General features: G+C 73.0%; 56 protein-coding genes and 1 rRNA gene (1 of these 57 cut by a window edge). 22 read left to right on the top strand and 35 right to left on the bottom strand.

The window, feature by feature from the left end:
* Positions 1-463, top strand: the 3' portion of a protein-coding gene (locus ACSNOC_RS05945; RefSeq protein ID WP_436746178.1) for a TetR/AcrR family transcriptional regulator. 131 nt of this gene lie to the left of the window's left edge; the window shows 463 of its 594 coding nt (coding positions 132-594); its start codon lies off the left edge, out of view; the stop codon is at positions 461-463.
* Between the two features lie 185 nt (positions 464-648).
* On the opposite strand, the gene ACSNOC_RS05940 is transcribed toward ACSNOC_RS05945, so the two are convergent.
* The 4 genes from ACSNOC_RS05940 to ACSNOC_RS05925 all read right to left on the bottom strand — a co-directional run bounded on the left by ACSNOC_RS05940 (position 649) and on the right by ACSNOC_RS05925 (position 2,979).
* Positions 649-867, bottom strand: a complete 219-nt coding sequence (locus tag ACSNOC_RS05940) for a hypothetical protein (protein ID WP_436746177.1) — start codon at positions 865-867, stop codon at positions 649-651.
* Between the two features lie 20 nt (positions 868-887).
* Positions 888-1,172 (bottom strand): hypothetical protein, encoded by a 285-nt coding sequence (locus tag ACSNOC_RS05935; RefSeq protein WP_436746176.1) that lies wholly within the window; start codon positions 1,170-1,172, stop codon positions 888-890.
* Positions 1,165-1,374 carry a hypothetical protein gene (locus ACSNOC_RS05930; RefSeq protein WP_436746175.1) on the bottom strand — a complete coding sequence of 70 codons (210 nt, stop codon included), beginning with the start codon at positions 1,372-1,374 and terminating at the stop codon, positions 1,165-1,167. The genes ACSNOC_RS05935 and ACSNOC_RS05930 overlap by 8 nt, the downstream gene beginning before the upstream one ends.
* A 366-nt stretch (positions 1,375-1,740) precedes the next feature.
* The gene (locus tag ACSNOC_RS05925; RefSeq protein ID WP_436746174.1) at positions 1,741-2,979 is read right to left on the bottom strand and encodes a helix-turn-helix domain-containing protein; all 1,239 of its coding nucleotides are present in this window, start codon (positions 2,977-2,979) and stop codon (positions 1,741-1,743) included.
* A 432-nt stretch (positions 2,980-3,411) separates the two neighbouring features.
* Between ACSNOC_RS05925 and ACSNOC_RS05920 the strand changes: the two genes are divergently transcribed.
* The 6 genes from ACSNOC_RS05920 (at position 3,412) to ACSNOC_RS05895 (ending at position 9,967) form a co-directional block, all read left to right on the top strand.
* Positions 3,412-3,798 carry a helix-turn-helix domain-containing protein gene (locus ACSNOC_RS05920; protein WP_436746173.1) on the top strand — a complete coding sequence of 129 codons (387 nt, stop codon included), beginning with the start codon at positions 3,412-3,414 and terminating at the stop codon, positions 3,796-3,798.
* Position 3,799: 1 nt separating this feature from the next.
* Positions 3,800-4,300: a hypothetical protein gene (locus tag ACSNOC_RS05915; protein ID WP_436746172.1), complete on the top strand. Its 501-nt coding sequence runs from the start codon at positions 3,800-3,802 to the stop codon at positions 4,298-4,300.
* 96 nt (positions 4,301-4,396) lie between these two features.
* Positions 4,397-4,741 carry a DUF2516 family protein gene (locus ACSNOC_RS05910; RefSeq protein WP_436746171.1) on the top strand — a complete coding sequence of 115 codons (345 nt, stop codon included), beginning with the start codon at positions 4,397-4,399 and terminating at the stop codon, positions 4,739-4,741.
* Positions 4,742-4,839: 98 nt separating this feature from the next.
* Positions 4,840-5,460, top strand: a complete 621-nt coding sequence (locus ACSNOC_RS05905) for a DUF47 domain-containing protein (protein WP_436746170.1) — start codon at positions 4,840-4,842, stop codon at positions 5,458-5,460.
* Positions 5,461-5,468: 8 nt separating this feature from the next.
* Positions 5,469-6,467, top strand: a complete 999-nt coding sequence (locus ACSNOC_RS05900) for an anion permease (protein ID WP_436746169.1) — start codon at positions 5,469-5,471, stop codon at positions 6,465-6,467.
* A 179-nt stretch (positions 6,468-6,646) separates the two neighbouring features.
* The gene (locus ACSNOC_RS05895; protein WP_436746168.1) at positions 6,647-9,967 is read left to right on the top strand and encodes a S8 family serine peptidase; all 3,321 of its coding nucleotides are present in this window, start codon (positions 6,647-6,649) and stop codon (positions 9,965-9,967) included.
* Between the two features lie 33 nt (positions 9,968-10,000).
* Here ACSNOC_RS05895 and pstB read toward each other — a convergent pair whose 3' ends face one another.
* Genes pstB through pstS form a run of 4 tightly spaced genes read right to left on the bottom strand, consistent with a single transcriptional unit; the run spans position 10,001 to position 13,953 of the window.
* Positions 10,001-10,780, bottom strand: a complete 780-nt coding sequence (gene pstB, locus ACSNOC_RS05890; RefSeq protein WP_436746167.1) for a phosphate ABC transporter ATP-binding protein PstB — start codon at positions 10,778-10,780, stop codon at positions 10,001-10,003.
* Positions 10,781-10,817: 37 nt separating this feature from the next.
* On the bottom strand, positions 10,818-11,894 hold the full coding sequence (gene pstA, locus ACSNOC_RS05885) for a phosphate ABC transporter permease PstA (protein WP_436746166.1): 1,077 nt from the start codon (positions 11,892-11,894) through the stop codon (positions 10,818-10,820).
* Complete coding sequence (gene pstC / locus ACSNOC_RS05880) at positions 11,891-12,838, bottom strand: phosphate ABC transporter permease subunit PstC (protein ID WP_436746165.1); 948 nt, start codon at positions 12,836-12,838, stop codon at positions 11,891-11,893. The genes pstA and pstC overlap by 4 nt, the downstream gene beginning before the upstream one ends.
* A gap of 14 nt (positions 12,839-12,852) precedes the next feature.
* Positions 12,853-13,953, bottom strand: coding sequence for a phosphate ABC transporter substrate-binding protein PstS (gene pstS, locus ACSNOC_RS05875; RefSeq protein ID WP_436746164.1), 1,101 nt, complete (start codon positions 13,951-13,953; stop codon positions 12,853-12,855).
* 196 nt (positions 13,954-14,149) lie between these two features.
* On the opposite strand from pstS, the gene ACSNOC_RS05870 reads away from it, so the two are divergent.
* Positions 14,150-14,494 carry a metal-sensitive transcriptional regulator gene (locus ACSNOC_RS05870; RefSeq protein WP_436746163.1) on the top strand — a complete coding sequence of 115 codons (345 nt, stop codon included), beginning with the start codon at positions 14,150-14,152 and terminating at the stop codon, positions 14,492-14,494.
* Positions 14,495-14,563: 69 nt separating this feature from the next.
* Here the strand turns inward: ACSNOC_RS05870 and ACSNOC_RS05865 are convergent, their stop codons facing one another.
* Positions 14,564-15,412: a hypothetical protein gene (locus tag ACSNOC_RS05865; RefSeq protein ID WP_436746162.1), complete on the bottom strand. Its 849-nt coding sequence runs from the start codon at positions 15,410-15,412 to the stop codon at positions 14,564-14,566.
* An 82-nt stretch (positions 15,413-15,494) separates the two neighbouring features.
* On the opposite strand from ACSNOC_RS05865, the gene ACSNOC_RS05860 reads away from it, so the two are divergent.
* Entirely contained in the window at positions 15,495-15,683 is a 189-nt protein-coding gene (locus tag ACSNOC_RS05860; protein WP_436746161.1) for a hypothetical protein, read from the top strand.
* Positions 15,684-15,714: 31 nt separating this feature from the next.
* On the opposite strand, the gene ACSNOC_RS05855 is transcribed toward ACSNOC_RS05860, so the two are convergent.
* The 3 genes from ACSNOC_RS05855 to ACSNOC_RS05845 form a co-directional block, all read right to left on the bottom strand.
* A complete protein-coding gene (locus tag ACSNOC_RS05855) occupies positions 15,715-16,380 on the bottom strand; it encodes a phosphatase PAP2 family protein (protein WP_436746160.1) in 666 nt (221 codons plus the stop codon).
* A 262-nt stretch (positions 16,381-16,642) separates the two neighbouring features.
* Positions 16,643-17,620 carry an NlpC/P60 family protein gene (locus ACSNOC_RS05850; RefSeq protein ID WP_436746159.1) on the bottom strand — a complete coding sequence of 326 codons (978 nt, stop codon included), beginning with the start codon at positions 17,618-17,620 and terminating at the stop codon, positions 16,643-16,645.
* Positions 17,621-17,658: 38 nt separating this feature from the next.
* Entirely contained in the window at positions 17,659-19,209 is a 1,551-nt protein-coding gene (locus ACSNOC_RS05845; protein WP_436746158.1) for a serine/threonine protein kinase, read from the bottom strand.
* Between the two features lie 101 nt (positions 19,210-19,310).
* On the opposite strand from ACSNOC_RS05845, the gene ACSNOC_RS05840 reads away from it, so the two are divergent.
* The 5 genes from ACSNOC_RS05840 (at position 19,311) to ACSNOC_RS05820 (ending at position 23,157) form a co-directional block, all read left to right on the top strand.
* Positions 19,311-19,607, top strand: coding sequence for a type VII secretion target (locus tag ACSNOC_RS05840; RefSeq protein ID WP_436746157.1), 297 nt, complete (start codon positions 19,311-19,313; stop codon positions 19,605-19,607).
* Positions 19,604-21,283 carry an alpha/beta hydrolase gene (locus ACSNOC_RS05835; RefSeq protein WP_436746156.1) on the top strand — a complete coding sequence of 560 codons (1,680 nt, stop codon included), beginning with the start codon at positions 19,604-19,606 and terminating at the stop codon, positions 21,281-21,283. The genes ACSNOC_RS05840 and ACSNOC_RS05835 overlap by 4 nt, the downstream gene beginning before the upstream one ends.
* A 139-nt stretch (positions 21,284-21,422) precedes the next feature.
* A complete protein-coding gene (locus ACSNOC_RS05830) occupies positions 21,423-21,728 on the top strand; it encodes a hypothetical protein (RefSeq protein ID WP_436746187.1) in 306 nt (101 codons plus the stop codon).
* A gap of 15 nt (positions 21,729-21,743) precedes the next feature.
* Entirely contained in the window at positions 21,744-22,883 is a 1,140-nt protein-coding gene (locus ACSNOC_RS05825; protein WP_436746155.1) for a PQQ-dependent sugar dehydrogenase, read from the top strand.
* A gap of 40 nt (positions 22,884-22,923) precedes the next feature.
* Entirely contained in the window at positions 22,924-23,157 is a 234-nt protein-coding gene (locus ACSNOC_RS05820) for a DUF397 domain-containing protein (RefSeq protein ID WP_436746154.1), read from the top strand.
* Here ACSNOC_RS05820 and mqnP read toward each other — a convergent pair.
* Entirely contained in the window at positions 23,154-24,074 is a 921-nt protein-coding gene (mqnP, locus tag ACSNOC_RS05815; RefSeq protein ID WP_436746153.1) for a menaquinone biosynthesis prenyltransferase MqnP, read from the bottom strand. The two genes, ACSNOC_RS05820 and mqnP, sit on opposite strands and share 4 nt — an antisense overlap.
* Positions 24,071-25,522: a menaquinone biosynthesis decarboxylase gene (locus ACSNOC_RS05810; protein ID WP_436746152.1), complete on the bottom strand. Its 1,452-nt coding sequence runs from the start codon at positions 25,520-25,522 to the stop codon at positions 24,071-24,073. Before ACSNOC_RS05810 ends, mqnP begins: the two co-directional genes overlap by 4 nt.
* A gap of 84 nt (positions 25,523-25,606) precedes the next feature.
* On the opposite strand from ACSNOC_RS05810, the gene ACSNOC_RS05805 reads away from it, so the two are divergent.
* Positions 25,607-25,960, top strand: a complete 354-nt coding sequence (locus ACSNOC_RS05805; RefSeq protein ID WP_436746151.1) for a PLD nuclease N-terminal domain-containing protein — start codon at positions 25,607-25,609, stop codon at positions 25,958-25,960.
* A gap of 367 nt (positions 25,961-26,327) precedes the next feature.
* Here ACSNOC_RS05805 and ccsB read toward each other — a convergent pair whose 3' ends face one another.
* The 6 genes from ccsB to hemL form a co-directional block, all read right to left on the bottom strand.
* On the bottom strand, positions 26,328-27,413 hold the full coding sequence (gene ccsB / locus ACSNOC_RS05800) for a c-type cytochrome biogenesis protein CcsB (RefSeq protein WP_436746150.1): 1,086 nt from the start codon (positions 27,411-27,413) through the stop codon (positions 26,328-26,330).
* Entirely contained in the window at positions 27,410-29,212 is a 1,803-nt protein-coding gene (gene resB / locus ACSNOC_RS05795; RefSeq protein ID WP_436746149.1) for a cytochrome c biogenesis protein ResB, read from the bottom strand. The genes ccsB and resB overlap by 4 nt, the downstream gene beginning before the upstream one ends.
* A 14-nt stretch (positions 29,213-29,226) precedes the next feature.
* Positions 29,227-29,970 carry a cytochrome c biogenesis CcdA family protein gene (locus ACSNOC_RS05790; RefSeq protein ID WP_436746148.1) on the bottom strand — a complete coding sequence of 248 codons (744 nt, stop codon included), beginning with the start codon at positions 29,968-29,970 and terminating at the stop codon, positions 29,227-29,229.
* 7 nt (positions 29,971-29,977) lie between these two features.
* A complete protein-coding gene (locus ACSNOC_RS05785) occupies positions 29,978-30,568 on the bottom strand; it encodes a TlpA family protein disulfide reductase (RefSeq protein ID WP_436746147.1) in 591 nt (196 codons plus the stop codon).
* A 66-nt stretch (positions 30,569-30,634) separates the two neighbouring features.
* On the bottom strand, positions 30,635-31,321 hold the full coding sequence (locus ACSNOC_RS05780; protein ID WP_436746186.1) for a histidine phosphatase family protein: 687 nt from the start codon (positions 31,319-31,321) through the stop codon (positions 30,635-30,637).
* Between the two features lie 56 nt (positions 31,322-31,377).
* Positions 31,378-32,715, bottom strand: coding sequence for a glutamate-1-semialdehyde 2,1-aminomutase (gene hemL, locus ACSNOC_RS05775; RefSeq protein WP_436746146.1), 1,338 nt, complete (start codon positions 32,713-32,715; stop codon positions 31,378-31,380).
* A gap of 116 nt (positions 32,716-32,831) precedes the next feature.
* Between hemL and ACSNOC_RS05770 the strand changes: the two genes are divergently transcribed.
* The 3 genes from ACSNOC_RS05770 (at position 32,832) to ACSNOC_RS05760 (ending at position 35,086) form a co-directional block, all read left to right on the top strand.
* A complete protein-coding gene (locus tag ACSNOC_RS05770; RefSeq protein ID WP_436746145.1) occupies positions 32,832-33,404 on the top strand; it encodes a hypothetical protein in 573 nt (190 codons plus the stop codon).
* Between the two features lie 91 nt (positions 33,405-33,495).
* Positions 33,496-34,221 carry a DUF3558 domain-containing protein gene (locus tag ACSNOC_RS05765; RefSeq protein WP_436746144.1) on the top strand — a complete coding sequence of 242 codons (726 nt, stop codon included), beginning with the start codon at positions 33,496-33,498 and terminating at the stop codon, positions 34,219-34,221.
* Positions 34,222-34,303: 82 nt separating this feature from the next.
* Positions 34,304-35,086 carry a DUF3558 domain-containing protein gene (locus tag ACSNOC_RS05760; RefSeq protein ID WP_436746143.1) on the top strand — a complete coding sequence of 261 codons (783 nt, stop codon included), beginning with the start codon at positions 34,304-34,306 and terminating at the stop codon, positions 35,084-35,086.
* Between the two features lie 17 nt (positions 35,087-35,103).
* Here the strand turns inward: ACSNOC_RS05760 and lysS are convergent, their stop codons facing one another.
* On the bottom strand, positions 35,104-36,846 hold the full coding sequence (gene lysS / locus ACSNOC_RS05755; RefSeq protein WP_436746142.1) for a lysine--tRNA ligase: 1,743 nt from the start codon (positions 36,844-36,846) through the stop codon (positions 35,104-35,106).
* A 94-nt stretch (positions 36,847-36,940) separates the two neighbouring features.
* Between lysS and argS the strand changes: the two genes are divergently transcribed.
* Positions 36,941-38,710 carry an arginine--tRNA ligase gene (gene argS, locus ACSNOC_RS05750; protein ID WP_436746141.1) on the top strand — a complete coding sequence of 590 codons (1,770 nt, stop codon included), beginning with the start codon at positions 36,941-36,943 and terminating at the stop codon, positions 38,708-38,710.
* 8 nt (positions 38,711-38,718) lie between these two features.
* On the opposite strand, the gene ACSNOC_RS05745 is transcribed toward argS, so the two are convergent.
* From ACSNOC_RS05745 to ACSNOC_RS05710, 8 genes are all read right to left on the bottom strand, one after another.
* Entirely contained in the window at positions 38,719-39,705 is a 987-nt protein-coding gene (locus ACSNOC_RS05745) for a serine hydrolase domain-containing protein (protein ID WP_436746140.1), read from the bottom strand.
* Positions 39,702-40,463 carry an SDR family NAD(P)-dependent oxidoreductase gene (locus ACSNOC_RS05740; protein WP_436746185.1) on the bottom strand — a complete coding sequence of 254 codons (762 nt, stop codon included), beginning with the start codon at positions 40,461-40,463 and terminating at the stop codon, positions 39,702-39,704. Before ACSNOC_RS05740 ends, ACSNOC_RS05745 begins: the two co-directional genes overlap by 4 nt.
* 13 nt (positions 40,464-40,476) lie before the next feature.
* Complete coding sequence (gene hemB / locus ACSNOC_RS05735; protein ID WP_436746139.1) at positions 40,477-41,460, bottom strand: porphobilinogen synthase; 984 nt, start codon at positions 41,458-41,460, stop codon at positions 40,477-40,479.
* Positions 41,457-43,193 carry a uroporphyrinogen-III synthase gene (locus ACSNOC_RS05730; protein ID WP_436746184.1) on the bottom strand — a complete coding sequence of 579 codons (1,737 nt, stop codon included), beginning with the start codon at positions 43,191-43,193 and terminating at the stop codon, positions 41,457-41,459. The genes hemB and ACSNOC_RS05730 overlap by 4 nt, the downstream gene beginning before the upstream one ends.
* 32 nt (positions 43,194-43,225) lie before the next feature.
* Positions 43,226-44,197: a hydroxymethylbilane synthase gene (hemC, locus tag ACSNOC_RS05725; RefSeq protein ID WP_436746138.1), complete on the bottom strand. Its 972-nt coding sequence runs from the start codon at positions 44,195-44,197 to the stop codon at positions 43,226-43,228.
* Positions 44,194-45,549 carry a glutamyl-tRNA reductase gene (locus ACSNOC_RS05720; RefSeq protein ID WP_436746137.1) on the bottom strand — a complete coding sequence of 452 codons (1,356 nt, stop codon included), beginning with the start codon at positions 45,547-45,549 and terminating at the stop codon, positions 44,194-44,196. Before ACSNOC_RS05720 ends, hemC begins: the two co-directional genes overlap by 4 nt.
* Positions 45,546-46,316 (bottom strand): redox-sensing transcriptional repressor Rex, encoded by a 771-nt coding sequence (locus ACSNOC_RS05715; RefSeq protein WP_436746136.1) that lies wholly within the window; start codon positions 46,314-46,316, stop codon positions 45,546-45,548. The genes ACSNOC_RS05720 and ACSNOC_RS05715 overlap by 4 nt, the downstream gene beginning before the upstream one ends.
* A gap of 228 nt (positions 46,317-46,544) precedes the next feature.
* Entirely contained in the window at positions 46,545-46,775 is a 231-nt protein-coding gene (locus ACSNOC_RS05710; protein WP_436746183.1) for a glutaredoxin family protein, read from the bottom strand.
* 215 nt (positions 46,776-46,990) lie between these two features.
* Here ACSNOC_RS05710 and ACSNOC_RS05705 point away from each other — a divergent pair, with 215 nt between their 5' ends.
* The 3 genes from ACSNOC_RS05705 (at position 46,991) to ACSNOC_RS05695 (ending at position 50,566) form a co-directional block, all read left to right on the top strand.
* Positions 46,991-47,929 (top strand): HAD family hydrolase, encoded by a 939-nt coding sequence (locus ACSNOC_RS05705; RefSeq protein ID WP_436746135.1) that lies wholly within the window; start codon positions 46,991-46,993, stop codon positions 47,927-47,929.
* Between the two features lie 247 nt (positions 47,930-48,176).
* Entirely contained in the window at positions 48,177-48,995 is an 819-nt protein-coding gene (locus tag ACSNOC_RS05700) for an ECF subfamily RNA polymerase sigma factor, BldN family (RefSeq protein WP_436746134.1), read from the top strand.
* A 290-nt stretch (positions 48,996-49,285) separates the two neighbouring features.
* Positions 49,286-50,566, top strand: coding sequence for a DUF5667 domain-containing protein (locus ACSNOC_RS05695; protein ID WP_436746133.1), 1,281 nt, complete (start codon positions 49,286-49,288; stop codon positions 50,564-50,566).
* A 35-nt stretch (positions 50,567-50,601) separates the two neighbouring features.
* Here ACSNOC_RS05695 and ACSNOC_RS05690 read toward each other — a convergent pair whose 3' ends face one another.
* The 6 genes from ACSNOC_RS05690 to rrf all read right to left on the bottom strand — a co-directional run.
* Positions 50,602-51,579: a lysophospholipid acyltransferase family protein gene (locus ACSNOC_RS05690; protein WP_436746132.1), complete on the bottom strand. Its 978-nt coding sequence runs from the start codon at positions 51,577-51,579 to the stop codon at positions 50,602-50,604.
* Positions 51,572-52,603: an NAD-dependent epimerase/dehydratase family protein gene (locus ACSNOC_RS05685; protein WP_436746131.1), complete on the bottom strand. Its 1,032-nt coding sequence runs from the start codon at positions 52,601-52,603 to the stop codon at positions 51,572-51,574. Before ACSNOC_RS05685 ends, ACSNOC_RS05690 begins: the two co-directional genes overlap by 8 nt.
* 76 nt (positions 52,604-52,679) lie before the next feature.
* Positions 52,680-52,778, bottom strand: coding sequence for a 30S ribosomal protein bS22 (locus tag ACSNOC_RS05680; protein WP_003948845.1), 99 nt, complete (start codon positions 52,776-52,778; stop codon positions 52,680-52,682).
* Between the two features lie 128 nt (positions 52,779-52,906).
* Positions 52,907-53,116 (bottom strand): helix-turn-helix domain-containing protein, encoded by a 210-nt coding sequence (locus ACSNOC_RS05675; protein WP_019431885.1) that lies wholly within the window; start codon positions 53,114-53,116, stop codon positions 52,907-52,909.
* A gap of 756 nt (positions 53,117-53,872) precedes the next feature.
* Complete coding sequence (locus ACSNOC_RS05670; protein WP_436746130.1) at positions 53,873-55,042, bottom strand: acetoin utilization protein AcuC; 1,170 nt, start codon at positions 55,040-55,042, stop codon at positions 53,873-53,875.
* A 94-nt stretch (positions 55,043-55,136) separates the two neighbouring features.
* A 5S ribosomal RNA gene (gene rrf, locus ACSNOC_RS05665) occupies positions 55,137-55,213 on the bottom strand; the annotation flags it as partial.

Here is a 55,213-nt window from a genome sequence, read left to right as displayed (position 1 = left end):
GCCGGTGATCTACGACTACTTCGGCTCCAAGGAGGGCCTTCTCCTCGCGATCCTCACCCGCGCCCGCACCGAGCTGCACGAGGCGACGCTGGAGGCGGTCAAGGACGCGCCCGACGCCCGCGCGGGCCTGCGCAGCTCGTTCGTGGCGTTCTTCCGTTTCATCGAGGACCACCGCCAGGCCTGGTCGGTCCTCAACCGGGAGGCGTCCCTGCTGGCGGGCAGCGCGGGCGCCGCGCTGGAGACGCTGCGCCGCCAGCAGGCGGACTTCATCGCGGGGTTCCTCGCCGGCCACGACCTGACCCCGCACGGACGGGCGGCCGACATGTACGCCCAGATCGTCGTCGGCGCGGGCGAACGCCTCGCGCTGTGGCTGGAGGACAAGCCGGAGGTCACCGCGGAGGAGGCGGCGGACACCATGATGTCCGCCCTCTGGACCGGCCTGGGCGGCCCGCCTCCCGCCTGACCGCTCCTCAGCGCGGCGGCGGGGAACCGGCGACGACGGAGGTCACGGCCCCGCGGGCGAGCCGCCTGGCTGAACCAGGTTTCCCCCCTCCGGCTCCCGCCGGACAGGCTGACGGAAGTCCCGGAGGGCACCGGGGCCGCCATCGACGCGCTGCACGACGATCGCCCTCACTGCCGGGGTCGGGGTCAGGGGTCGGGCCAGTTCGTGTGGCGGTGGAAGCCGCTGAGCCGGTTGGCTTCCGCGCGGCTCCGGACCCGGATGCCCGCGTCGCGGAGCCACTTGTTCACCGCGTACTCGGAGACGCCGAGTTCGCGGGCGATCCGGGCGACGGACTGCCGCCGCACGGTGTAGCGGCGCCTGAGTTCGTCGGCGGGGATCGGGCACGGCCGTGGGGTCTTGGCCATCCGGTGGCACCTCCTTCGGGTCAGCGTCCGCGGGGCGGGCAGTGCGGGGCGCACGCCCGCAGCACGCATCCGCTCACCTCGGCCACACGGCGGGTCTGCCCGGTCAGGCGGTTGCCGAGCCACGCCGCGCAGAGCACACAATCCGTGCCGGACCACTGCCGCATGCTCAGCCGGTCCAGGTCCATCCCCGCCAGCTCGTTCGGGAGGCGCACCGCCGGGGGCGGGCAGGTGTGCAGCAGGCCCTGCTCGTAGCAGCAGCCGCACACGTCGCAGCACACCAGGCGCCGGGCCCGGGCGTCAGGCATAGCCGCCCCCCAGCGGCGTCCTGGCCAGCGCGTCCCGCAGCCGGGCCGCGTCCGTGAGCCCGGTCGGCCCGGGCGGCACCAGCCACTTGGTGCCCGGCCCCCGCTGCCACTCGGCGGGCGGCACCGGGATCACGTGCCCGGGCTCGGGCACGATGACCCCCAGACCGGCCCGGTCCCAGCCCCCGGCGGAACCCAGCGGCACCAGCCACGTGTACAGGCCGACGGCCTGGTCATGAATGACCGCCGACGCGTAGCCGAGACGCGTCAGAACATCCCGTGCCCGATAGTCAGGAACCCGCACCGCGTCCCACCACCGCCCACACGGCACCGTCCGCACCCCCTGCTCGGCAGACGGCAACCAGGCCCTCACGGTCTGGGTCATGCCAGCCGCCCTCGCCGGGGCAGGCGACCGGAACGGACGAGGTACTGGCTGCGCGGGCGTCGCCATACGGCTCTCCTGTGAGCTGTCGCGTACTGACAGTCACAGGCTGTACCGATGGCAACCTTTCGCGGTGTACACCTCCTACCCCCTTGTTCAGGGGTATTTTCTCTACCCCCTACCCCTTGTTCACGCGGTCGCGGGAAGCCTCAGCACCTGCCGCAGGTACTCGGCATCGTCCCGGACCACCATGTTCGGTGACTCGGACAGCTCGGCGACGGCGCTGCGCGCGAACGAGTTGAACCGCACTGTCTCGCCGCTCTCCGCGAACGCCTTCTTCAGCAGGGACACCACCGCGACCGGCTCGCGCTCCATGCTGTAAGCGCGGGCCGTTTCCACCAAGTGGAAGCTGCGGCGCGTCGCGGACGGCACTCGGGAGACGTTGGTGCGCCCAGCGGCGTCGACCGCTTCCCGGGAGCGTGCCAGGTCGTTGAAGACCGTGATCCGGTAGGCGTCGACCATGTCCCGCCCGAAGATCAAGTAGGGGTGGGCGTAGTCCTCCCCGAGGCGGCGTGCGGCGTCGTCGGCCCGGTCCCAGAACCGCTCGGCGTCGCCCTTGCGGCCGATCTTCGCGAACGACAGGGCGGCGGCCAGGTGCAGCATTCCCCAGCGGGCGAGGTGTTCCGCGCCGCTGTCCGGGCGCAGGAGGCCGGCGGCCTTCATCGCCAGGTCCACGCGCGCCTCGTGGCGCTCTCCGGCGTCCCGGAAGATGTGGTTCATGTACCAGGCCGCGGCGGCGATCGCCTGCGGGCTGTCAGCGTCCTGCGCCGCGGCCATCGCCCGGTCCCCGGTGAGCATCACCAGCTCCGGAGCAGGCTGGAAGCTGAGGAAGAGCTGCGCGAGGTGATAGGTCTCCGCGAGACCTACCAGAGCCCGTCGGCGGTCCTGACCGTCCAGGGTGCGCGCGGCGTGCTGGAGGTCACCGAGGAGACGCGGCAGCACCTGCGCGACCCTGGTGCGGTGTTCCCCGGAGCCGTGCCAGGTGCGCCAGGTCGCCCGTACCCGGTCCAGCAGGCGCCCCACCGGCTGCGGCTCCTCGTCGTCGGGGAAACGGTAGGTGGTCAGCGCTCGCCGGACGACCGGCAGACCGGGGTGAGCCGACTTGGCGAACACCTCGGGTGCCAACTGTCCTTCCCCGACGAGGTCCCCGAGGTCGTCCACACCCAGGACGTTCGCCAGGCGCAGCAGCAGCGGCAGGCGGGGCATGCCGAGGCGGCCCTTCTCGATGGCCTTGACCCATTCCGCGGAACGGCCGACGAGACCGCCCACGACGGGGCGGGTCATGCCCGCACGCTCGCGGGCGCGCTGCACGCGCTGCCCGAATGCCCGAGGGACGCGGTCTGCCGGGTTGTCAGTGCGCTGAGCCATGCTGAACTCCATGTCCGTTCCGCCCCAGTCACTGGGAACGGTACCCCCGGCTGTCACGGGGGAACAGCGAACGGTCGCGCCGGTGTTGACGGCGGCGCCGCCGTTGTGCCGCGGTCGGTCGACGGACGGGGCTGCCGGACACCGGGGGTCCGCGGACGGCCCCCGGCGCGCGCCCGATGAACCTGCCGGGCCGGGCGAGGCGGCGCGGTTCGGCCGGAGCGACACCGGCCACCGTGGCGACCGGTCGTCGCCGTGTGCGAGACGGCGTGCGGGGCAGGAGCTGACCCGTGACGCGGTACGGTCACCTGCCCGGTGGGCCCCATGCCGCGACCGGCGGTCATCACGCGCGCCGTCATCCCCCCCCGGCCGTCGGCGGGTGCGCCTGCAAGCGGTCGCTTGCAATAGTTAGCAGCGTGGTGCACCCTGGGGGACATGGCTTCACTCGGTGTCGGGAACCTCGGGGAGTACCTCCGGGAGCAGCGCCGGCAGGCGCGGTTGTCGTTGCGGCAGCTCGCCGAGGCGGCCGGGGTGTCCAATCCGTACCTCAGCCAGATCGAGCGCGGGCTGCGCAAGCCCAGCGCGGAGATCCTCCAGCAGATCGCCAAGGGGCTGCGGATCTCCGCCGAGACGCTCTACGTGCGGGCCGGGATCCTGGACGAGCGCGTCACGGAGGGCGCGGGCGACCAGGCGGCCGGTGCCGGGGCCGGGGTGCCGGAGGCGGTGCTCGCCGATCCGCATCTCACCGAGCAGCAGAAGCAAGCGCTGCTCCAGATCTACCGCTCATTCCGCAAAGAGAACAGCCCACCGGGAGGGGACTGACATGGCCTTCACCACCGACCTCCGCAAGACACTGACCAACACCACCGCGCTCTACGTCGCCGCGGGCACGGCCGACCTCGCCGCCGAGAAGCTCCGCGAACTGCCCGCGACCATCGACCGGCTGCGCGCCGAGGCCCCCGAGCGGCTGCCCAAGCTGCGCGAGCAGGCGCAGAACGTGGCGCTCCAGGGCGTCGGCGTGGCGCTGGAGTACGCGGTGAAGGCCCGCGAGGCGTACGACGGGCTGGCCGAGCGCGGCAAGACCGTCGTGGAGCGGCGGCTCGGCGACGCCGCGCCCGGCGCGGCGGCCGAGCCGGAGCCCGAGGTGACCGTCGAGCGGGTGCCCTTCACCGAGCCGGTCACCGAACCGGTCACCGAGCCGGTCACCGAGCCCACCGCCGAGGCCGCCGCCGAGCCGGAGCCCGCCGCCGAGGCCAAGCCGCGCGCCCGCAAGTCCACGGGGACCCGCAAGGCCGCGCCGAAGAAGACGCCGCCGGAGGCGTGACCTCCACCGGCCCGGGGGCCGGGCATTACGCGCCCGGCCCCCCGGCCGGTAGCGTGGAGAGAGACGGTCGGCGAGTGGACATGGTGGTGCGGGAACATGTTGGTAGCGGGCTATAGCTGGATCGTGTTCGGTATCTCCGTGGCGCTGGCGGCCCTGAGCCTCTACGCCCTGGTGCACGCGGCCCTCCAGCGCGAGGACGCCTTCCGCGCCGCGGACAAGCAGACGAAGCCGTTCTGGCTGCTCATCCTGGGGCTGGCGGTGGTCGTGCAGTTCCTGCCGCTCGGCGCGTTCGGCTTCATGCTGGTGCTGGCGGGCATCGTCGCCACCATCGTCTACCTGGTGGACGTCCGCCCGGCGGTCCGGGCGATCTCGGGCGGCGGCCGGGGCGGTGGCCGCAGCAGCAGCGACGGGCCCTACGGCCCGTACAACGGCAACAGGTGAGCGGACCCGCCTTCCCTTGTGCAGGGGGTTAGCCGTGGCCGGATTCTGCGCTTAGCATCAACGGGGACACCCGCTGATGAACGCCAGAGGAACTGCCAGTGCGCTTTCGCCTGACACCACGGGAGACAAGCTTCTACGAACTGTTCGCCACCGCCGCCGACAACGTTCTCAGTGGCTCGAAACTGCTGATGGAGCTCCTCGGAGCCGACCCCGCTACGCGCGTCGAAATCGCCGACCGCATGCGGGCCGCGGAACACGCGGGTGACGACGCGACGCACGCGATCTTCCACCAGCTCAACTCCACCTTCGTCACCCCGTTCGACCGCGAGGACATCTACCGCCTCGCCTCCCGGCTCGACGACATCATGGACGCCATGGAGGAGGCGGTCGACCTCGTCGTGCTGTACGAGATCGACGAGCTGCCCAAGGGTGTCGAGCAGCAGATCGAGGTGCTGGCCAGGGCCGCCGAGCTGACCGCCGAGGCCATGCCGCACCTGCGCGCCATGCGGAACCTCAACGAGTACTGGATCGAGGTCAACCGCCTGGAGAACCAGGCGGACCAGATCCACCGGAAGCTCCTGGCGCACCTGTTCAGCGGCAGTTACGAGGCCATCGAGGTCATGAAGCTGAAGCAGATCGTGGACGTGCTGGAGGAGGCGGCCGACGCCTTCGAGTCGGTGGCCAACACGGTCGAGACCATCGTGGTCAAGGAGTCCTGAGACCCAAGGTGGAAACGTTTTCACTGCTCGTCGTGATAGCCGCGGCGCTCTTCTTCACCTACACCAACGGCTTCCACGACTCCGCCCACGCGATCGCGACCTCCATCTCCACCCGGGCGCTGACCCCCCGGATCGCGCTGGCGCTGGCCGCGTTCATGAACCTGGCCGGTGCCTTCCTCGGCACCGGCGTGGCCAGGACCGTCAGCGAGGACCTGATCGAGCCGCCCACCGGTGACGAGGGCATGATCCTCCTCTTCGCGGCCCTGCTCGGCGCGATCGCCTGGAACCTCGTGGCCTGGGCCCTCGCGCTGCCCTCGTCCTCCACGCACGCCCTCTTCGGCGGCCTGGCCGGTGCCGCCCTGGCCGGGACCGCGACCGTGCGCTGGGACGGGGTGCTGACGAAGGTCGTGGTGCCCATGGTCCTCGCCCCCGTGATCGGCCTGGTCGCCGGCTATCTGCTGATGGTCGCGATCCTGTGGGTCTTCCGCCGGGCCGACCCCCGGCGCGCCCAGCGCCACTTCCGCATGGCGCAGACCCTGTCGGCCGCCGCGATGTCCCTGGGCCACGGGCTCCAGGACGCCCAGAAGACGATGGGCGTCGTGGTGCTGGCCCTGGTCGTCGCGGACGCCCAGGACGACACCGGGACCATCCCGCTCTGGGTCACCGTCTCCTGCGCGCTGGCCCTGTCGCTGGGCACCTACGCGGGCGGCCGGCGCATCATGCGGACCCTGGGCCGCCGCATCATCGAGCCGGACCCGCCGCGCGGCTTCGCCGCCGAGGCGACGGCGGCGTCCGTGCTCTACGCCGCCTCCTACGTGTGCTACGCGCCCCTGTCGACCACGCATGTGATCACCGCCGCGACCCTGGGCTCGGGTGCCACCCGCAGCGTGCGGGTGGTGCGCTGGGGCGTGGCCAGGAACATCGTGGCCGGATGGGTCGTCACCGTGCCCGCCGCGGCGGCCGTGGCCGCCGTCGGCAATGTGACGCTCCGTTTCCTCTTCACCTGAACTCTCACAACGCCCTCACGGTTTCCCCCGGGCTGTTGCCTCCCCGTCGCGCGTCTCACGTACGGGGCCGCACGGCGAAGTGCGCACCCCGTCAACCGTTGGGTTAAGGGGAGACCTTGATAGGGAAACCAGACAGTTCGCGGCGGCGGTGGGGGGCACCGGCCGTCGCCTGCGCGGCTGTGGCCGCCGCGCTCACGGCCGGCCTCATAGTCCCGGCCACCGCGCAGGGCGGCACGGCCGCGGCCTCGGGCACGACCGGCGCGGCGGCCGGAACGGCGGCGGGCGCGGCGGAGAGCCACCGCGTCACGCTCATCACCGGCGACCAGGTCGTGGTGGGCCAGGGAGGCGAGGTCCTGGGCCTCGTCCGCGCCGAGGGACGGGAATCCGTCCCGGTGCGGGTCATGGAGCTCGGCGGGGACACCTACGTGCTCCCGCAGGACGTGATGGGACTCATCGCGGACGGCACGCTGGACCAGCGGCTGTTCGACGTCACCGAGCTGAGCCGCGAGCAGTATCGTTCCGCCAGCGGCCTGCCGCTCATCGTCACCTACACCGAGCGGGCCTCCCGGGCGGACGCGGCCCAGGCCGGGCTGTACGGCGCGGCCGGCGAAGAGGACACCACCACGCTCGACGCCATCAACGGCGAGGCCCTGACCGTCGAGGGCGACGAGATCGCCGCCGTCTGGGAGGCGCTCACCGCCGGCGGCCCGGACACGATGGCCCTGGCCGCCACCCCGGGCATCGCCACCGTCGCCCTGGACGGCATCGTCACCAAGACGCTGGACGAGAGCGTCCCGCAGATCGGCGCGCCCGAGGTGTGGGAGGCCGGTTTCGACGGCGAGGGCGCCACCATCGCGGTCCTGGACACCGGCATCAGCGAGGACCACCCGGACCTCGCGGGCGGCAAGGTCATCGCCGAGCGGAACTTCTCCGAGGCCCCCGACGCCGAGGACCGCGACGGCCACGGCACCCACGTGGCCTCCACCGCGGCCGGCACCGGCGCGCACTCCGGCGGGCAGTACAGCGGCGTCGCGCCGGGCGCGAACCTCCTCAACGGCAAGGTCCTGGACGACTCCGGCTCCGGGTTCGAGTCGGGCATCATCGAGGGCATGCAGTGGGCGGTCGACCAGGGCGCCGACATCGTGAGCATGAGCCTCGGCGGCTTCGCCGGTCCCGAGATCGACCCGATGGAGGAGGCCGTCAACACCCTGTCGGCCGAGTCCGACGCCCTGTTCGTCATCGCGGCCGGCAACGCCGGCCCCGAGCCCGGCACGGTGAGCAGCCCCGGCACCGCCGACGCCGCGCTCACCCTCGGCGCCGTCGACAAGTCCGACGTCCTCGCCGACTTCTCCTCCGTCGGCCCGCGCACCCGCGACGGCGCGGTCAAGCCCGATGTGACCGCCCCCGGCGTGAACATCGCCGCGGCGGGCGCCGAGGGCGCGGCGATCTGGGAGTACGGCACGCCCGCCGCCGAGGACGGCTACGTCTCGATCTCGGGCACCTCCATGGCGACCCCGCACGCCGCCGGTGCCGCGGCGCTGCTCGCCCAGGCGCACCCGGACTGGACGGGCGAGCAGATCAAGTCCGCGCTGACCGGCTCGGCCGTGACCGGCGAGGGCTATGGCGCGTACCAGCAGGGCGCGGGCCGGATCGACGTGCCCGCCGCGCTGGCGCAGACCGTCATCGCCGAGCAGCCGTCGCTCAGCTTCGGCACCGTGCCGTGGCCGCACGAGGACGCCGACCCGGTCACCAGGGAGCTGACGTACCGGAACCTGGGCGACGCGGACGTCACCCTCCAGCTCGACGCCCGGGGCCTCGACCCGCGGGGCGAGGCGGCCCCCGAGGGCCTGTTCACCCTGGGCGCCGACGAGGTGACCGTCCCGGCGGGCGGCACCGCCACCGTCGAGGTCACCGCCGACACCGGCTTCGGCGGTGACGTGTACGGCGCGTACAGCCTGTACGTGACCGCGACCGGCGCCGGTGGCGAGACGGTCACCACCGCGGGCGCGGTGCAGCGCGAGGAGCGGATGCACGAGCTGACCGTCGACGTCACCGACCGCTCCGGCGCCCCGTCCACGGACTGGTTCGCGTGGGCGGTCGACGTGGAGACCTTCGCGTTCTACGACATCGTCCCCGGCGAGGACGGCACCTCCGGCACGGTCCGCCTGCCGGAGGGCGACTACCAGGTCGAGACGTCCGTCTTCCACACCGCCGAGGGCGCGGAGGACTCCACCGGTCTGGACTGGCTGGTGGCGCCCAACGTGGGGATCTCCGAGGACGTCACCATCGACGCCGACGCCCGCGCGGCGGAGCCCGTGGCGATGACGGTGGCCGACGAGCGCGCGGAGCAGACCGACCTGACGGTTGGGTACGAGGCGGTCCTGGACGGCGAGAGCCTGTTCAGCTCCTCCTGGAACCCCGGCAGGCAGCCCGACGGGTTCCGCACCGCGCAGCTCGGCGACGGGTACGGCACGTACGACATCTCCGGCTTCGCCGGGGCCGTCTGGGAGCGCGGCAACCGGGAGTACCACGCGGTGGACGTCCGGGACGGTTCGTTCTACACGGGCCTGACCGACCACACCGAGAGCGGGGAGTTCGCCCGGATCACCACGCGCCAGGGCGCCTCGCTGCCCGGACAGCAGGGCCTGGTGTTCACCATGTCCTCGGAGGTCGGGTCGGCCGCCGCCTGGTCGTTCGACCTGCCGCGCACCGCCGAGGTGTACGTGGAGGGGGACACCGGCGAGTGGCGGCAGGAGTTCTGGCAGATCGGCCCCGAGTACGACAACGCCGGGGCCGCGACCGGCTTCACGGCCTACGAGCCCGGGACACGGCAGACGACGACGTTCAACGTCGGCGTCTTCGGGCCGGTCGCCGACGAGGAGCACGGCCTGTTCCGCACCGGGAACACCCTGCACGGCGGGCTCGCCCCCTTCAGCGACGGCGCCGGCCACGCCGGCTCCAGCCTGTACGACAGCGCCCGCACCACCCTGTACCGGAACGGCGAGGAGTACGCCACCGCCGAGGACCTGCTGGACTACACGGAGTTCGAGCTTCCGTCCGACGAGGCCGCGTACGAGCTGGTGACCACCGTCAGCCGTGACCCGGAGCAGCCGAACGCGGCGGCGAACGTCTCCACCGAGATCACCGCCTCCTACACCTTCACCTCGGCCGGGGTCGGCGCGGAGGAGACCGTGGCGCTGCCCGCGTCCGCCGTCCGGTTCACGCCGGTGCTGGCGCTGGACAGCACCTCGCCGGCCGGCCGGACCGTCGACGTCCCGGTGACCGTCCAGGGCTCGGCCGCGGGCCGGAACCTGGACTCCCTCGCCGTGTCGGTCTCCTTCGACGGCGGCGAGACGTGGACCGCGGCCCAGGTCAAGCGCGGCAAGGTCCGGGTCGCCAACCCGGAGGCCGGCGGCACGGTGTCGTTCCGCGCCGAGGTCACCGACCGGCAGGGCAACACCCTGACCCAGACGATCATCGACGCGTACCGCACCGCGTGACGCGCTGACCGACTGCCCGTCTCGGGCCGCTTCTCACCCGAAGCGGCCCGAGATGTAGTCCTCGGTCGCCTGCACGGACGGGTTGGAGAAGATCCGGTCCGTCGAGTCGACCTCGACCAGCTTGCCCGGCTGCCCGATCGCCGAGAGGTTGAAGAAGGCGGTGCGGTCCGAGACGCGGGCCGCCTGCTGCATGTTGTGCGTGACGATCACGATCGTGTACTGGGACTTCAGCTTGGCGATCAGGTCCTCGATCGCGAGCGTCGAGATCGGGTCGAGCGCGGAGCACGGCTCGTCCATCAGCAGCACCTCCGGCTCCACCGCCGTGGCGCGGGCGATGCACAGCCGCTGCTGCTGGCCGCCGGAGAGCCCGGAGCCGGGCTTGTTCAGCCGGTCCTTCACCTCATTCCACAGGTTCGCGGCCCGCAGGTTCTTCTCCACGATGTCGTCCAGCTCGGACTTGCGGTACGAGATGCCGTTGAGCCGCAGCCCGGCCGCCACGTTGTCGTAGATGGACATGGTGGGGAACGGGTTGGGCCGCTGGAAGACCATGCCGACCGTGCGGCGCACGGACACCGGGTCGACGCCGGGGCCGTAGAGGTCCTCGTCGTCCAGCAGCACCTTGCCCTCGACGCGCCCGCCGGGGGTCACCTCGTGCATGCGGTTGAGCGTGCGCAGGAAGGTCGACTTGCCGCAGCCGGACGGGCCGATGAACGCGGTCACCGAGCGGGGCTCGACGTCGAGCGTGATGTCCTCGATCGCCTTGTGGGTGCCGTAGTACGCGGTCAGTGCGCTGACTTCGATGCGCTTGGCCATGACGGGCCCTCTCTTTCTTCTTCTCTCGTCGCTCGCGTCAGCGGCCGGTCTTGGGGGCCTTCCAGCGGGCGATGCCGCGGGCGACCAGGTTGAGGATCATGACGAACGCGATGAGCACGAGGGCCGCCGCCCAGGCGCGGTCGTACGCCTGCTCGGTCCCGTACCCCCACTGCTCGTAGACGAAGAGTGGCAGGGAGGACTGGGCTCCTTCGAACGCGTTGGCGTTGATCATCTGGTTGCCGAAGACCAGCAGCAGGATGGGCGCGGTCTCGCCCGCGATCCTGGCCAGGGCCAGCATCACGCCGGTGGTGATGCCGCCGATCGCCGTGGGCAGCACGACCTTCAGGATCGTCCGCCACTTCGGCACGCCCAGCGCGAGCGCCGACTCGCGCAGTTCGTTGGGGACGAGCTTGAGCATCTCCTCGGTGGAGCGGACGACGATCGGCATCATCAGGATCGACAGCGCCATGGCCCCGGCGAACCCGGAGTACCCGAGGTCGAGCATCATGATCCACAGGCTGAGGATGAACAGGCCGGCCACGATCGACGGGATGCCGGTCATCACGTCCACGAAGAAGGTGATGGCCTTCGCCAGCTTCCCGCGCCCGTACTCGACCAGGTAGACGGCCGTGAGCAGGCCGATCGGGATGGCGAGGACGGAGGCGATCAGCACCTGCTGCACCGTGCCGAGCAGGGCGTGGTAGATGCCGCCGCCGTGCTGCCAGCTCAGCACGCCGTTCATCGAGTGGGTCAGGAAGTACCAGTCCACGCCGGGCACGCCGCGGGTGACCGTCTCCCAGACCAGGGAGGCCAGCGGCAGCACGGCGACGACGAAGCACCCCCAGACCAGGATGGCGGCCATCCGGTCCTTGGCGTACCGGCGGCCCTCTATGGCGGCGGACAGGGCGTAGGTCGCGGCGACGAAGACCAGCGCGGCGATCAGGCCCCACTGCACGCGGCTGTCGAGCCCGCCGACCAGCCCGGCCGTGGCACCGACGGCGAGGGAGCCGACGACCAGCGCCACGCCGGCCCAGCGCGGCAGCCGGGGCGGCCGGAGGGTGGTCCGGCCGTTGCCGACGGGCGTGCGGCGCGCGGTGATGTCGAGGTTGCTCATGCGTTGGCCCCCGAGTACTCCGCGCGGCGGGCGATGATGAGCCGGGCCGCGCCGTTGACCAGCAGGGTGAGGACGAACAGGACGAGGCCGGAGGCGATGAGCGCGTCGCGGCCCGTGGAGCCGGCCTCCTTGAACTGGCTGGCGATGTTCTGCGCGAACGTGCTGCCGCCGGACTCCAGGAGGCTGGCGTTGATCAGGAAGCTCGGGGAGAGCACGGTGGCCACGGCCATCGTCTCGCCCAGCGCCCGGCCGAGGCCGAGCATCGAGGCGCTGATCACGCCCGAGCGGCCGAAGGGCAGCACGGTCATGCGGATGACCTCCCAGCGGGTGGCGCCGAGCGCGAGGGCGGCCTCCTGGTTGGCCTTGGGGGTCTGCAGGAACACCTCCCGGGTGACGCTGGTGATGATCGGCAGGACCATGATGGCCAACAGGATGCCCACGGTCATCAGGGAGCGGGCGGGCGTTCCGTCGTAGGCCAGGACGCCGGTCCAGCCGAAGAACTGGTCGAGCCAGAGGAACAGGCCGGTCATGTGCGGCACCAGGTAGAGCGCGCCCCACAGGCCGTAGATGATGCTCGGCACGGCGGCCAGCAGGTCCACGACGTAGCCGATGCCGGTGGCCAGCCGGCGCGGCGCGTAGTGCGAGATGAACAGCGCGATCCCGACCGCGACGGGCACGGCCAGCACCATCGCGATGACCGAGCTGACGACAGTGCCGAAGAGGAGGACGGCGATGCCGAAGACGGGCGGGTCGGCGTTGGCCTCCCACTCGAAGGTGGTGAGGAAGTTGCCCTCGTCCTGGCTGATCGCGATGGCGGCGCGGATGGCGAGGAAGACGGCGATCGCGGCCATGATCACCAGCAGCGCGATCCCCGACCCCTTGGACAGCGTGCTGAACACCCGGTCACCGAGGCGCGTCGTGGTGTTCTTCTTCGTGGCGGGCATAGGGGTTCCCGGTCTCAGGCCATGGCGTCGATGCGCCGGCGCACCTGCTGGATGATGTCGTCGGAGATCGGCGCGTAGTCGATCTCGGCGAGGGCGCGCTGTCCCTCCTCGCCCGCCGCGTACCGCAGGAAGGCGCGGGTGAGATCCAGCGTGGCCGGGTCGTTCCCCCGGTCGCAGACGATCTCGTACGTCACCAGGACGATCGGGTAGACGCCCTCGGCGCGGGTGCCGTAGTCGAGCTCCAGCACGAGGTCGTCGCCGGTGCCGGCGGGCGGGGCCTCCGCGATGGCGTTGGAGGCGTTCTCCACGGTGGCCTCGACGGGCTCGCTGGCGCCGGTGTCGATGCGGACCGTGTCGATGCCGTTCTGGTGGGCGTAGGACAACTCGAAGTACGCGATGGCGCCCTCGTTCTGCTGGACCATGCCGACCAGTCCGGAGGAGCCGTCCGCGGACTGGCCGCCGGAGCCCTTCCACGCCTTGTCCGGCTCGTGGGGCCACGCGTCGGGTGCCGCGGCGTGCAGGTAGGACGTGAAGTTGTCGGTGGTGCCGGAGCCGTCGGAGCGGTGGACGGGGGTGATCGGGATGTCCGGCAGGTCGGCGTCCGGGTTGAGCGCGGCGATGGCCGGATCGTTCCATCTGCGGATCTGGGAGTCGAAGATCCTGGCCAGCGTGGCGGAGTCGAGGGCGAGGTCATCGACGCCGGGGAGGTGGTAGCCGACGGCGATGGGCCCGGCGACCATCGGGAGGTGGACGGCGTGGCCGCCGTCGCGGCAGACGGCGCGCGAGGCGTCCACCTCGCCCTCGGTGAGGGGCGAGTCGGTGCCTGCGAAGGCGGTGGTGCCCTGGAGGAACTCCTGCACGCCGGCCCCGGAGCCGGTCGCCTTGTAGTTGATCTGGCTGCCGTCACAGTTGGCCTGGTAGGTGTTCACCCAGACCTCCATGGCATTGGACTGGGCGCTGGACCCGGAGGCGAGGAGGGCGCCGCCGGGGCCGCAGTCCAGGCTCTCCAGCGAGAAGTCCACGGCTCCGGGGAGGCCGGAGTTGTCGTCCGTTCCGCAGGCAGTGAGGGCGACCAGAGCGGCGGAGACCAGCACCGCGCCGAGGCGTAGCGTCACTGTCGTTCGATCCTTCCCGTAACCCCTCGCCCCCGAACGTAGGTACGCCAGGTGAAGGGGCTGACGGTTGTGGGTGAATAGAAAATGAACAGACCAGGCAGAGGGTCGCCGCCCGGGGCTGCACGATACTGCCTGCCCCGCCGACTATTCGTTACGCTATACCCAGCAGGGGTATACGAGTCCCAGGAGGACCGGAATGACCACGTTCGACACGGTCTCGGCGGCGGGAAAAGCGTCGGCCGCCGGCGGCCCGCACGGCCCCCACGGCTACAGCAAGGAGAAGGACGCCCACCTCAAGCGGCTGCGCCGCATCGAGGGGCAGATCCGGGGGCTGCAGCGCATGGTCGAGGAGGACGTGTACTGCATCGACATACTGACGCAGGTCTCCGCCTCCACCAAGGCCCTCCAGTCGTTCGCCCTCCAGCTGCTGGAGGAGCACCTGCGGCACTGCGTGGCGCACGCCGCCGAGCAGGGTGGCCCCGGCATCGACGAGAAGGTCGAGGAGGCCACGGCGGCCATCGCCCGGATGCTGAGAACGTAGGGCCCGTCCGCGCGACGAGGCAGCCGCGCGCCGCGGCCAACAGGCCACGGCTCAGGCCACGGCCCCCGCTCAGGCCACGGCCCCGGCGTACACGTCCCCGGCGTCCGGCAGGGCGACCGTCACCGGCACCCCGAAGTCGTACAGCGTCACGGTGGAGGCGACGTCGACCCCCTGGGCGTCGCCCGCGTAGCTGAACTGGTGGCGCACCTTGCGCAGCAGCCCCTGCTCGTCCAGGAAGGCGTCGAACGGGACCTCGGTCCGCGTGAAGCCGTCCACCGCCGCGGCGAGCTGCTCCCGGGACTGCTCCGTGGGCGCGGCCTCCGCCGCCGCCGCGATGTCGGTGACCCCGCGGAAGTGCCGCAGCGTCTCGCCGTGCACCGTGGCCTCCCCCAGGTCGGCCGCGGTCCGCACCCCGCGCAGCAGCTCGGCGGCGGTGATCGGGTCGGTGGCGCCGCCGGTCACCAGGTTCCCGTCGGGGAGCGAGTCGACGTCCACCCGCACCCACTTGTCGGGCGGCACCCCCGCGCCCCGGTTCTTCATGTAGAGCAGGCCCGGCACGAAGACCTCGGTCACGGGCCCGCCCTCCGGCAGGGTGACGCGCAGCTCGCCGACGCGCTCGCCGTAGTCGAAGCCGCCCTCACCGTGGATGGTGATGCGGGTGCCGCCCGAGGCCATCTGCATCGCGGTGTGCGCCTGCGAGGTGCCCGACCGGGCGAGCAGGTCGGCCGCCCGGCGGATGACCTCCTCGGCCCCGGCCCCGCCGCCGTTCTTCTTCCCGGCCCGCTCGTCCTCGGCGGCGGCGCCCGTTCCCGAACAGCCGGCGACGGCGAGCAGGGCGGCCAGCAGCCCGGCGCAGCCCGCGGTCCGCGGGGCGATCGCGTTCCCTCGCGTTTCTCGCTCGCGCCGCCACACCGCCATGGTCTGCCGACACCCCCAAACACCGGTCGTTTCGGACTTGTCCCCCCTAACGACTCCCCGGGGCGGCCGTTACGGTGGTGGGGTGCACGAGCAGGGTGAAGAAGAGCCGCTCCCGCCCGCCACCACGACGGGGGAGCACCACGTCACTCTCACCGAACGCGGGCCCTTCATGGCTCCCCGATGTACGTGCGGCTGGTACGGCCCGGCCCGCCGCTCCCGGCCGCTGGCGCGGAGCGAGGCGGCGGCACACATGGCCGACGCGGCGGCCTAGCACACGCCCCGGCTCGGGCGGCTCGGGCGGCTCACGCGGCGAGGCCGCGCTCGGCGTGGGGCGCCGGACAGGCGGAGGCGTCGGGGCGGCGCGCGACCCAGCCCAGGCCGCGGGTCCTGGCGCAGAGCGCGACGAGCGGCGTCAGCGTCGCCATGGCGAGCGGCGCGAGCAGCAGCGCGGCGGCGGCGCCGAGGGCGAAGCCGCCGATGACGTCGGTGGGATAGTGCACGCCGAGCATGACGCGGATGAAGCCCTGGAGCACGGCGAGCCCGAAGACGGCGGCCCCCAGGCCGCGGTGGACGAGGAAGAGCGCCACCGCGACCGCCGCCGCGGCGGCGGCGTGGTCGCTGACGAACGAGTACCCCTCGCCCGCGACCAGGACGTGCAGGTCCGGGTGGGTGTCGACGGGCCGGGGGCGGGCCACGAAGCCGCGGATGGGCGCGTTGACCAGGCAGGCGATCCCGGCGGCGAGCCCCGCCCAGAACACGCCGGCGACGGCCTGCGGCGCGTCGGGACGGCGGCGCAGCAGCACCCAGGCGACGGCGGTGAGCAGCACCAGGGCGGCGGGGATGCCGCGCTGGCCGACGAAGACCAGGACGCTCTCCGCCCAGCCGGGAAGCCGCTCGGCGAGGCCGTTGAGGTCGTAGAGGACGTCGAGTTCGACGTCGGGGTTGTCGAGTTGATCGAGACCAGCCATGTGCCGTCGCGGCCCCTTCAGGCGTGGGGGTCCCTGCCGGGGCCGGCAGGGAAGAGGAGCCCCTGTTCCGGTACAGGTAACGTCAAGTACTTCCCCGTGTGCACCTATGTCCATCGAAAGGCGGCATTGCCGTTATCGAACAGCAACGCGTCGTGTCAGTTGAAAACGCAATCTTTGACTGAATCTTTACCGTTCGGTTCGACAGAGGCCGGGTGGGAGGGCGTGCGACGGCGGACGACGACCGGGACGTCCCGCGCGGTGCTCAGGCGGTGGGCCGGGTCGCGCCGAAGTAGTCCGGTGAGTCGATCGGGTCGAAGCGGATGACGGCGCCGGTGTACGGGGCGTTGATCATGTAGCCGCCGCCGACGTAGAGGCCGACGTGGTGGATGCTGCGCGGGTCGTTGAGGTCGTAGGCGAAGAAGACCAGGTCCCCCGGCAGCAGTTCGTCACGGTCCGGGTGCGGCCCGGCGTTCCACTGGTCGTTGGCGACGCGCGGGATGGTGATGCCGACGGACTCGTAGGCGGCCTTGGTCAGCCCGGAACAGTCGAACCGCCCGCCCTCCTCGGGCGTGCCGTCACCGCCCCACAGGTACGGTGTCCCGAGCTTCTCCTGCGCGAAGTGCACGGCCCCGGCGGCCTGTTCCAGCGGCGGCAACGGCTGGTCGGCGGGGACGGCGGCGAAGCTGGCCTCCGCTTCGCGGATGATGCGGACGTAGTTCTGGGTCTCGGTGATGTTCGGGACGCCGCCCGCCTCGATGACCGCGTAGGGACCGGCGTTGTAGGCGGCGAGCATGTTGTCGACCGGATCGCCGGGGACGTCCGCCACGTAGTCCGCGAGGGTGCAGTCGTAGACGGCGGCGGAGGGGATGGCGTCCTCGGGGTCCCACACGTTGGCCTCGCCGTCCCCGTTGGCGTCGATGCCGTGGGTCTGCCACGTGCTGGGGATGAACTGCGCTATGCCCTGGGCGTCGGCGTGGCTGACCACGTCCGCCTGCCAGCCGCTTTCCTGGTTGATCTGCGCGGCCAGCAGCGCCGGCGACAGCGTCTCGCAGTAGTTGCCCCACTCCTGCACCATCAGCGCGTACTCCTCCGGCACGGTGTTCCGCGCCAGTTGGCCGTCGCCGCTCCCGGCGCCGCCGAGCAGCCCGGCGCCCGCGCTGTAGACGCCGACGACCAGGAGAGCCATGAAGCACGCGAGACCCGCGAAACCGAGCCCGGCGAACAGCAGCACCCGTCGCATTCCTCAACCATCCTCCGCCTGCTGGCCGTTGGCAGCCCTCAGTCCACGGTGAAGCCCGTACAGCCGATCCTCACATAGTCGCGCGGACTCTCGACCCGATAAAAGAGGACCGTCCACGGGCCGGGGTCGTTCGTCAGCGGGATCGCGCCCGGGAAGTCGTCGGGATAGGTGAGTTGGACGTACTCCCCCGACGCGATGTCCACGGCCTCGCTGGCGTAGCCGAGGCTGAGGTTCGGGCTGCCCTCGAACGGCGTGCCGCTGGCCGGGTCGATGTCGTGGGGGGGCTTCACGGCCGCCGCCACCCAGTAGGGCCCGTCCAGCGAGCCGAAGGCCGGATTGTGGCCGAAGTTGACCGCCGCTCCCATGCCGTCGGCGCCGTCGCCCTCCTCGACGTAGACGTCGTGGAGGAGCGGGACGTCCTCCTCGTCCTCAAGGTTGCATCCGGCGCCGTCCCAGGTGTCCCGCACCGGGTTCGTCGCCACGATCCGCCCGGGGCCCTCCTCCTCCGCCCCGCCGATGTCCGGCGGGGGCGGGGCGGTGTCGTCGAAGGTGACGTCCAAGTCGCGCGGTTCCTCGCCCGCGTCGCCGTCCGGGAGGAGGGTCAGGGTGGCCGTGGTCGCGATCGCCGCCACCGCGAGGGCGGCGGCGAGGATCGGGACGACGTGGCGGCGGCGGGGACGGGCGCCGTGGCCCGGGGGGACCAGGCCGGCCGCCGCGGCCGTGGCCAGGTCGGCGGGGACGGGCTCGGCCGGGGCGGTCAGCGCGCGGTACGCCGGGACCTCCGCCAGGGCACAGCGCACGCCGCAGCGCCGGATGATCTCCCGTGGGGTGGGCCGCCGTCCGGGGTCGCGCGCCACGCAGTCGCGGATCAGCGCCGCGATGCCCGGGTGCACGCCGTCCACGTCGATCTCGCCGTGCACCACCCGGTAACTGACGATGGCCCACTCGCCGTCCCCGTACGGCGGCCTGCCGGTGGCCGCCGCCGCCAGCGTCGCGCCCAGCGCGAACACGTCGGCCGCCGGGCCGGCCTCCGTGCCGGTCAGCACCTCGGGCGCCGTGTAGCCCGGGGTGCCGGGCGCCTGCCCGGTCCGGGTCAGCCTGGTCTGCTCGACCGCCCGCGCGATGCCGAAGTCGATCAGCCGCGGCCCGGCGGGCGACAGGATCACGTTGTGCGGCTTCACGTCCCGGTGCACCACGCCCTGCTCGTGCACGGCCGCCAACGCCTCGGCCAGCGCGGCGAAGAGCCCGGTGCACAGCTCGGGCGCCAGCGGCGCGTCCCGCACGGCCCGCAGCAGCGTCGGGCCGGGCACGAACTCGGTGGCCAGCCAGTACGGCGGCGCGTCCAGCGAGGCGCCGACCAGATCGGCCGTGTAGGCGCTGCGCACCGTCCGCACGGTGGCCACCTCGCGCCCGAACCGGGCCAGCGCCCCCGCCTCGTCCGCGAGGTCCTCGCGGATCACCTTGACCGCCACCAGCGTTCCGCCGGGCGACCGCCCCAGGTACACCCTCCCCATGCCTCCGGCGCCGAGCCGGGCCAACAACGTGAATTCCCCGATGACCGCGGGATCCTGGCTACGCAACGGCTCCACGCGCACCACTGTGCCGCATCACCGGGCCGTCGGGGTGCGCCGGTCCCCGCCCTTCGGTACCTTGGGGCCCCCATCAGCGCCCTGAGTGAAGGAGCGGCTACATGCTGTCACAACCGGATGCCGGCACCGAGACGTTGCGCCGCCTCGCCCGCCACGCCGACGCGCTGCACGAGCAACTCGACGCCGTGCTCCCCCGGCTGCGCGCGGACACCGCGGCCGGCGCACGGCACGGTACGGCCGGGCTGAGATCCGCGCGCGCCCTGCGGCAGGTGCGGGCGAGCTGGTCGGACCGGCTCACCACCGTGCAGTCCGAATGCGCCCGGCTGCGGGACGGGTTCACGTTCGCCGCCGCGGCCTTCGACCGCGCCGACGAGCGGGCCGAGGGCACCCTCCGGTGATCACTGTTCCCCAACTGCGCGACATGCTGCCCCAGTCGTTCGCCGCCGAGGCGGCCCGCTGGGGCGCGACCGCCCAGTGGGCGGAGGAGGCGTGGCAGCTCGTCGAGGCCCGGATGATCGGCGCGGACCCGCCGTGCGGCGGCGAGGTGGCCGGGGCCGGGCAGGACCGGCTGCGGCGGCTGGCCGACAACTGCCGCTACGCGCGCGTCCGGTGCGGACAGATCGAGGCCGCCCTCACCGGCCTGGCCGCGGAGCTGGCCGAGGCGCGCGCCGGGCTGCGCGCGGCCCTGGAGGAGGCGGGGGAACTCGGGTACGAGGTCGCGGACGACGGCCGCCTCAGCCATCCGGCACCGGCCGCGGCGGTCGCCTCCTCCGGCATCGCCCACCGGGCGACGGTCACCGGCCTCGCGGACCGCATCACCGGCGCCCTGCGCCGCGCCGAGGAGACGGACGCCCGGTACGCGCGCACCCTCGCGGAGCTGGCGGCCCCGCCCGGCCTGACCGAGGCCCCGGCCGTCCCGGCGGGCCGGTCGCCACGGGCCAACCGCGCCTGGTGGGACGGCCTGGCGCCGCGCGACCGGGAGACGCTGCTGGCCGTGCGCCCGGCCCGGATCGGCGCCCTCGACGGCCTGCCGGCCACCGTGCGGGACCGGGCGAACCGGGCCGTGCTGGAGACGGCGGACGGGGAACCGGAAGCGGTCGCGGCTCTCCGCGTCCGGCTCGCGGCGGCGGGCGTGGAGGGCCCCCCCGAGGCGTTCCTGCTGGCGTTCCACGTCGGCGGACCGGACGGCGGGGACGGACCGGACGGCGGGGACGGACCGGAGGGGCCGGTCCGCGCGGTCGTCGCGGACGGCGACCCGGACACGGCGGCCCACCTGGCCGTCCGCGTGCCCGGCCCCGGCTCGGGCCCGGCCACCGTCGCCCGCGACCTGGCGGACGCGGCCGACCTGTGGCGGCAGATCCACCATCTGGCCCCCGGCGAACACGTCGCGACCGTCACCTGGCTCGGCGGCCCGCCCGGACAGGCGGCCCTGCGCGACCTCATGGCCGGGCTCCGGACCGCGCGCACGGTGCCGGGGCAGGGTCACATCACCCTCATCGGCCCGGACGGCGACCCGGACAGCATCGCCCACCAGGCGTGGGTGGCGGCCGGGCGGCACGCCGAGATCGCCCCGGGGCCCGCCGGACAGGACGGTCCGGCGGACGGGTTCGGGGAGGAGGCCGCGCCCGTCGTCCGGTCCGTGGCCGCCGCCCGCGCCCGGGCCCGGGAGCTGTCCAGCGAGCTCCTCGACGCGCTCGCGATCCGCGGCACGGTGAGCGAGCCGGGCCCCGGCGTCTGCTTCCACGCCACGGACCCGGCGGACGAACGGGCGTACCGGGTGCGGCACGCCTGGTCCGTCTCCGGGGTGCCGCGCGGAACGCTGGAGGCCGGGATGGACGGGCTGCGGCGCCGACTGCCCGCGCGCGGCTGGGACATCGCCGCCGACGGCGGGCCGCCCGCCGACCGGCCCGACGCCCACCGCTCCGCCCGCGTCCTCCTGCGGCACGCCGGGTCCGGACACACCGCCGCCGTCACCCTGGCCGGCGGGCCGGACGAACCGCCGCTGCTGGCCGTGACCTTGCTCTCCGGCCGTCTCCGCACCCCCGAAGACGAAAGCCCGCACGGGGAGTTCTGAACGCGCCCCCGCAACACCCGCATCACGCGCACCAACGTCCCCACCCGACCGGAAACCTCCGCGCATGCGTTCACACCCTGTCAGTGCGGCGTGGCACAATCCGGAGAGGGGTTAAGAAGCCAGTTGGGCGGTGAGTTCGGTGGATGAGGAACAGCAGGACGATATCGACAACATCATCGGTGGCATCGCCCCTGACTGGGGGCCGTTCGGCGAGGTCGGGGACCAGGCGCGGACGATGATCCAGGTGATCATGGCCATGGCCATCCTGATCTGCCTCGGCATCGCCATCTGGGGTGCGGCCAAGCAGCGGATCGGGTCGACCGCCATGCGGGACTCGTTCAGCGCCGAGCAGGGCAAGGGCCTGATCGTGGCCGGCCTGACGGGTGTCTTCATCATCGGGTCGCTCGGCACGCTGTTCACCATCATTTACGGCATGTCCATCTAGGAGAGACGGCTGCGCATGCGGGGATGGCGCGTCGCTCGTCGCGTGGCGGCGGTCGCGGCGGTGGGGGCGCTGGCCGCCGGCTGTTCGGCCGGGCCCGCCGCCGACCGGGCGGACCGCGCGGCGACGCCCGGGGCGTCCGCGCCGCCGTCCGGCGAGGAGACCGGCGGGACCGGTGACCCCGGTCCCGGGCCGGACCCGGAGCCCGGAGCGGGCGGACCGGACACGCCGCCCGGGGAGTCGGAGCCACCGGCCGCGGAGCAGCCGCCGGCCGCCGCGCGGGGCACGGCCGAGATCGCCGAGCCGCTGGCCGCCGGGCTGGGCGACGGCCTGTGCTGCGTCGCCGAGCTGCCGGACGGCGACCTGCTCGTCGGCGCGCGCGCCACCGGTGCCATCACCCTGATCAGCCGTGCCGACGGGACGGCGGCCGAGATCGGCACCGTCCAGGGCGGGTTGCTCGGCCTCGCGGTGCAGCCCGCGGACGCGGACGCCGAGGTCGTGGAGGTCTTCGCCTACGTCACGCAGACCGCGGGCAGCCGCGTCGCCGCGCACCGGTACTACCCGGGCCGGGCGGAGGGCCAGCAGTGGGGCGGCGCCGCCGACACCGTCCTGGCGAGCCTGCCGCTGGCCGGGACGCACAACGGCGGCGCGCTCGCGTTCGGCCCGGACGGAATGCTGTATGTCGGCACGGGCGACGCCGGGCAGCCGGGGCTCACCACCGACGGCGAGTCCTTCGCGGGCAAGGTGCTGCGGATGGAGCCGGACGGCGGCATCCCCGACGACAACCCGGCCCCCGGCTCCTATGTCTACTCCTCGGGCCACACCGACGTGCGCGGCCTCGCCTGGGACGGCGACCGGCTGTGGGCCCTCGACGCCGGAGCGGTCCAGTCCGTGGTGCCCGGCGGGGAACCCGTCCCCGTCTGGGAGGCCGACGGCGACACCCCGGCCGGGCTGGCCGCCGCGGCCGGTTCGCTGTGGGTGCCGGACGCGGGCGACCTGCTGTGGCGGATCCCGCTCGACGGGACCTCCCTCGTCGCCGAGCCGCAGCCGCTGCTCGACGGCGAGCTGACCGGCGCGGACGCGATCGCCCCGGCCGCCGACGCCACCGGCCTGTGGACCCTTGCCAACGGCGGCCTGCTCCGCCTCGACGTCACCTGAGACCCCGGGGACACCCCGGTGACCGGCGAAAGGATGGGACATGGCACGGATCGACGCTGACCGGCTGGAGTGGGTCCGGGCCGAGGTCGAGGACGGCAGCGACGAGCACTGCTTCGAAGTGGCCGCCGGGGAAGGGGACTTGATCCACATCCGGCAGACCGACGAGCCCGGCAGGATCGTCACGACCACGCGCGCCAAGTGGCACGCGTTCGTCCTCGGCGTGCGGAACGACGAGTTCGACCACTTCGTGACGGACTCCGGCCGCGAGGTCTAGACGCTCAGCCCGCGCACGGCCAGGTCCGCCAGCGCGAAGACGAACAGGCTTATCCCGACGAAGCCGTTGACCGTGAAGAACGCGCGGTTGACGCGGCTGAGGTCGCCCGGGCCGACGATCGCGTGCTCGTAGACGAACGCCGCCGCGACCACCACCAGCCCCGCCCACAGCAGCGGCCCGCCGTCCGTCGCGACCGCGTACCACACCAGCAGCGCCATCGTGGCGGCGTGCCCGGCCCGCGCCCCGTACAGTGCGCCCGCGACGCCGAAGCGCGCGGGCACCGAACGGACGCCCTGCGCGCGGTCGGCCGCCACGTCCTGGCAGGCGTAGATCAGGTCGAACCCGCCGATCCACAGCCCCACGGCCGCGCCCAGGATCGCGGCGTCCCACGACCAGGACCCGGTCACCGCGAGCCAGCCGCCGACCGGGCCCATCGCCTGGGCCAGGCCGAGGATGGCGTGCGGGAAGTCCGTGAACCGCTTGCCGTACGGGTAGACCACCATCGGGACCACCGCGACCGGCGCCAGGGCCAGGCAGAGCGGGTTGAGCAGGGCGCACGCGGCGACGAAGACGGCGAGCGCGACCAGCGCGCCGGTCCACGCGGTGCGCACCGACACCGCGCCCGTGACGAGCTCGCGCCCCGCCGTGCGCGGATTGCGGGCGTCGATCTCGCGGTCGATGATCCGGTTGGCCGCCATGGCGAACGTGCGCAAGCCCACCATCGCGACGGTGACCAGGGCCAGCTCGGCCCAGTGCACCGTCTCGTCCGCCAGGTGCATCGCCGTGAGGGCGGCGATGTACGCGAAGGGGAGGGCGAAGACGGAGTGCTCGATCATCACCAGGCGCAGGAACGCCCGGACGCGTCTCGGGCCCGACGGCCCCCGGCCGCCGCCGTCGGTGACCGCCGGTGCCGTCACAGCCCGTACTCCTTCCAGCGGCGGGTCACCCGTTCGGCGGTCGCCGGGTCGGAGACGATCATGGGCGGCCAGCCGCCGTCCCGCGTGTAGCCCTCCTCGGGCCACTTGGCGGTGGCGTCGACGCCCGCCTTGCCGCCCCAGAACTGCTGGTAGGAGGCGTGGTCGAGGTGGTCGACCGGGCCGGAGGTGAGCAGCAGGTCGTGCGCGTAGTCCACGTTCCCGAAGGCCCGCCAGGCGACCTCGTGCAGATCGTGCACGTCGCAGTCGGCGTCGACCACGATGATCAGCTTCGTCAGCGACATCATGTGCGCGCCCCAGACCGCCGACATCACCTTCTGCGCGTGCTTCGGGTACTTCTTGTCGATCGAGATGATCGCGCAGTTGTGGAAGCCGCCGGCCTCGGGGAGGTGGTAGTCCACGATGTCCGGGATGATGATCTTCAGCAGCGGCAGGAAGAACCGCTCGGTCGCGCGGCCCAGCGGCCCGTCCTCGGTCGGCGGGCGGCCGACGACGATCGACTGGAACAGCGGCTTCTTCCGCGTCGTGACGCAGTCGATGGTCAGCGCGGGGAACGGCTCGCGCGGCGTGTAGAAGCCGGTGTGGTCGCCGAACGGCCCCTCCGGCAGCATCGTGCCCGGCTCCAGCCAGCCCTCCAGCACCACCTCGGCGTTGGCCGGGACCTGGAGCGGCACGGTCAGGCAGTCCACCAGCTCGACGCGCTTGCCCTGCACGAAGCCCGCGAAGAGGTACTCGTCGATGTCGCCGGGCAGCGGCGCGGTCGACGCGTACGTCACGGCCGGCGGGCAGCCGAACGCGATCGCCACCGGCAGCCGCTCGCCGCGCCGGGCGGCGACCTGGTAGTGGTTGCGGCTGTCCTTGTGGATCTGCCAGTGCATGCCGATGGTGCGGCGGTCGTGGCGCTGGAGCCGGTAGAGGCCGAGGTTGCGGATTCCGGTCTCGGGGTCCTTGGTGTGGGTCAGCCCGAGATTGAAGAACGAGCCGCCGTCCTCGGGCCAGGTGAAGAGGGCGGGCAGCGCCATGAGGTCCACCTCGTCGCCCTTGAGGACGACCTCCTGCACGGGCGCGTGCTTCACCTTCTTCGGTGGCACGTGCGATATCGCGCCGAGTTTGCCGAAGGCCTCCCGCATTCCCACGAATCCCTGGGGCAGCTCCGGTTTCAGCAGTCCGGCGATCTTCTCGCTGATCTCGCCGTACGAGCCGAGCCCCAGCGCTTTCAGCATGCGGCGGTCCGTGCCGAAGACGTTCATGGCCAGGGGCAGGTCGGAGCCCTTCACCTTCTCGAAGAGAAGCGCCGGGCCGCCTGCCTTGTTCACCCTGTCGGTGATTTCTCCCACCTCCAGGTGGGGGTCGACCTCGGCCTTGACCCTCGTGAGGTCGCCGTCCCGTTCCAGGGCCTTCAGCAGGGAACGGAGATCGTCGTATGCCATGCCGCTCAGTATTCCGGACGCATTACCCTGGCCTTGTCAGGGGGCCTCGCACGGGCCCGGTCCGTCCAGCCCTGGGGGACTACCATGCTGAGGGTGCTGCTGTTTCTGGTGCCGCTGGCGCTGGCCATCTACGCCCTGGTGGACTGCATCAGTTCCAAGGACGAGGAGATCAAGCATCTTCCGAAGCTGTTCTGGATCCTGCTGATCGTGCTGGCCTGGGTCATCGGACCGCTGGCCTGGATCTTCGTGGGTCGCGACCGCGCCTTCCCCGGCCGCGGCGCCTCCGCGCGCCGCCCCGCCTCCGGCGGCTGGGTCGCCCCGGACGACAACCCCGACTTCCTGCGCTCACTGAACGAGACCCGCCCGGCCCCCCGCGAAGAAGAGGAAGAGCTGCGCGGCCACGACGGCGACGAGGAGAACCCACCCCCGGCCACATGAGCCCCCCTGCGGGGGGTGGCCGACGAGGGTTTTTCCCCCCAGGGGGCGGCACGGCCGGGCGCGGGCGCCACCAGCCGGCCCGGTCACCCGCCGCCATTGCCACCTGACGGGCCGCCCCGACACACGAGGCCCGGCCCATGGTCGAGCCCGGCGCCGCCGCGCGGGCGCATCGCCGCCGCGCGAAGCCCGTACCGACTCCACGACCGAGCACCGGCACGAGACCCGACCCGACATCCACCCGCCACCGCCCAAGCGCGCTCGCCCGACGACCCGCCGCCATCGGCACGCGACGGGCCGCCCCGACCGCACGGGGGCGTGCGGACCGCAGCGCCGCGAAGCGCGTCGCCGCCGCGTGGGCGGGGAGGGGTCAGACGCCGCCGTAGGAGTGGAGGCTGTCGAAGAAGATGTTGACGCCGTAGTAGTTGATGATGAAGCACACGAATCCGGCGATGCCCAGGTAGGCCGCCTTGCGGCCCTTCCAGCCGACCGTCGCGCGGGCGTGCAGGTAGCAGGCGTAGGCCACCCACGTGATGAACGCCCAGACCTCCTTCGGGTCCCAGCCCCAGTAGCGGCCCCACGCGTACTCGGCCCAGATCGCGCCCGCGATGATCGTGAAGGTCCAGACGGGGAAGACCGCCGCGTTGATCCGGTAGGCGAACTTGTCGAGCGTCACCGACGACGGCAGTCGTTCCATCACCGACGCCATCGCCGCGCGCGGGCGGCCCCCGGCGGCGAGCTTCGTCTCGTAGCGGTCGCGGAGCAGGAACAGCGCGCTGGTCACCGCGCCCAGGTAGAACAGGCCGCCGCAGATGATCGCCAGCGGGACGTGGATCCACATCCAGATCGAGTCGAGCGCCGGCTCCAGCCGCGTGCTCTCCGTGTACAGCACGGTGACCGCCAGGCCCAGGTCCAGCAGCACGGTGGTAACCAGCGGCAGGCCCAGCCAGCGGACGTTCCGCCCGGCGAGCAGGAAGGCCAGGAACGCGCCCACCACGACGGCCGAGAAGGCGGTGGAGAACTCGTACATGTTCCCCCACGGCCCCCGCGAGACCGACAGGGCCCGGCACAGCACCCCGCCGAAGTGCAGCAGGAACGCCAGGGTCGTCAGGGACACGGCGATCCGGCCGTACAGGTCGCCCTGCTCGTCCTCCCCCGCCGCCCCCGGACCGTCCGGGACCGCGTCCCGGGCGGGGACCGAGGAGCGGGTGACCACCTCCGGCCGCTCCAGCACGCTGGTCGTGCCGTTCTTCCGCACGGTCACGACGGGCCCCCGCGCCGGCGACGTCCCCTCGGCCGCCGCCGACAGCGCGGCGGCCGTGCGCGCCACCTTGCTGCGGCTGCCGAAGATCCACTCGGTGGTATAGGCGAGGAACGCCAGGGCGTAGACGGCCATCGACGCGTAGATCAGCATGTCGCTGAAGTCGGCGAGGCCCTCGTTGGCGGCGAGGATCATGGACGTGGTGCTCCTTCGGCGGGATCGGCTGACTCGGGAATGAGCGGTGCGTCCGGCTGGAGCCGGGCCGCGAGGTCGGCCAGCTCCTCGGGGATCTTGGCGGACTCGGTGCGGCCCAGCGACGCCATCTCGACGACGGTGCGGCCGTCGTCCCCCGCGTACGCCCGCACCCACACGCGGCGGCGCTGGAGCAGCAGGGACAGGGCGAGCCCGGCGACCGCGGCGAGCGCGCCGCCCAGCGCCCAGTCGTTGCCCGCCTTGGTGGTGATCTGGAACGTCGCCCAGTTCTCGAAGCCCTCGTAGGTGAGGGTGCCCATGCCGTCGGGCAGTTCGAAGGACTCGCCGGGCAGGAGGTTGAAGCGGACCGGCTCGCCGTCGGCGTCCCGGAACTGCTCCATGTTGGTGGTGTCGAGCTGGTAGACGTTCTGCGGCAGGCCGGAGTTGACGCCGAGGTCGCCGTGAAAGGCGTTGAGCGTCAGCACCGGGAGGTCCGGCTCGGGGAACGTGGAGTGCGGCCCGCGCACGTCGTCGAGGGCGAAGCTGGGGTTGAAGAAGCCCTGGAAGCCGAGCTGGTCGGGCTCGCCGTCCGGGCCGACGTAGTCACTGACCTTGATCACGCCGGTCGAGCTGAGCGCCTGGTCCTGCGGCAGGAACGGCACCGGCCCGCTGAACGCGATCTGGCCCTGCCCGTCGGTGACGGTGACGACGGGCGCGTAGCCGTGGCCGAGGAGCCGGATGCGGGCGTCGCCGACGTGCACGGGGTGGTTGACCTCGATCGACGCGTCCTGCTCCGCGCCGTCGGCCGTCCAGTAGGTGATGTCGGCGCGGAACTCGGTGGCGGTGCCCAGGTCGACGCTGTCGCGCGAGTAGTCGGCGTGGAACTCGTTGAGCGTGAAGCCGAACGGCTCCAGGTCGTCCACGTCGAAGAGCGAGCCGGACTCGAAGTCGTCGTACTGGGTGAGGGTGTTGGCGAAGCCCTCCCCGGTGACCATCAGCTTGCCGCCCTCGGCGTAGTAGAGCCGGCCCGCGGCGAACGCGACGAGCATCACGATGAGCGCGAGGTGGAAGAGCAGGTTCCCGGCTTCCCTCAGGTATCCCTTCTCGGCCGCGACGTGCGCGCCGCCGGGCCCGTCCTCGCGGTGCGCGCGGAACCGCCGGCGCCGCAGCAGCCCGTGCGCGGCGTCGAGGACCCGCTCGGGCTCGGCGTCGGTGCGCCACGTGGTGTACGCGGGCATCCGGGTCAGACGGCGCGGGGCGCGCGGCGGACGGCCGCGCAACTGGCCGATGAACTGCCAGGTGCGCGGGACGATGCAGCCGATGAGGGAGACGAACAGCAAGGTGTAGATCGCGGAGAACCACACCGAGGAGTAGACGTCGAAGAGCTGGAGCTTGTCGTAGAAGCCGGACAGGGCCTCGTTACGGGTCCTGAACTCCTGGGCGAGGGTGGCGTCCACCTCGTCCTGCGGGATCAGCGAGCCGGGGATGGAGGCCAGGGCGAGGAGGAAGAGCAGGATCAGCGCGACGCGCATGGAGGTGAGCTGCCGCCAGGTCCAGCGCGCCCAGCCGGTCAGCTCGCGCAGCAGCCAGCGGGCCGTGCCGAGCGCGCCCGGCGCGCGGGGGCCGCCGAACGAGCCGGGCACGGCGGTACCGGCCGGCTCATCCTCCGGCGCGTCCGCCGCCGGGGCGGTGGAGAGCCCGGCGGCGGCCGTGGCCTCGTCCGCCAGGGTCTCCGCCTCCGTCTGCGTCCGCGTCTCCGTCCGCGTCTCCGTCTGCGTCCGCGTCGTGCTGTCGTTGGCCATACCCGCCATACCTGTCAGATCCAAACGCCGAAGTCGGAAGACCAGACCTGCATCTCGTACACCATGTCGGCCCAGACACCGGTGACGAGGAGCAGTCCGGTGGCGATCAGCATGCCGCCGCCCAGCCGCATGACCCAGACATAGTGCCGCTTGACCCAGCCGAACGCGCCGAGCGTACGGCGGAAGGCGAGCGCCGCCACGATGAACGGCAGGCCGAGACCGAGGCAGTAGACGAACGTGAGCAGCGCGCCGCGCGCCGCCGTGGCCTCGCTGAACGCCAGGAACTGCACGGCCCCCAGCGTCGGCCCGATGCACGGCGTCCAGCCGATGCCGAAGACGACGCCGAGCATCGGCGCGCCGGCCAGCCCGACGCCGGGCTTGACGTGGAAGCGGAACTCCCGCCCGCTGAGCCGGGGCAGCAGCCCGGCGAACATCACGCCGAGCAGGATCGTCAGCGCCCCGAAGACACGGCTGAGGGTCTGCTGGTGCTCCAGCAGCTCCGAGCCGATGCCGCCGAAGAGGGCGCCGGTGGAGACGAAGACGGCCGAGAAGCCGAGCACGAAGAGCGAGGCGCCCAGCGCCATCCGGCCGCGCCTGGCCTCCTTCAGGTCGGCGCCGCCGACGCCGGTGACGTACGACAGGTAGCCGGGGACCAGCGGCAGCACGCAGGGCGAGAAGAACGACACGAGGCCGCCGAGCAGCGCGATGGGCAGGGCCAGGAGCAGCGCCCCGCTCAGAACCGTCTGGTTGTATTCCACGGCCGGGTCATCCCTCGGCGATCACGGGGTCGAGGGCGGCGCGCAGCTCCTCCTCGGTGAGCGCCTTGAGCGCGCGCGCGGCGATGCGGCCCTCGCGGTCGATGATCAGGGTGGTGGGGATCGCCTGCGGGTTGAGGCTGCCGCTCGGGAACTCCAGGAGGAGCCGCCCGTCGGGGTCGTAGAAGCTGGGGTAGGGCACATCGTGGGTGCGCTCGAAGCCGTCGGCGTTCTCGCGGGACCGGTCGCGGGTGTTGATCCCGAGGAACTGGACGCCCTGGTCGGCGGTGTCCTCGGCGACCCGGACGAAGTTGTCCGCCTCGGCGATGCAGGGCGGGCACCAGGAGCCCCAGATGTTCAGCACCACGACCTGACCCCGGTAGTCGGACAGGCGCAACGGGTCGCCGTCGACCGACTCGCCGGTGAGGTCGGGGGCCTCCTCGCGGTCGGCCGCCGCGACCTGGGTGATCTCACCCGTGCCCTGCACGATGTTGGTGTCGCCGCCGGAGGGACCGGCCTGGTCGCCGGCGCACGACGTGAGCACCAGCGCCCCGGTCAGGGCCCCGGCCAGGGCCACGCTGACAGCCCGGAACTGGATCATGTGAAAAGTTTCCCATGCGCCCCACGGTGATCTTGGGCGCCCCCCTTGTCCGCGTATGGCTCCTGGTCAGGCCCCATATCCCTTGCTCGCGCCGGCCCCCTTGACCGGCTTGGCGCCGGCCCGCAGGTGGACGGGGACGAGGTCGAGGGCGGGTTCCGTGTAGGTGAGGGAGACGATGTCGTCGCCGACGAACGTGAAGCTGGTCAGCGACGCCAGCGTGCACTGGCGGCTGCGCGGGTCGTGCCACAGCCGGCGCCGCTCCACGAAGCTGCGCAGCATCCAGATCGGGAGCTGGTGGCTCACGCACACCGCCTCGTGGCCGCGCGCCGCGTCCCGCGCCGCGTCGAGGGCACCCTTCATCCGCACGATCTGCTCGACGTACGGCTCGCCCCAGGACGGGCGGAACGGGTTGCGCAGGTGCCGCCAGTTCCCCGGCCGGCGCAGGGCGCCGTCGCCGACGCCGAAGGTCTTGCCCTGGAAGACGTTGGCCGCCTCGATCAGCCGCCGGTCCGTCGCCACGTCGAGCCCGTGCGCCGTGGCGATGGGCTCGGCGGTCTCCCGCGCCCGCTCCAGCGGCGAGGACACGACGTGGGTGATGTCACGGCCGGCGAGGTGCTCGGCCACGCGCTCGGCCATCCGCCGGCCCAGCTCGGAGAGGTGGAAGCCGGGCAGCCGTCCGTAGAGGACCCCCGTCGGGTTCTCCACCTCGCCGTGCCGCACCACGTGGACGACCGTCCGCTCGTCGCTGCTCATGTCCGCGCTGTCCCCGTTGTCCGTCCCCGGTATGTCCGACTGGTTCATGGTGCCGCTCACGTGTCGCGTCCCGCGCCCGGGTCCTCCGCCTCGGCCGCGGCGCGGGCGGCGGCCGGGAGGGCGGCGGCGATCCGCTCCAGCGCCCGCTCGTCGTGGGCCGTGGACACGAACCACGCCTCGAAGGCGGACGGCGGCAGGTAGACGCCGCGCTCCAGCATGGCGTGGAAGAAGGCGGTGTAGCGGAACGCGTCCTGCGCCTTGGCGGAGGCGAAGTCGGTCACCGGCTCGCCGGTGAAGAAGACGGAGAACATGGTGCCCGCCACGCCGATCGTGTGCGCCACGCCCTCCTTGGCCAGCGCCTGCCCGACCAGGCCGCGCAGCTCGGCGGCGGTGGCGTCCAGCCGCGCGTAGGCCGCGTCGTCCAGCAGCCGGAGCTGCGCCAGCCCGGCCGCCGTGGCCACCGGGTTCCCCGAGAGGGTGCCCGCCTGGTAGACGGGACCGGCCGGCGCCAGCCGCTCCATGATGTCGGCGCGCCCGCCGAACGCCGCCGCCGGGAAGCCGCCGCCCATCACCTTGCCGAACGTCATCAGGTCGGGGGCGACGCCCTCGATGCCGAACCACCCCTGGCGGCTGACCCGGAAGCCCGTCATCACCTCGTCGGAGATCAGCAGCGCGCCGTGCGCGGCGCACAGATCGGCCAGGCCACGGGTGAAGCCGGGCGCGGGCGGCACGACGCCCATGTTGCCGGGCGCCGCCTCGGTGATGACGCAGGCGATCTCGCCGGGGTGGGCCTCGAACGCGGCGCGCACGGCGTCCAGGTCGTTGTACGGCAGGACGACGGTCTCGCCGGCCTGGGCGCCGGTGACGCCGGGGGTGTCGGGCAGGCCGAACGTCGCGACGCCGGAGCCGGCGGCGGCCAGCAGCGCGTCCACGTGCCCGTGGTAGCAGCCGGCGAACTTGACGACCTTGGCCCGGCCGGTGAAGCCGCGCGCCAGGCGGATCGCGGACATCGTGGCCTCGGTGCCGGAGGAGACCAGCCGCACCTGCTCGACGGGCGGCACCCGCGCCACCATCTCCTCGGCCAGCTCGACCTCGCCGGGGGTGGGGGCGCCGAAGGAGGTGCCGCGGGCGGCGGCGGCCCGGACCGCCTCCAGGACCACCGGGTGGGCGTGACCGAGGATCATCGGGCCCCACGAACACACCAGATCCACATATTCCCGGCCATCGGCGTCCGTCAGGTACGCACCGGCACCGGAGACCATGAACCGGGGCGTACCGCCCACGGCGCCGAAGGCGCGCACCGGAGAGTTCACTCCGCCCGGCGTCACGCGGGCAGCGCGAGCGAAGAGCGTCTGGGAGACTGGGGCTTCGTAGGATTCAGTCACGCGGTCCATGGTGACAGAGCCCCTTACAGCTCGGTGACGGCGCGTTTCGCCGTCGCGTGGCAGGGGAGGTGTCTCAAACGATGATCGGGTCGCGCGGCGGGGGTCGCGAAAAGTCAGGTGGTGACATGCAGCGCGGTGGCGAGGTCGGCGAGGGAACCGAGGGCGTCGGACCGGACCCTGTACCGCGCGCGCGTGCCCGCAGGGGGCGCCACCGCCGCAAGGCGGAGAACGGCGATTTCGAGTTCCGTGGCCGAGGCGGACGAATGGCCGTGACGTACAAGTATTTCGGGGCGCCGGACGGCGCCACCGCCGCCCGGGTGCCGCTGTCGATGCGGCCGGAGGAGCTGGGCGGCGACGAGCTGGGCCAGGGCATGTTCACCCGGATCAAGCCGGAGACCATGGCCGCGATGGTGCTCACCGGCATCGAGGGGATACCCCTGCACCGGGTGCCCCCGCTGGAGCTGGTGGTGCTCCACCCCGACTACGCCGTGGTGAAATTGCCCACAACCGTGGTCGACCCGTTGCGCGGGATCGGTGAGGAGACCGTGGGCGCCGCCGCGTTCATCTGGTCGACGGTCCCCGACCGCAGCGGGCCGAGCGACGCGTTCGGCGTCTACAAGCTGCTCAACGAGTGGCAGGACTTCTCCCGCCGCCTGCACGAGGCCGGCCACCAGCCGTACTGCCTGGTCTGGCCCTGACCCCGCTTCGTGTTCGCCGGTCGCCTGCGGTAGACATGGTTCCCCGCCAGGTCCACCGGCGACCAGCGAGCTTCAGCGAGGGAGGCGGTCCGTGCGCCGCAGGGTACGCAGGGTCTTCGTGGCGCGCGCCGCCGCGCTGGCCGCCGCGGCGGTCTGCGGGCTGACCGCCGGCTGTTCCGCCGAGCTGGGCGGCGCCGACGGCACGACGGGCGCCGGGCAGACGGGCGGCACGGCGCACGCGGCCCAGCCCGGCCGGTACTCGGGGCTGCCCGAGCCGTGCGGCGCGGTGCACGACGACACCCTGCGCGAGCTGCTGCCCGGCGGCGACGACGAGGCGTACGCGGGCGAGACCGACGCGACGTTCGACAGCGGGCGCCGGGTCGGCTGCGCGTGGCACACCGTGACGGCGACCGGCAGCCACCGGCTGTCGGTCGACTACCAGCGGATCGTCTCCTACGACCCGGCCGTCAGCGATGACGACGAGGCGGAGACCGAGTTCGAGGAGCGGGCGGCAGAGGCCGGGATCCCGGTGACGGAGAGCCCGGACGCGGACGGCTCGTCCGCGCCGCCGGAGGACCCGCTCGCGCCCCGCACCCTGGATGGGATTGGTCACGTCGCCTTCCTCGACGACCGCCTGACCAGCGTCGATCCGGGCGAGCGCCGGGAGCTGACCCTGACGTTCCGGAATGCGAACGTTATCGTCACAGTGAACTACGTCGTCTCGACCAACGTGCCCGGTGCCGTGCTCGACAGCGCGTCGCTCCAGCAGCGGATCCAGACCGTTGCCCGGCAGCTCGCGGGTGGATTCGACGGTTGAGCGCGCGCCACGGCCCGTTTCGCGCGGCCCGCGGGCGTAGCGTGACCCCGCACAGTCCCCGTCACCGGAGCGAAGAAAGACCATGAACCGTACCGTCTCGCGACTCGCCGTCCGCACGCTGGCCTGGGCCGCCGTGCCCGTCCTGTTCGCCGCCGGCTGCTCGTCGTCGTCCTCCGACTCCGGCGAGGACACCGCCGACGACGCGCCGCAGAGCGTGGCGCCCTCCCCGGAGCCCGTGAGATTCACGTCCCTGCCCGAGGCCTGCTCGACGCTGTCCGAGGACGTCATCGCGGACGTCGTCCCCGAGGCCGACCCCAAGGAGGGCGAGACCCTCACCGCCGCGGACGCCGAGACCTCCGGCGCCTGCCTGTGGAGCGGCCTCGACGAGTACCAGTTCCGCTCGCTCACCGTCGCCCTGCGGCGCTTCGAGTCGGACGTGGCGCTCGGCAGCGGCGACGAGCGGGCCGGCGCGTACCTGACGCAGATGGTCGAGGAGGTCACCGGCGACGACGCCCACACGGACCTGGAGACCGCCGAGCTGGCCGAGGCCGGTGACGCCGCCACCTCGATCGGCTACACGGTGGTCAAGGAGTCCGACGAGGAGGGCGAGCAGGAGTACCGCCAGCAGCGGATCGTCGCCCGCACCGGCAACGTCGTGGTCACCCTCGACTACTCCGGCGCCGGCTTCGAGGGCGACGACATGCCGAGCGCCGAGGACATCAAGGAGGCCGCGGAGACGGCCGCCCGCGAGGCCGTCACCACGGTGAACGCCTCGGCGGACACCCCGGCCGACGAGACGCAGCACGAAGAGGGCCACGAGGGGACGACCCCCGAGGAGCAGCCCGCCGAGGGCAGCGGCGCCTAGGCCCGACAGAACAGGACCTAGCCGCCCAGCAGGGTCCGCACCCGGTCCTGGCCCACCGCGAGCAGCAGCGTCGGCAGCCGCGGGCCCGTGTCGCGGCCGATCAGCAGCCGGTACAGCAGCGCGAAGAACCCGCGCTGCGCCACCTTCAGCTCCGGCGTGGGCCTGGCGTCGGGCGACAGCCCGGCCTGGATCTTCGGCACCCCGTAGACCAGGGCGGTCAGCCCGTCCAGCGACCAGTGCCCGGCCAGCTCCGCCAGCAGCAGCCGCAGCGACTCCCGCTGCGCCTCGTCCAGCGACGCCAGCAGCGCGGCGTCGGGCTCCTCCCGGACCCGGGTGCGCGACTCCGCGGGCATCTGGGTCTCCACCCAGCGCGCCGCGCGGTCCAGCCGCGGCCGGGTCTCGTCCAGGGAACGGACCGGGTGCTCCGGGTCCAGCTCGCCGAGGATCCGCAGCGTCTGCTCCTCGTCCCCGGTGGTGATGTCCACCACCGAGGCGAGCATCCGGTACGGCAGCGGGCGCGGCGTCGCGGGCAGCTCGCCGGCGGCCGTGCGCACCGCCCGCGCGTGGGCCGCGGCGTCCGCCGGCTGGGCCGTGCCCTCCGCGACCTTGCGGCACAGCGCGTCCCACTCGTCGTAGGTGCGCTGGATCTCGCCGTCGAAGGCGATCTTGAACGACTGGTTCGGCCGCCGCCGCGCGTACAGCCAGCGCAGCACCGGGGCCTCCATGATCTCCAGGGCGTCGGCCGCGATCGGCACCCCGCCCTTGGAGCTGGACATCTTGGCCATGCCGCTGATGCCGACGAACGCGTACATCGGACCGATCGGCTGCTGCCCGCCGAAGATCTCCGACACCAGCTGGCCGCCGACGACCCAGGAGGAGCCCGGCGAGTGGTGGTCGACGCCGGACGGCTCGAAGATCACGCCCTCGTACGCCCACCGCATCGGCCAGTCCACCTTCCAGACCAGCTTGCCGCGGTTGTGCTCCGACAGCTTCACCGTCTCGTCGTGGCCGCACGCGCACACGTACCGCAGCTCGGTGGTGTCGTCGTCGTACGAGGTGACGGTGGTGAGGTCGGTGCCGCAGGCCGCGCAGTACGGCTTGTACGGGTAGTACCCGGCGTCGCCCGCGCTGCCGTCGTCCTCGCTCGCCGCGCCGGAGCCCTCGACGGCCGCCTGCTCGGTCGCGTCCGCCGGCTCGGGCGCCTGCGCGGCCTGCTTGGTGCGGTACCGCGCCAGCACGGCGTCGATCCGGCGGCGCTCGCGCATCGCGAACAGGATCTGGTCCCGGTAGGCGCCCGAGGTGTACTGCTCGGTCTGGCTGATGGCGCGGACCTCGACGCCCAGCGCGGCCAGCGCGGAGATCATCGGCGCCTTGAAGTGCTCGGCCCACGACGCGTACGGGCTGCCCGGCGGCGCCGGGACCGAGGTCAGCGGCTTGCCGATGTGCTCGCTCCACGACGGGTCGACCCCGGCCGGGACCTTGCGGAAGCGGTCGTAGTCGTCCCAGGAGAGCAGGTGCTCGCAGGGGACGCCCCGCCGCTTGATCTCGTCCGCGACGAGGTGCGGCACCATGATCTCCCGCAGGTTGCCGAGGTGGATCGGGCCCGAGGGGCTGAGCCCCGAGGCGCAGACGATCACCGGAGCGGTGGCGGCCGATGTCGCGGCGCCGGGGGCGCGGCGCTCCGCCTCGGCGATGACCTCGTCGGCGAGTCGGGAGACCCAGTCGGTCTCGGGGGTGGTCTGGCCCACGGTTCGGCACATCCTTCGGTTCCGGGCTGTCGGGGCCATTGTTCCACCCGGCCCGTACTGGTTTTCCACCCGAAAAGGGCTGGCGGGCCCATGGGATACTGCCGCTATGCCCCCGGTTCCCTCCCTCACCACCGCCGTTCACCAGCGCCTCGCCGACGCGCTGGCCGCCGCGCTGCCCGAGTCCGCCGTGGACGCGGACCCGCTGCTGCGCCGCAGCGACCGGGCGGACCTCCAGGCGAACGGGCTGCTGGCGCTGGCCAAGCGCCTGCGGGGGAACCCGCGGGAGCTGGCCGCCCGCGTGGTCGGGGAGGTCGACAAGGCGGGGCTGATCGAGGAGATCGAGGTCTCCGGCCCCGGCTTCCTCAACATCACGGTCAGCGACGAGGCGATCGTGCGGACCCTGGCCGCGCGGGCCGCCGACGACCGGCTCGGCGTGCCGTACACCGAGCGGCCCGGCACCATGATCATCGAGTACTCGCAGCCGAACGTCGCCAAGGAGATGCACGTCGGCCACCTGCGGGGCACGGTGATCGGTGACGCGCTGGTGCGGATCATGGAGTTCCGCGGCGAGAAGGTCATCCGGCGCAACCACATCGGGGACTGGGGCACCCAGTTCGGGATGCTGATCCAGTACCTGATCGAGCACCCGCACGAGCTGGACCACGACGCGGAGGGCCGGGAGAGCGGCAACGCCGCCATGTCGCGGCTCAACCGGCTGTACAAGGCGTCGCGCGCGCTCTTCGACTCCGACGCCGCGTTCAAGGACCGGGCGCGCCGGCGGGTGGTCGACCTCCAGGCGGGCGATCCGGAGACGCTGGCGCTGTGGCAGAAGATCGTGGACGAGTCGAAGATCTACTTCAACGCCGTCTACCGGAAGCTCGACGTCCTCCTCACCGACGAGGACGTGGTCGGCGAGTCCGCGTACAACGACGATCTGGCCACGCTGGCGCGGGAGCTGGAGGAGTCCGGCGTCGCGGTGCGGTCGGACGGCGCGCTGTGCGTGTTCTTCGACGACGTCAAGGGGCCCGACGACCGGCCCGTTCCGCTGATCGTGCAGAAGGCGGACGGCGGCTTCGGGTACGCGGCGACCGACCTGGCCGCCATCCGGAACCGGATCGGCACGCTGCACGCCGACACCATGCTGTACATCGTGGACGCCCGGCAGGCGCTGCACTTCAAGATGGTCTTCGAGACCGCGCGGCGCGCCGGCTGGCTGCCGGACGGCGTGGCGCACCACCTGGCGTACGGCACGGTCCTCGGCAAGGACGGCAAGCCGTTCAAGACGCGGTCCGGCGAGTCGGTCCGGCTGATGGACCTGCTGGACGAGGCCGTCGAGCGGGCGGCCGGGGTCGTCGAGGAGAAGGCGCGGGACCTGTCGGAGGCCGAGGTCGCGGAGCGGGCGACCGAGGTGGGCATCGGCGCCGTGAAGTACGCCGACCTGTCGACGTCCCGGACCAAGGACTACATCTTCGACCTGGACCGGATGGTGTCGCTCCAGGGCAACACCAGCGTCTACCTCCAGTACGCCTACGCCCGGATCCAGTCCATCCTGCGCCGGGCCGCCGGGCAGGAGGGCGCCCGCGCGGCGGCCCACCCCGAGCTGCCGCTCGCCCCGGCGGAGCGGGCGCTCGGGCTCCACCTCGACGAGTTCGCCGCGACGCTGAAGGACGTGGCGGAGACGTACGAGCCGCACCGGCTCGCCGCCTATCTGTACGCGCTGGCCTCGCACTACACGACGTTCTACGACCAGTGCCCGGTGCTGCGCGCCGGGGACGCGGCCACCGTGGAGAACCGGCTGTTCCTGTGCGAGCTGACCGCCCGCACCCTGCGGCAGGGCATGGCGCTGCTGGGCATCCACACGCCCGAGCGGCTCTGACCCCTGGCTCAGGCTCCTTGAGTCCCGATCGCCGCCGCCAGCTCCCCCGCCACGGCCCGGCGGTACGCGCTGTCCGTGCCGCGGGCCCGGGTGGGGTGGACGCGGTTGGTCAGCAGCACCAGCAGCACCCCGGTGGCCGGGTCCGCGACCAGGCTGGTGCCGGTGAAGCCGGTGTGGCCCAACGCGGTCGGTGACGCCAGCGCGCCCATCCAGGCGGGCTCGTTCCGCTGCCAGCCCAGACCCTCGCGCCGCATGGCGCCCGCCCAGTCCTCGTCGAGCACCGCCTGCCCGAAGACCGCGAGGTCCCGGGCGGTGGAGAACAGCCCGGCGTGGCCGGCGACGCCGCCGAGGTGGTACGCGTTCTCGTCGTGGACCTGGCCGCGCAGCATGCCGCGCCCGGTCCACGGCTGGTCCTCGGTGGCGGCGACGCGGCCCGGGTCCACCGGCCCGTAGCGCGTGTCGGCCATGCCCAGCGGCCCGGTGACCAGCTCCGCCACCAACGCGTCCAGCGGCTTGCCCGCCACCCGCTGGAGCACCTCGCCGAGGACGATGAACCCCAGGTCGGAGTAGACCCGGCGGCCCGGGGTGGTCAGCGGCAGCGCGTCGATGGCGGCGAGCCGGGCGGCGCGGTCCGGATAGGGGCCGAGGTCGATCACGGCCGGCAGACCGCCGGTGTGGGTGAGCAGCGCCCGCGCCGTCACGCCACGCCAGACGGGCGCGTCGAGAGCGAGCGCGCCCCGCTCGGCGAGGCGCACGGCCACGGTGGCGGTGAACAGCTTGGACAACGAGGCGATGTCGAACACCGTGTCCCGCGCCATCGGCACCGGCTCACCGCCCCCGTGGCAGACCGCCCAGCCGCGCGCCTCGTGCGCGACGACGGCGCCGTGGCGGGCGGCGAGCAGCACGAACCCGGGATACGACGGCTCGGGCCCGGCCATGAACGCCTCGGCGGCGGACACCAGCCGGGCGGCGACCCCGGTGGGCGGAGCGCTCATGCCTCGCGGTGGACCTTGGTGTTCGACGCCTGGGCGCGCGGGCGGACGACGAGCAGGTCGATGTTGACGTGCGGCGGGCGCGTGACGGCCCAGGCGATGGTGTCCGCGACGTCCTCGGCGGTCAGCGGCTCCGCGACCCCCGCGTACACCCGGGCGGCGCGCGCCGCGTCGCCGCGGAAGCGGGTGAGGGAGAACTCGTCGGTGCGGACCATGCCGGGCGCGATCTCGATCACCCGCACCGGCCGCCCGACGATCTCCAGGCGGAGCGTCTCGGCGAGCACGTGGGCCCCGTGCTTGGCCGCGGCGTACCCGGCGCCGCCCTCGTACGTGCCGTGCCCGGCCGTGGAGGTCACCACCAGCACGGTCCCGGCGCCCGACGCGGTCAGCGCGGGCAGGAGCGCCTGGGTCATGTGCAGCACGCCCAGCACGTTGACCTCGTACATCGCCCGCCAGTCGGCGGGATCGCCCTCGGCCACGGGCTCCAGCCCGACCGCGCCGCCCGCGTTGTTCACCAGCACGTCGCACGGCCCGAGGGCGGCGGCGAAGGCGTCGACGGCGGCCCGGTCGGTGACGTCGAGCACCCGCGCCTCGGCCCGGTGGCCGGCCCGCCCCAGCTCGTCGGCGAGGGCCTCGACGCGCTCCTTCCGCCGGGCGGTGAGGACGACGCGGAAGCCCTCCCGGGCCAGCCGCCGCGCGGTGGCGGCGCCGATGCCGCTGCTGGCTCCGGTGACGACGGCGGTGGGCGTGCTCACGGTGATGTCTCCTGTGGCGTCAGCGGGTCAGGCGGTGGGCGAACTCGGTGGCCCAGTACGTGAGGATCAGGTTCGCCCCGGCCCGCTTGAACGCCGTCAGCGTCTCCTCGATCGCCCGGTCCCGGTCCAGCCAGCCGCGCTCCGCCGCCGCCTCGACCATCGCGTACTCGCCGGAGATCTGGTACGCCGCCACCGGCACCGGCGAGGCGTCCGCGACCCGGCGGAGGATGTCGAGGTACGGCAGCCCCGGCTTCACCATCACCATGTCCGCGCCCTCGGCGAGATCCAGCTCCAGCTCCCGCAGCGCCTCCCGCGCGTTCGGCGCGTCCTGCTGGTACGCCTTGCGGTCGCCGCGCAGCGACGAGTTCACCGCCTCGCGGAACGGGCCGTAGAACGCCGACGCGTACTTCGCCGTGTACGCCAGCAGCGCCACGTCCTGGTGGCCCGCCGCGTCCAGCGCGCGCCGCACGTGGCCGATCTGGCCGTCCATCATGCCGCTGGGGCCCAGCACGTGCGCCCCCGCCTCGGCCTGCACCAGCGCCATCTCGGCGTACCGCGCCAGCGTCGCGTCGTTGTCCACCCGGCCCCGGTCGTCCAGCACGCCGCAGTGGCCGTGGTCGGTGACCTCGTCCAGGCACAGGTCCGACATCACCACCAGCGCGTCCCCGACCTCGGCCCGGACGTCCCGCAGCGCTACCTGCAGGACGCCGTCCGGGTCGGTGCCGGGCGAGCCGATCGCGTCCTTCTTGGCGTCCTCCGGCACCCCGAACAGCATGATCCCGCTGATCCCCGCCCCGGCCGCCGCCACGGCGGCCTTCCGCAGGGAGTCCCGCGAGTGCTGCACCACGCCCGGCATGGACGAGACCGGCACCGGCTCGGACACGCCCTCCCGCACGAACGCGGGCAGGATCAGGTCCGCCGGGTGCAGCCGGTGCTCCGCCACCATCCGCCGCATCGCCGGGGTGGTCCGCAGCCGCCGGGGCCGCACGTCGGGGAAGCTCACGGCGTCCGCGCCCTCCTCCGCTGCGGGCGCTTCTCGCTCGGCCGCTTCAGCACCTCACCGGCCTCCAGCGCCGCCGCCCGCCGCTCCGCGCCGAACTCGGCCAGCGCCTCGGCCAGGGCGTGCACCGACGGCTCCGGCGCCATCACGTCCACCCGCAGGCCGTGCTCCTCGGCGGTCCGCGCGGTGGCCGGGCCGATGCACGCGATCACCGTCACGTTGTGCGGCTTGCCCGCGATGCCGACCAGGTTCCGCACGGTCGAGGACGAGGTGAACAGCACCGCGTCGAAGCCGCCGCTCTTGATCGCCTCCCGGGTCTCGGCCGGCGGCGGCGACGCCCGCACCGTCCGGTACGCCGTGACGTCGTCCACCTCCCAGCCCAGCTCCACCAGGCCGGCCACCAGCGTCTCCGTCGCGATGTCGGCGCGCGGCAGGAACACCCGGTCGATCGGGTCGAAGACCGGGTCGTACGGCGGCCAGTCCTCCAGCAGACCGGCGGCCGACTGCTCACCGCTGGGCACCAGGTCGGGCCGCACCCCGAACCGCAGCAGCGCCCGCGCGGTCTGCTCGCCCACGGCGGCGACCTTGATCCCGGCGAACGCCCGCGCGTCCAGGCCGTACTCCTCGAACTTCTCGCGGATCGCCCGCACCGCGTTGACCGAGGTGAACGCGATCCACTCGTACCGTCCGGTGACCAGGCCCTTGACCGCCCGGTCCATCTGCTGCGGCGTGCGCGGCGGCTCGACCGCGATCGTCGGCACCTCGCTGGGCACCGCGCCGTACGAGCGCAACTGCTCCGACAGCGAGGCCGCCTGCTCCTTGGTGCGCGGCACCAGGACCTTCCAGCCGAACAGCGGCTTGGACTCGAACCACGCCAGCCGCTCCCGCTGCGCGGGGGCGCTGCGCTCGCCGACGACCGCTATGACCGGCCGGTCCGCGTCCGGCGAGGGCAGGACCTTCGCGGACTTCAGGGTCCGCTCGACCGTGCCCAGCGTCGCCGTCCAGGTGCGCTGCCGGGTGGTGGTGCCGGCGACCGTGACCGACAGCGGGGTGTCGGGCTTGCGGCCGGCCGAGATCAGCCGGGACGCCGTCACGGCGACCGCGTCCAGGGTGGTGCTGACCACGACGGTCGCGTCGCTGCTGCCGACCTCGGTCCAGCACCGGTCGTCGGCGGAGGCGGCGTTGACGAACCGCACGTCGCCGCCCTCGGAGTCGCGCAGCGGCACCCCGGCGTAGGCGGCGACGCCGACCGCGTTGGCGATGCCGGGGACGACCTCGAACGTGATGCCCTCGGCGGCCAGCGCGAGCAGGTCGGCGGTGGCGTCGGCGTCCATGCCCGGGTCGCCCGCGACCGCACGGACCACCCGCTTGCCGCCGCGCGCGGCCCGCATGACAAGATCGGTGATGTGGTCGGATCCGGCCCGCCCCGGGGAGACGGTGGACCCGTCCTCACCGATGCCCTGCAACGGGGTCTCCGTGCCCGGCGCGATGTGCGCCCGCACGACCTCGTACGCCTCGGGGTCGGCGATCAGCACATCGGCCTGCGCCAGCATGTCGACGGCGCGCAACGTCAGCAGACCCGGATCCCCGGGTCCGGCACCGAGGAAGGTGACGTGTCCGTAGGAAGTACCCGGAGTGCCGCACGGCTCGGTGCGCGCCGCCTGCGGTGCGCGCACGATGCCGTTGCTCGCGGCGCCCGCGGTGCTCGTGGCGCTCGCGGCGCCGGCGGTGCCCATGGGGCCTGCGGTGGTGGGGCTCGTGGTGGGGCTCAATGTGCTCGCTCCCCCATCAGACCGGCCGCGCCCTTGGCGAGCATCTCGGCGGCGAGCCCGCGGCCGATGGCCGCCGCCCCGTCGTCGGACGCCGGTACGGGACCGGTGGTGGACAGCTGCACCTGCGTGGTGCCGTCGGGGGTGCCGACGACGCCGCGCAGGCGCATTTCGGTGACGGTCTGCCCGTCGGCCAGCAGGTCGGCGAAAGCACCCACGGGGGCGCTGCAGCCGGCCTCCAAGGCGGCGAGCAGAGTGCGCTCCGCGGTCACGGCGACCCGGGTGGGCAGGTCGTCGAGTCCGCCGAGCAGGGCGCCGAGGGCCACGTTTGACGCGGCACACTCGACCGCCAGCGCCCCCTGGCCGGGGGCGGGCAGAACGATGTCCGGGGAGATGAGTTCGGTGATCTCGTCACCCCGGTTGATGCGGTGCAGTCCGGCGGCGGCGAGCACGACCGCGTCGAGCTCGCCAGAGCGGACGTACCCGATCCGGGTATCGACATTCCCCCGGATCGCAACCGTTTCGATCTCGCAACCCAGCGCCCGTGCCCAGGCGTTGAGCTGCGCCATCCGGCGGGGCGACCCGGTGCCGACGCGCGCGCGGCCCGGCAGGACCGCCAGCTGTTCGAACGTGAGCCCGTCGCGGGCGACGAGCGCGTCCCTGGCGTCGGCGCGCGGCGGCACGGCCGCCAGGTTCAGCTCGGGCGGCTGCGCGGCCGGCAGGTCCTTCAGGGAGTGCACCGCGAAGTCGATCTCCCCGGCGAGCAGCGCGTCGCGCAGCGCGGAGGCGAAGACCCCGGTGCCGCCGATCTGCGCCAGGTCGCGGCGGGAGATGTCGCCGTAGGTGGTGATCTCGACCAGCTCGACGGGCCGCCCGGACAGCGTGCGGACCTCTTCCGCGATGGCCGAGGACTGGGCCAGGGCGAGCGGGCTGCGCCGGGTCCCCAGCCGCAGGGCGCGGGGGCCGGTCACGACCGCTCCCGCTCGGGGGTGCCGCCGGCCAGGGCCGACAGCGGTCCGAGGTCGAAGAGCTGCCGCAGGGCCGCCGCGTAGTGGTCGCCGCCCGGCTCCCCGGCCAGCTCCTTGACGCGGACGGTGGGCGCGTGGAGCAGCTTGTCGACGACGCGGCGGACCGTTCTGCCGACCTCCTCGCGCTCCTTGTCGCTGAGGTCGGGCAGCCGGCCGTGGAGCCTGGCCAGCTCGGCGGCGACGACGTCGGAGGCCATGGCGCGCAGCGCGACGACCGTGGGCGTGATGTGGGCGGCGCGGCGGGCGGCGCCCAGGGCCGCGGTCTCCTCGGTGACGATGCCGTGCACGGCGTCCACGTCGGCGGCCATGGGGGCGTCGGCGGAGACCGAGGCGAGGGATTCGATGTCGACCAGCCGGACGCCGGGCAGCCGGTGCACGGCGGCGTCGACGTCGCGCGGCATGGCCAGGTCGAGGACGGCGAGGGCGGTGTCGCGCTCGCGGATCGCGTTCGCCACGGCGGCGGCCGTCAGGACCAGGCCCGTGGCGCCGGTACAGGAGACGACGACGTCGGCGAGGGCCAGCTCGGCGGCGATGGAGATGGCGTTGATCGGCACGGCGCGCGCCTTGGGGCCGCCGTCCTGCTCCAGCCCGGCGGCCAGCCGCTCGGCGCGCTCCACGGTCCGGTTGGCGATCACCAGTTCGGCCACACCGGTGCGCGCCAGCGTGGCGGCGGCGAGCGAGGACATCGACCCGGCGCCGATCACCAGCGCCCGTCTGCCCCGCACCCAGCCGGGCACGTCCCGGCCGTCCGCGAGCTGCTCCAGGCCGAACGTGACGAGCGACTGCCCGGCCCGGTCGATGCCGGTCTCGCTGTGCGCCCGCTTCCCGACCCGCAGGGCCTGCTGGAACAGCTCGTTCAGCAGCCGCCCGGCGGTCTGCTCGTCCTGGGCGAGGGCGAGCGCGCCCTTGATCTGGCCGAGGATCTGTCCCTCGCCGACCACCATCGAGTCCAGCCCGCAGGCCACCGTGAACAGGTGGCGCACGGCCCGGTCCTCGTAGTGCGTGTACAGGTACGGCTGGAGCTCGGCCAGGGCGACGCCGCTGTGCCGGGCCAGCAGCGCGGAGAGCTCGGAGACACCGGCGTGGAAGCCGTCCACCTCGGCGTAGAGCTCGATCCGGTTGCACGTCGAGAGCACGGCGGCCTCCACCACGACGCCGCCCGCGCCGCCGCCCGGTCCCCCGGCGGCGACCGCGTCGCGCAGCAGCGTGCCGCGCGCGTCGGGGGCGAGCGCGGCGCGCTCCAGCAGGCTGACGGGCGCGCTGCGGTGGCTGAGGCCGATGACGAGCAGCGTCATGCCGGCATCACCGCCGGCACGTCCCCGTCGGGGCCCTGCTCGCCGCGCCGCGGCTCGGCGGGCACGCGCAGCTCCCGGGGGGCCGCCGCCTCGCGGGAGAGGTCCTCGGCGGCCTTCCGCTGCTCGTGGAAGGCCAGGATCTGGAGCTCGATGGAGAGGTCCACCTTGCGGACGTCGACCCCGTCGGGCACCTGGAGGACGGTGGGGGCGAAGTTCAGGATCGAGGTGATGCCGGCGGCGACGAGCCGGTCGCACACCTGCTGCGCGGCGCCCCCGGGGGTGGTGATGACGCCGATGGAGACCCCGTTCGTGTGAATGATGGTCTCCAGCTCGTCCACGTGCCGGACGGTGATTCCCGCGACCTGTCTGCCGGTCATCGACGGGTCCGCGTCGATCAGGGCCGCGACGCGGAAGCCCCGGGAGGCGAAACCGCCGTAGTTGGCGAGGGCGGCGCCGAGGTTGCCGATGCCGACGATGACCACGGGCCAGTCCTGGGTCAGCCCCAGCTCGCGCGAGATCTGGTAGACGAGATACTCCACGTCGTACCCGACGCCCCGGGTGCCGTAGCTGCCCAGGTAGGAGAAGTCCTTGCGGAGCTTCGCGGAATTGACGCCGGCCGCGCTGGCCAGCTCCTCCGACGAGACCGTGGGCACCGAGCGCTCCGACAGCGCCGTCAGCGCCCGCAGATACAGCGGAAGCCGGGCGACGGTCGCCTCGGGGATTCCTCGGCTACGGGTCGCCGGTCGGTGATTTCGGCCAGTTGCCACGGTGCTCCTGCCGGTCGGGCCAAGCGGAGGGCGGTCCTGGGCGGCGCACGCGCCGAAACCGCTCCGTCCCGACCAGGCTATGTCCTTGTGAACGCGTGCACAAAGACACTGTCCGTTTTGTCCGGCCAAAGTGACCGGTGCCACAGGAGCCAACAGGGACACCGGGTCACACTCCTCACCTATGTCGCCACTCGGTGGAAAACGGCTCCGAATCCTCATCCTCACCCGTCAGGCGCCCAGGGCGCGCCGCAATCGCTCCCGGTCGACGCGCCAGAAGTCGTGCTGGGCGCCGTCCACCAGCACCACCGGGATCTGCTCCCAGAACTTCCGGTGGAGCTCCGCGTCCTCGGTGATGTCCTTCTCCTCCCAGGCCGCGCCCACCTCGGCGCAGACCTCCCGGACGACGGCCCGCGCGTCGTCGCACAGGTGGCAGCCGGGCCGGCCGATCAGCGTCACCAGCCGCCCGGCGGGCGGGCCCGCCTCCGGGGCGGTGGCCCCGGCGGTTCCCCGGGCGGACTCCCCGGTGGTCTGCCGGGGCTTCTCCGGGGTCTTCTCCCGGGCGGTGCGGCGCGAGCGGAGCAGCGGAGTCATGGCGCCCATTGTGCCCCGCGCGGTCACCCCCGCGTCATTCCCGCGCAACGGGGGTTCGTGTGTGGAATGGCTATGCTCAAAGCATGGCCGGGCTCAACTCCCCCACACACGATCCTTCCCTGGCCGCCGCCCGCCGGGGGTGGCTCGCCGCGCGCAGGCGCGCCGCGACCGAACGCAGCGAGCTGGCGGGCCAGGCCGCCGCGGAGGCCGCCCGCGAAGCGGCGCCCGAGCCGGAGTTCCCCTCCGCCGGGGACCTCAAGGCGGCGGCGTTCTTCGACCTGGACAACACGGTGATGCAGGGCGCGGCGATCTTCCACCTCTGCCGGGGCCTGTACAAGCGCAAGTTCTTCCGGAAGCGCGAGCTGGCGCGGTTCGCCTGGCAGCAGGCGTACTTCCGGATGGCGGGCGCCGAGCACAGCGGCCACATGCGGGACGCCCGGGACAGCGCGCTGTCGATCGTGCGCGGGCACCGGGTGTCGGAGCTGATGGCCATCGGCGAGGAGATCTACGACGAGTACATGGCGGGCCGCATCTGGCCGGGGACCCGGGCGCTGGCCCAGGCCCACCTCGACGCCGGACAGCGGGTCTGGCTGGTGACGGCGGCCCCGGTGGAGACCGCGACCATCATCGCCCGGCGGCTCGGGCTGACCGGCGCCCTGGGCACGGTCGCGGAGTCGGTCGGCGGGGTCTACACGGGCCGCCTGGTCGGGGAGCCGCTGCACGGCCCGGCCAAGGCGGTGGCGGTGCGCGCGCTGGCCGAGGCGGAGGACCTGGACCTGGAGCGGTGCGCCGCCTACAGCGACTCGGCCAACGACATTCCGCTGCTCTCGCTGGTCGGCCACCCGTACGCGATCAACCCGGACAAGCAGCTCCGGGCCCACGCCCGGGAGATGGGCTGGCGGCTGCGGGACTACCGCACGGGCCGGAAGGCGGCCCGCATCGGCGTCCCGGCGGCGGCCGGAGCGGGCGCGGTGGCAGGCGGGGCCGTCGCGGCCCTGGCGATCCAAAAACGCCGCAGGTAATCGGGCGAACCGCGGCTGTTCGATCAAAGCCGGTCAAGATTTTGACAGAACTGCACGCCATGCGATCAGCTATGCCATGGCGTTTGCGTGGCGCACCGACCACAACCGGTAACACCCCGAACTGAATCGGCGATTTTCCCAACTAGGCGTAGCGTCGTCTGCACGAAGGGTTATCCTCCTCAGACGCAGGCGTCGGGTGACGGATCCGACACTGCACGTGTTGGAAGCTAAAGCCTCTGGGAGTCCCGTGTACCCACACGTCGGGGTTGACGCCTCGGGCCTGGCTACGCTGCGCACGACGGTCGCCGACCGCCTGCGCACCCTCGTCCCCACCGCGTACGCCGTCCCCACCCTCGCCGCACCTGTCCCCGCCGGCCCCGCCCGCACCCTGGCGGACGGCACCGCCACCGCCGACACCGCCACCCTGGGGAGACGAGCCCGCTCCGGAGCCGCCGGCGCCTCGGCCGCCCGTTCCGCCGCCGCGTCCACGCCCCCGTCCGCCTCGGCCGCCACCGGCGACAGCCGCCGGATGATGGACCTGGTCGAACGCGCCCAGAGCGGCGAGGCGGAGGCGTTCGGCTGTCTCTACGACCACTATTCCGACACCGTCTACCGCTACATCTACTACCGCGTCGGCGGCCGGGCGACCGCGGAGGACCTCACCAGCGAGACGTTCCTGCGCGCGCTGCGGCGCATCGGCACCTTCACCTGGCAGGGCCGCGACTTCGGGGCCTGGCTGGTCACGATCGCGCGGAACCTGGTGGCCGACCACTTCAAGTCCAGCCGCTTCCGGCTGGAGGTCACCACCGGCGAGATGCTCGACGCCAACGAGGTGGAGCGCAGCCCCGAGGACTCCGTGCTGGAGTCCCTGGCCAACTCGGCGCTGCTCGACGCGGTCCGGCGGCTCAACCCCCAGCAGCAGGAATGCGTCACCCTGCGGTTCCTCCAGGGGTTGTCGGTGGCCGAAACGGCGCGGGTGATGGGGAAGAACGAGGGCGCGATCAAGACGCTGCAGTACCGGGCGGTGCGCACCCTCGCCCGGCTGCTGCCCGATGACGCCCGCTGACGGCCGCCGAATGACCGTTGGACGTCCACCGCACGTCCACGAGCGTCCGCCTGTGTCCGGCATGCTTCAAAGATCTTCGATCCTTGACGGAGAGTGAACACCCTCAGCTAATCAGTCACATAATCTGCAAGCCGTAACCCGAGTGCCCGTCCGCTCGTTGTCGGGTTCGCAGGCTCTCTACAACTCGGCTCCATCCAGGCACTATTCACCCATCCGGGTCGATAGGGGCGGGGTCCGAAACTTCCATCAGCCGTAGGGAGTCGTTCGTGTGACGAGAGGAGGTGCCGCCCGTGATCGGATCCGTGTCGGCGAACCGTCGGGCCAACGCCTTCGCCCATCTCCTCGACGAGGCGCGGCTCGACGAGCCGCGGCCCGGCGACGAGGATGCGGCGGCGGACCCGGCCGGGGCCGGGCGTCAGGCCCCGGCGGACGGTGCCGAGCAGGCAGTGCTGCTGTCGGTCGTCGACAAGCTCGCGGCCCTGCCGAGACCCGAGCTCGGCGCCGAGACGAGAGCGGCACAGCGCGCCCTGCTGATCGCCACGATGGAGGCCGCCGCCGAGCCCGAGAGCCGGCCGGCGGCACCCGTCCGCGGGGAGCGGGTGCCCGAGCAGCGCGGCCCGCGGGGCGCCCGCCGGGGCCTCCCGCTCGGCGGACTGGGCCGGCTGCGGCCCCGGTCGCGGCTCACGAAGGGCCTGGCCGCCGGCGGCCTCACGATGGGCGTCGCGGCGGGCGCCTTCGGGGGCGTCGCCGCGGCCAGCACCGACGCGCTCCCCGGGGACACCCTCTACGGCCTCAAGCGCGGCATGGAAGACCTGCGCCTCGACTTCACGAGCGGTGACGTCGACCGCGGCCGTGTCTACCTCGACCACGCCTCCACCCGGCTGAACGAGGCGCGACGGCTGCTGGAGCGCACCCGGGCGGGCCTGCTCGACCCCGAGGAGCTGGAGGACGTCCGCAAGGCCCTCTCCAGCATGCGGGACGACGCGTCCGAAGGGCACCGGCTGCTCACCCAGGCGCACCAGGCGGACGGCTCCATCGACCCCCTGGAGTCGCTGTCCGCCTTCGCCGACCGCCACCGCGAGGCGTGGGCCCAGCTCCGCTACCAGCTGCCCTTCGAGCTGCGTGACGTGGGCGAGGAGGTCACGGACGTCTTCGACGCCATAGACCAAGAGGTCGCTCCGTTCGAATCCCTCCTCCCCCAGGAGCCGGACGCCCTGTCGTCCGGCGGCGACTCCGGCGGCCCGGCCGCCCGGACACCGGCCCGTTCCGAGCCCGCGGCGTCCGTCGCGCCGCCCCGGTCGGGCGCGGACGGCGAGAGCGAGGGCGGCGGCGCGGACCAGCCCGGCGGAGGCACGGCCAGTCCGGGCACCACCGAGCAGCGCGGGGGGCTCCTGGAGGGCACCGGCCTGCTCGGCCCGGCCGACGACGAGACGGACGCCACCGGTGACGAGAGCCCGCCGGAGTCCGGGGACGCCGAGGACACGCTGCCCCAGCCCGAGGTCACCATCCCGCCCCTGGTCGAGGACCTGCTGCCCGGCCTCGGCCTGGACGTCACCGGCGGCAACACGTAGCGCCCCGGCCACTCGCCCGGCGCGGCGGTCGGGGTCTAGAAGAACACCGACCGCCGCGCCATCAGCAGCTTGTAGAGCGTGTGCTGAATCGTCTCCCGCACCTGGTCGGTGAGCTGGAAGACGAGCATCGGGTCCTCCGCGGCCTCCGGCGGATGGTCCGCCGTCTCGATCGGCTCCCCGAACTGGATGGTCCACTTCGTCGGCAGCGGGAGCGTCCCCAGCGGCCCCAGCCAGGGGAACGTCGGGGTGATCGGGAAGTACGGCAGGCCCAGCACGCGCGCCAGCGTCCGCGCGTTGCCCACCATCGGGTGGATCTCCTCCGCGCCCACGATCGAGCACGGCACGATCGGCACCCGCGTGCGCAGCGCCGTCGCCACGAACCCGCCCCGGCCGAAGCGCTGGAGCTTGTACCGTTCCGCGAACGGCTTCCCCAGTCCCTTGAAGCCCTCCGGCATCACCCCGACCAACTCGCCCCGCCCGAGCAGCTCCTCGGCGTCCTCGACGCAGGCGAGAGTGTGGCCGCCCTTGCGGGCCAGCCAGTTGAAGACGGGGAGCTGGAAGACGAGATCCGCGGCGAGCAGCCGGAGGTTGCGGTCGGCCGGGTGCTGCTCGCGCACCGCGACCTGGAGCATCACGCCGTCCCACGGCAGCGTGCCCGAGTGGTTGCAGACGATGAGCGCGCCCCCGGTGTCCGGCACGTTCTCCATGCCGCGCACCTCGACCCGGAAGTACTTCTCGAACAGCGGGCGCAGCAGCGTGCCGAGCACCGCGTCCGCGAGGTGCTCGTCGTAGCCGAAGTCGTCCACCTCGTAGTCGCCGGTGAGCCGGCGCCGGACGAACGCGAGCCCGCGCGCCAGCGCCTGGTCCAGGCCGTCACCGGAGTCCGCCGCGGGCGGCTCGTCCCGCCCGGTCCGCCCGGTGCCCGCCGCCCCGACCGGGGCCAGTGGCGGTCCCGCGGCGGCGCGCGCCCGACGGCCGCCCTCACCGAACGGAATGACCTTGGCGTCAGCCATGGCGCAGCACCTCCTCGATCCGGTCGACGGCACGGGCCACGGCCTCGGGCGGCAGCAGCCCGGGCCCGTGGACGGCGGCGAAGTCCGCGAACGTCTCCGCCGTCGTGTAGCGCAGCGGGCCGCCCATGGCCGCGCGCAGCCGATCGGTGCGCACGACCCGGCCGTGCACGAGCGAGCCGAGCTGCTCCGCGGAGAGGCCGCTCAGGCCCAGGGCGCCCAGCGCGGAGCCGAGCAGGGGCGCCAGCGGCCGGATCACGGGCAGCGTCGGCCGCCCGATGCGCCGGGCCGCCTGCGAGAGCATCAGCACTCCCTCGCCGGCCACGTTGAACGTGCCCGCGCCGAGCGCGCCTTGCCCGTCGCGGGCGGCACGGCTCAGCACGTCCAGCACGTCGTCCTCGTGCACGACCTGCAGGCGCGGGTCGTAGCCGAGGACCGTGGGCAGCACGGGCAGCTTGAAGTAGGCGGCGAGCCGGGAGTCTGCCGCCGGGCCCAGGACGTGGGCGAAGCGCAGCACGGTCACCCGCACGTCGGGGCAGCGGCGCGCGAACCCGCGCGCGTAGCCCTCGATCTCGGCGACGTCCTGCGCGAAGCCGCCGCCCGCCGGAGCCTTGGGCGGCGCGGCCTCGTCGGCGACGGCCGGCTCGCGGGCGGCCGTGCCGTAGATCTGGGTGCTGGACTTGATCACCACGCGGCGCAGGCCCGGCACCTTCTGGCAGGCGCCGAGCAGCTGGAGCGTGCCGAGGACGTTCAGCTCCTTGACCGCCGCACGGCCGCCGCCCGCCGAGGCCGGGGTGCCGTGGACGTCGAGGTGGACCACGGTGTCGACGGCGTGCTGGGCCAGCACCGTCACGATCGACGGCTGCCGGATGTCGGCCCGCACGAACTCGGCGCCGCCCAGCGGATACGCGGGCGGCCGGGTGTCCACACCGATCACCCGGGTCACGTCCGGGTCCTGCTGGACGTGCCGGACGAACCGCCCGCTGAGCTGCCGGGCGGCGCCGGTCACGAGGACGGTTCTGCCCACGGTCCTCCCCTGCCCTGCCTCATGCGTCGGCCCTCCCGTCATCGTGTCGACGGGAGGGCCGGTCAGCGGCGCTCGCTCACTTCTTGTTGCGGCGCTGAACGCGGGTGCGCTTCAGCAACTTGCGGTGCTTCTTCTTCGCCATCCGCTTGCGCCGCTTCTTGATTACAGAGCCCACGACTACCCTCGCTCACTTCGCTTACTCGGTGCGGGGCGTCCGAGCCCACACGACCTACATGCGGCTCAGCCTACCGGTCACCGAGTGATACGGGTTAATCGAGGGGTGTCAATGGGCCCGACCAGTCGTTACGCGCTTTCCACGCCCACGAACGACTCTCGGAGGTACTCGTGGACGGCCTGCTCGGGAACCCGGAAGGACCTTCCCACCCGGATCGCGGGCAGATGACCGGCGTGCACCAAGCGGTACACAGTCATCTTCGACACTCGCATCACCGCGGCGACCTCCGCCACGGTCAGGAACTTGGCCTCGCTCAGAAGCCTTTCACCAGCAGCCATGTCACACCTGACCTTCCGCACATGTCGGACACCGGCTTCCCCTCCGGTGACTCCCTCTCGCACGTGCGCTCCTCCCCAGATTAGGGGCGGGTGATGCGAGTGGGGAAGAGGTGCTTCAACCGGCCTTTTCCCGCGAGCCCGCCCTTACCGTGACAGAGAAGTCCGATTGAGCACATAGCACGCCGGTGGTCCGCCGCGCGCACGCCCGCGCGCACCGGCCGGTACGAACCACTCCAGTTACCCTGCCCCGCCCTCGGCCGGGGGACACCGGGACAGCACCGCGCTCCCCGACTCCGTTGCGACATTGGGCAGTTGACCTGCACCGCAGGGCCGCCCGCGAGTAGCGGGACGAGCCGTGGCGCGGGCGTCCGGGAAGGTGGCGCGGCGTCATGTGCCTGCGGCGCGTGCGGAGGTGAAGCGGAGTGAGCCCCGGCGCGTTCACGGCGCACGGCGAACGTCTCCGGCCGGGCGGCGGGGTGCGCGGCGGGGCGGCGCGTGGACGCGGGCGTAGAAGGAATCGGGTCGTTATGTCGACAGATCGTCCCCCTGTTGATGCGATACGGGCGCAGTCCACCGTGAGCAGGGGTGTGGACACTGTGACGTAGGAGGCGCCGGACCTCGGGGGAAGACGTCCGGCGTGGCGCGAAAGGCCCGGCACGAGGGCCCGGTACGAGCCCGCCGGCTGGCAAGAGACGATAGCGCCCCGGCTCCGGCGGTCGTGACGGGGGTGGGGGTACCGGATGCCGGTGCGGGTGATCAGGGGAGGAGGCCGTGCGCGGGGTAGACGGCGCGGCGGGTGGCGAGGACGGCCTGATCGACGGCGTCCGACGGATCGTAGCCGTCGTGCCAGTCCCGCCAGTGCGGGGTCCGGCCGTCCGTCATCCGGTGCGGCGCCAGTTGGCGGGTCAGGGCGTAGACGGTCTGCCGCCACTCGTCGGGGACGAGGGTGGCGGGGGCGATGGGCTCGTGGCCCGCGATGGCGACGAGATGCGTCCAGATCCGGGGCACGACCTCGACGACGGCGTAGCCACCGCCGCCCAGCGACAGCCAGCGGCCCTCGGCGTACGCGTGGGCCCAGGTGTGACAGGCCTCGACGGCCAGGCGCTGGGCGTCGAGGCTGAGCGTGAGATGGGCGAGCGGGTCCTCGAAGTGGGTGTCCGCGCCGTGCTGCGTCACGAGCACCTGGGGGCGGAACTCGGCCAGCAGCTGGGGGACGACGCCGTGCAAAGCGCGCAGCCACGCGCTGTCCGATGTCCCGGCGGGCAGCGCGACGTTGACGGCGCTTCCGGCGGCGGCCTGGCCCCCGGTCTCCTCCGGTCGGCCGGTCCCGGGGAAAAGCATGCGGGGGTGTTCGTGGAGGGAGATGGTCAGCACGCGCGGGTCGTTCCAGAACGCGGTCTGCACGCCGTCGCCGTGGTGCACGTCGACGTCGATGTAGGCGACACGCTCCGCGCCGAGTTCGAGGAGGCGGGCGATGGCGAGCGCGGCGTCGTTGTAGACGCAGAACCCGGAGGCGGCGCCGGGCATGGCGTGGTGCAGGCCGCCGGCGAAGTTGACGGCGTGCGGGACGTCGCCGCGCCAGATGTCCTCGGCCGCGGCGACGGACTGCCCGGCGATGAGGGCGGACGCCTCGTGCATGCCCTCGAACGCCGGGGTGTCCTCGGTCCCGATCCCGCGCGCTTCGTCGGCCTCCGACGGATTGCGGGACGCCCGGCGCACCGCGTCGACGTAGTCGGCGTCGTGCACGAGCTTGAGCGTCGACTCCCCGGCCGGCCTGGCGGCGACGACGTCGACGCGCTTGTCGAGGCCGAAGGCCTCCACGAGCCGCATGGTCAACGTCAACCGCACCGGATCCATGGGGTGGGTGGGACCGAAGTTGTACTGGGCGACGTCTTCGTCCCACATCAGTCGTGCATGAACGCTCATGCGGAACACGGTAGCGGAAACACGATTGGGCTCTGCCCGGAGGTATAACTCCGGGCAGAGCCCACGTCTTTGAAGCGTCTTTCCTGCAATAATTGTCCGGCGGTGTCCTACTCTCCCACACGGTCCCCCATGCAGTACCATCGGCGCTGGAGGGCTTAGCTTCCGGGTTCG

Origin of the sequence: Streptomyces sp. URMC 129 (assembly GCF_051386415.1) — a bacterium.
In the GTDB taxonomy this organism is placed as follows: domain Bacteria; phylum Actinomycetota; class Actinomycetes; order Streptomycetales; family Streptomycetaceae; genus Streptomyces.
Note: the sequence above shows the minus strand (reverse complement) of the source record. Positions and strands in the feature narration are given on the sequence as shown.

What these genes read in the sequence shown, in the direction of transcription:
- ACSNOC_RS05940 (WP_436746177.1), bottom strand. Translation starts at nt 867, where the DNA reads ATGGCCAAGACCCCACGGCCGTGCCCGATCCCCGCCGACGAACTCAGG.
- ACSNOC_RS05935 (WP_436746176.1), bottom strand. Translation starts at nt 1,172, where the DNA reads ATGCCTGACGCCCGGGCCCGGCGCCTGGTGTGCTGCGACGTGTGCGGC.
- ACSNOC_RS05925 (WP_436746174.1), bottom strand. Translation starts at nt 2,979, where the DNA reads ATGGCTCAGCGCACTGACAACCCGGCAGACCGCGTCCCTCGGGCATTC.
- ACSNOC_RS05920 (WP_436746173.1), top strand. Translation starts at nt 3,412, where the DNA reads ATGGCTTCACTCGGTGTCGGGAACCTCGGGGAGTACCTCCGGGAGCAG.
- ACSNOC_RS05915 (WP_436746172.1), top strand. Translation starts at nt 3,800, where the DNA reads ATGGCCTTCACCACCGACCTCCGCAAGACACTGACCAACACCACCGCG.
- ACSNOC_RS05910 (WP_436746171.1), top strand. Translation starts at nt 4,397, where the DNA reads ATGTTGGTAGCGGGCTATAGCTGGATCGTGTTCGGTATCTCCGTGGCG.
- pstB (WP_436746167.1), bottom strand. Translation starts at nt 10,780, where the DNA reads ATGGCCAAGCGCATCGAAGTCAGCGCACTGACCGCGTACTACGGCACC.
- pstA (WP_436746166.1), bottom strand. Translation starts at nt 11,894, where the DNA reads ATGAGCAACCTCGACATCACCGCGCGCCGCACGCCCGTCGGCAACGGC.
- pstC (WP_436746165.1), bottom strand. Translation starts at nt 12,838, where the DNA reads ATGCCCGCCACGAAGAAGAACACCACGACGCGCCTCGGTGACCGGGTG.
- ACSNOC_RS05870 (WP_436746163.1), top strand. Translation starts at nt 14,150, where the DNA reads ATGACCACGTTCGACACGGTCTCGGCGGCGGGAAAAGCGTCGGCCGCC.
- ACSNOC_RS05865 (WP_436746162.1), bottom strand. Translation starts at nt 15,412, where the DNA reads ATGGCGGTGTGGCGGCGCGAGCGAGAAACGCGAGGGAACGCGATCGCC.
- ACSNOC_RS05855 (WP_436746160.1), bottom strand. Translation starts at nt 16,380, where the DNA reads ATGGCTGGTCTCGATCAACTCGACAACCCCGACGTCGAACTCGACGTC.
- ACSNOC_RS05850 (WP_436746159.1), bottom strand. Translation starts at nt 17,620, where the DNA reads ATGCGACGGGTGCTGCTGTTCGCCGGGCTCGGTTTCGCGGGTCTCGCG.
- ACSNOC_RS05840 (WP_436746157.1), top strand. Translation starts at nt 19,311, where the DNA reads ATGCTGTCACAACCGGATGCCGGCACCGAGACGTTGCGCCGCCTCGCC.
- ACSNOC_RS05825 (WP_436746155.1), top strand. Translation starts at nt 21,744, where the DNA reads ATGCGGGGATGGCGCGTCGCTCGTCGCGTGGCGGCGGTCGCGGCGGTG.
- ACSNOC_RS05820 (WP_436746154.1), top strand. Translation starts at nt 22,924, where the DNA reads ATGGCACGGATCGACGCTGACCGGCTGGAGTGGGTCCGGGCCGAGGTC.
- ACSNOC_RS05810 (WP_436746152.1), bottom strand. Translation starts at nt 25,522, where the DNA reads ATGGCATACGACGATCTCCGTTCCCTGCTGAAGGCCCTGGAACGGGAC.
- ACSNOC_RS05805 (WP_436746151.1), top strand. Translation starts at nt 25,607, where the DNA reads ATGCTGAGGGTGCTGCTGTTTCTGGTGCCGCTGGCGCTGGCCATCTAC.
- ccsB (WP_436746150.1), bottom strand. Translation starts at nt 27,413, where the DNA reads ATGATCCTCGCCGCCAACGAGGGCCTCGCCGACTTCAGCGACATGCTG.
- resB (WP_436746149.1), bottom strand. Translation starts at nt 29,212, where the DNA reads ATGGCCAACGACAGCACGACGCGGACGCAGACGGAGACGCGGACGGAG.
- ACSNOC_RS05785 (WP_436746147.1), bottom strand. Translation starts at nt 30,568, where the DNA reads ATGATCCAGTTCCGGGCTGTCAGCGTGGCCCTGGCCGGGGCCCTGACC.
- ACSNOC_RS05780 (WP_436746186.1), bottom strand. Translation starts at nt 31,321, where the DNA reads ATGAGCAGCGACGAGCGGACGGTCGTCCACGTGGTGCGGCACGGCGAG.
- hemL (WP_436746146.1), bottom strand. Translation starts at nt 32,715, where the DNA reads ATGGACCGCGTGACTGAATCCTACGAAGCCCCAGTCTCCCAGACGCTC.
- ACSNOC_RS05770 (WP_436746145.1), top strand. Translation starts at nt 32,832, where the DNA reads ATGCAGCGCGGTGGCGAGGTCGGCGAGGGAACCGAGGGCGTCGGACCG.
- ACSNOC_RS05760 (WP_436746143.1), top strand. Translation starts at nt 34,304, where the DNA reads ATGAACCGTACCGTCTCGCGACTCGCCGTCCGCACGCTGGCCTGGGCC.
- lysS (WP_436746142.1), bottom strand. Translation starts at nt 36,846, where the DNA reads ATGTGCCGAACCGTGGGCCAGACCACCCCCGAGACCGACTGGGTCTCC.
- argS (WP_436746141.1), top strand. Translation starts at nt 36,941, where the DNA reads ATGCCCCCGGTTCCCTCCCTCACCACCGCCGTTCACCAGCGCCTCGCC.
- ACSNOC_RS05745 (WP_436746140.1), bottom strand. Translation starts at nt 39,705, where the DNA reads ATGAGCGCTCCGCCCACCGGGGTCGCCGCCCGGCTGGTGTCCGCCGCC.
- ACSNOC_RS05730 (WP_436746184.1), bottom strand. Translation starts at nt 43,193, where the DNA reads ATGGGCACCGCCGGCGCCGCGAGCGCCACGAGCACCGCGGGCGCCGCG.
- ACSNOC_RS05720 (WP_436746137.1), bottom strand. Translation starts at nt 45,549, where the DNA reads ATGACGCTGCTCGTCATCGGCCTCAGCCACCGCAGCGCGCCCGTCAGC.
- ACSNOC_RS05705 (WP_436746135.1), top strand. Translation starts at nt 46,991, where the DNA reads ATGGCCGGGCTCAACTCCCCCACACACGATCCTTCCCTGGCCGCCGCC.
- ACSNOC_RS05690 (WP_436746132.1), bottom strand. Translation starts at nt 51,579, where the DNA reads ATGGCTGACGCCAAGGTCATTCCGTTCGGTGAGGGCGGCCGTCGGGCG.
- ACSNOC_RS05675 (WP_019431885.1), bottom strand. Translation starts at nt 53,116, where the DNA reads ATGGCTGCTGGTGAAAGGCTTCTGAGCGAGGCCAAGTTCCTGACCGTG.
- ACSNOC_RS05670 (WP_436746130.1), bottom strand. Translation starts at nt 55,042, where the DNA reads ATGAGCGTTCATGCACGACTGATGTGGGACGAAGACGTCGCCCAGTAC.